Raw genomic sequence first — 57,671 nt, forward strand, 5'->3', positions numbered from 1 at the left:
TGCTGACCAAGATCCCGCATAAACGAAACGAAATAGTCTTGGTAGAGTATCATTCTTCAATTGAGCATCAGCATCTAGTATTAATAACCATTCTCCGTGTGTAAACTTTAAAGCATAATTTAATGCTCCTGATTTACCACCTCCAGCATTTGCAGATCTAGTAATAATTTTTAATTTATCAAACTCTTTAGATAACCTTTCCAAAATTAAAGGTGTCTTATCAGAACTACCATCATCAATGATATAAATATTTAATTTATTAATTGGATAATCTAAATCAAATAATCTCTCAACTAATCTTTCAATAACATTTTCTTCATCTCTGGCAGCAACTAAAATATCGAGAGCAGGTAACTTATCATTACTAATTATCTTTTCGTTACTTTGTGAAGAAACACTTCTTTTTATATTTTTTGAAATTACATTTAATCCATAACAAGCAACTAAAAAAGAAATCGTTATTGTAAAAAATAGAAAATATTTGTATTGAAAGATATGAGGAATAGTACTTACTAATAAACAAACAGCAAGAAATAAAAATGATTTTAATCTTCGATTTTTATAAAAACCATTACTCATAAATGCTAATTTATAATTTTCATTTTAATTATTGAGACGATATCTCAATTTTTTTAATTTTTGTTCCCTTATAGTAATGATTCAATATTTGTTCATAAGTAAAGCCTAATTCAGCCATTTCTATCGCTCCTGATTGAGATAAACCTACACCATGACCGAAGCCACCTCCTTTAAAAAGCCAAAGATTATCATTTAATTTATTAATAGTGAATAAATTACTCGGCAAAAAACTCAATATTCGACGAATATCATCTTTTACAAGAACTATTGGTTTCTTTAAATTTTTTAACTTAATTTCTAATTTTGTTACTCTTCCACTGAAGCCTCTATCAATAATATTTAGATCAACCAAATCTGATTTCTCCTTAATTGATTGATTATTTAATAGATTATTTTGTATCATCTCGTTAGAAATTATTTTCTCCCACCGAAAAAGAGAATGCTTTCTACCATAAACTTTTTCATCTGCAAACTCAAGAAATTTATTTAATTCATCCCCACTTTTAATTGGAAGTCTAAAAGCTTTTTTTAAAGCATTTGAACCATCAATCATTGAATTAAGATAACGATAATCTTTTATTTGCCAAGATTCACTTGCCCTAGCTGATATGCCTCCATTAGATCCATGATAAAAGGAATTAATTGGTTTCTTTTTATAAGTGATTATTAAATTTGAAGTATCTTCTATCGCTTTATGTACATTTTTATATTCAATCAAATGAGGTTTATAAACTTGGCATTGAGTAGTTATACACAAATGATATTGATCAATTTTAAATCTATCGGAATTATAAAGTGCCCAAGTTCTCGCAATTACTGCTTGTGCTTTCAATGCCTCTAAAGGTGAATTAGAGCCAATTTCATGTGGCAGAACACCTTTTAAGTAATCATCAAATTTGATTTTCTGGATCAACGTCCAAGTTCCATATGAATCTTTAGCTAAATAAAACTTTTTACCCAAATTTATATCATTAATACTTATCTCTTGAGATGAAGATATATATATCGGGCCTTGGAGTTCATGTTGCGAATATTCAGTAACAAGGAAAGGGATAATTTTTGACTTGTAGGATTTTTTAAACAGTCTATAGTTTAGTTTTTTGTCAGGAAGATTTTTGCCAACTGGAATCCAAACTTCCCAATTGTTTGGAAAGGCAACTAGAGCTTGATAACCTTTTTCTTTTAATTTTTCAGCTTGCTTTTGTGCCGATTCATAGCTTGCAAATGGACCAAATACTATTCTTTCAACAGTGAAAGGGGTTATCAAGTTTTTTTTCTTCAAAACAATATTTATTTTTTTGGATTTGTGTTTTAAACCATTAGTAGAATGGAGTTTTAAAAATTCATTTTTTGTAGTAAAAGTAATATTATTTTTTTTTGGAAAGTTATCACTCCTAGCTCCTAAGTATTGTTTTAATCCAATTAAAAAATTACCTTTTTTTAATTCTTGAGTAAGATTTATTTTTGAAGATTCATCTGCAAAGCCACTTAATGTCAGTATTGGAGAAATTGAACAAAATAACCAACATCCATAAATGAGAAACTTTAAGTTCAATTTGCGCAGCATAAGTTCGACATTACCTTTTCAATTCAAAACTTTAATTTGCACCAATGCATATAAAGGTTTAGATTATCTAGATTAAACATTATCAAGGTAAATGTCTAAACTTAAAACTCGTAAATCAGCAGCTAAAAGATTTAAAGCTACTGCTACGGGTAAATTTACTAGAAGAAGAGCTTTCCATAATCATTTATTAGATCACAAAAGCTCAAAATTGAAGAGACATCTTAAAACAAAAGCTGTTGTTGATGAAAGAGATGCTGATAATGTAAAATTAATGATTCCTTACGCTTAAGAGCATTCAAATTACTTTTAAAATAAATTTATGGCACGCGTTAAAAGAGGCAACATAGCCAGAAAAAGAAGAAACAAAATCTTAAACCTTGCTAAAGGTTTCAGAGGAGGAAACAAAAATCTTTTTAGAACAGCAAATCAAAGAGTAATGAAAGCTCTTTGCAACGCTTATAGAGATAGAAGAAGAAGAAAAAGAGATTTCAGAAGACTTTGGATCTCAAGAATAAATGCCTCGGCAAGAATTAATGGCACAAATTACAGCAGATTAATTAATGGGATGAAGAACTCTGAGATAATTATCAATAGAAAAATGCTTGCACAATTAGCTTTAAGCGATCCACAATGTTTTGAAAAAATAGTTTCTACCGTAAACAATTAAATTAAAAAAATAAAATTGTTCAAAATATCTTATAAGTAATGGAAATATCTTCCTTTCAATCCTATTTGATCATCCTTTTTATAGTACTTATAATAATCTCTATTTTTGTATTTCGACAATTTCTTAGGACAAGAAAGGAAGAATTAAATTTAGTAAAATTTGAGCAAAAAGGCCTTAATTCACTAACAAAAGCTTCTGAATTATATGAATTTGGCTCTATCCAAATTAAAAAAAGGTTATATACAGAGGCCTCTAAGACTTTTCTGAAAGCTGTTGAATCTTATGATAATGAACCAGACGAAGCAAAAGCCATTATTGAAAATGCTCTCGGTTTTTCTTATGCAGCACAAAATGAGTTTAAAAAAGCAATCAAGCACTATAACTCAGCTATAAAATCACTCCCTGAATATACAGTCGCTTTAAATAATCTGGCATCCGCACAACAACGATTGCTGGAATATGATTTGGCATATGCAACTTATAAGAAAGTTTTAGTAATAGATCCAAACAACAAAACAGCAATTAAAAAGAGCAAAGAACTTGAAAAAAGAAATAATTACACACCTTTCAAAGGAATAAAAGATAAAGGATTTTAAAATGAAAGAAGATTCATGTTTACAAATTGGAGGTAAAAGCTTCTCAAGTAGGTTGATGGTTGGTACAGGAAAATATACGTCTTCGGAAGTCATGCTAGAGAGTTTAGCTAATACTGAATCTGAAATAGTGACTGTCGCAGTGAGAAGAATTCAAAATAATCAAAATGGAGAAAATTTACTGGAAAAAATTGACTGGAAAAAATTCTGGATGCTTCCTAATACTGCTGGTTGTACCAATTCAGACGAGGCAATAAGAATAGCAATTTTAGGAAGAGAACTTGCCAAATTATCAGGTCAAGAAGAAAATAATTTCGTCAAATTAGAAGTTATTCCTGACAAAAAATATTTATTACCTGATCCTATTGAAACCCTTAAAGCAGCTGAAATATTGATAAATAAAGATTTTATTGTTCTTCCATATATAAATGCTGATCCAATATTAGCAAAAAAGTTAGAGGAGATAGGTTGTTCGACTGTGATGCCATTAGGATCACCCATCGGCTCTGGTCAAGGCCTTTTAAATTTATCTAATATATCCATAATTATTGAAAATTCTAATATTCCAGTCATAATTGATGCCGGCATAGGTGTACCTAGTGAAGCTTCTCAGGCTATGGAACTTGGAGCAGATGGAGTTTTAATCAATAGTGCTATCGCATTAGCTAAAAACCCGTTAAAAATGGCTAAAGCGATGAATTATGGGGTAAAAGCAGGAAGAGAAGCTTTTTTAGCTGGAAGAATTGAAAAGCAGAAGTTAGCAAACGCTAGTTCACCTGAAATAAATATCTCAATAAAGTAATTTGATTCTTTAAAAATAATTTTAATATTAAAAAAATTGTAAGAATAGCCAATTTATTAATTAAAGAGAAAAGATTTGAAACTTTTTACAATCTTTTTTCACATTTTGGAAGCACTCTGTAGTAATTTAATAAATATAAAATGACATTTTAATTCTGGAGTTTTGAGTGAAAGTAATTGTTCTTGGCGGAGATGGTTTTTGCGGTTGGCCTTGTGCGGTGAATTTAGCGGAACAAAATCATGAAGTAATTATAGTTGACAACCTAAGTCGCAGAAAAATAGATATTGATCTTGAAGTGGAATCGTTAACCCCAATTTCTTCCATAAATGAAAGACTTTCTGCATGGGAAGAGACTGGTGGAAAACCAATAAAATTTATTAATATTGATCTTTCGAAACAATATCAAAAATTACTAAACTTACTTATTGAGGAAAAACCTGATTCAATTGTACATTTTGCTGAACAAAGGGCTGCACCTTACTCAATGAAATCAAGTTTTACCAAAAGATATACAGTTGATAATAATGTGAATGGTACTCATAATTTACTTGCTGCAATTGTAGAAAGTAATTTAGATATTCATATTGTTCATTTAGGAACCATGGGGGTATATGGATATGGATCACATAGAGGCGCAACAATTCCTGAAGGTTATTTAAAAGTTGAAGTACCTCAACCAGATGGAAGTCGTTTTGAAGAAGAAATTCTTCATCCCGCCAGTCCTGGCAGCGTTTATCACATGACAAAGACATTAGATCAATTATTATTTCTTTATTACAACAAAAACGACTTGATTAGAATCACAGATTTACATCAAGGCATTGTTTGGGGCACAAATACAGAAACAACATTAAAAGATCCAAGATTGACAAATAGATTCGATTATGACGGCGATTACGGTACAGTTCTTAATAGATTTCTCATGCAAGCAGCGATCGGATATCCCCTTACTGTGCATGGAACAGGAGGACAGACAAGAGCTTTTATACATATTAAAGATTCAGTAAAATGCGTTCAACTAGCTCTAGAAAATCCTCCAAAATCTGGCGAACGAGTAAAAATTTTCAATCAAATGACAGAAAGTCACCAGGTTGGAGAATTAGCTAAAAAAGTTGCTTCTCTTACTGGAGCAGAAATCAATTATTTACCAAATCCTCGAAATGAAGCTGTCGAAAATGATTTAATAGTTGATAATAAATGTTTCATAGAATTGGGGCTTAATCCCACCACTCTTGATAATGGCTTATTAGAAGAAGTTGTTGAAGTAGCTAAAAAATACTCTTTGAGATGTGATAAAAAAAGAATTCCTTGTATTTCAACTTGGACGAAAAAACAGGCTAAAGCAATAAAAACTAATTAAAAATAGTTTTAATATCTAACTTAAAAAAGTGAAAATTGCATTCTTTACTGAAACTTTTCTACCTAAAGTTGACGGAATAGTCACAAGACTAACTAAGACCATCGAATTTTTAACAAAAAATGGTGATGAAGTTATAGTGTTTTGTCCTGAAGGATGTCCTGATTCTTATAAAGGAGCAACAATAGTAGGAGTTGCTGCAATGCCTCTACCTTTATATCCTGAATTAAAATTAGGCTTACCTGGCCCTGCAGTCTCTGATAAGTTAGAAGAATTCAAGCCAGACTTAGTACATGTAGTTAATCCCGCTGTACTTGGACTTGGAGGCATATGGCTAGCAAAAACAAATAATATTCCTCTAATTGCAAGTTACCATACACATCTTCCAAAATATCTTGAACACTACGGAATGGGAATGTTAGAACCCCTTTTATGGGAGTTGTTAAAAGCAGCTCATAATCAAGCCTTATTAAACCTTTGTACCTCAACTGCAATGGTTAATGAACTCGAAGATAAAGGAATACAGAGGACTGCTTTATGGCAAAGGGGTGTCGATACTGAAAACTTCAGACCAGAATTACGAAGCGAAAAAATGAGAGAAAAATTATTTGGAAAATATCAAAATACGGATTCACTTTTGATTTATGTAGGTAGATTATCAGCAGAAAAGCAAATTGAAAGAATTAAGCCTGTATTAGATAATATACCCGGAGCATGTCTCGCTCTAGTGGGAGATGGTCCCTACAGAGGGCAGTTGGAAAAGATTTTTGAAAACACAAACACAAATTTCATAGGTTATTTATCTGGTGAAGAACTAGCCAGTGCTTACGCATCCGGAGATATATTCTTATTCCCATCAAGCACAGAAACTCTTGGGTTAGTATTGTTAGAAGCAATGGCTGCAGGATGCCCAGTAATAGGGGCTAATAAAGGTGGTATCCCAGATATTATCAATAATGGAATAAATGGTTGTTTATATAACCCAGATGAAAAAGACAATGGAGAAAGAAGTTTAATTGAGGCTACTAAAAAAATCCTTGCAGATAAGAATAAAAAAGAAGCTATGAGAAAAGAAGCTAGGAAAGAAGCTGAACAATGGGACTGGAACCAAGCTACTCTTCAATTACAAAAATATTATGCAGAAACACTTGAAAACATTTCCTAAATTTCTATAAATTAAGCAACATGTGGGGGTGGAGTAGGATTAATAAATGTATTGATTGGAAGTATTAAAGTAGCTATATTTTGATTCTTATCGGGCCTCTGTTTTTTAGGAAATCTTTTTCCAAATGGTACTCTAATTACATTAGTCCCTTCAACAGTATTTACCTTTGTATTATTCCGTAAGGAATTATTAACAAAATTTGGTAAATTCAAATTATTAATTGGCAAGCGCTTAACCTTACCAGATTTAAAATCTTTGCTCATAGCTTCAAATACCCCAAATAAATTTGATGCTTGATAATAATAATAATAATAAAATCTAAATAAATTCTATAAGAAAATATTAAATTTTTTATTCAATTTTACGGTAACTAAAAAACAAAAAGAATGCTAGTCTTTATGCACATTTTTTGTCATCTAAAAAATCTTTATCATTCACATTACAAGAACAAATTAAATTTCTATCTCCATAGGCATTATCAATTCTTGATACAGAAGACCAAAATTTATGTTCGAATTTACCTTTATACGGATATGCAGCCTTTTCTTTTGAATAAGGATAATTCCAATTATCTGCAATCAACTCATTTATAGTATGAGGAGCATTACTAATCAAATTATTATTTCTGAGATTAATATTATTTTCAATTTCTTCAATTTCTTCGCTTATTAGGATCATAGCTTCACAAAATCTATTTAACTCCGTCAAACTTTCACTTTCAGTAGGCTCTATCATTATAGTTTCAGGAACTGGCCAACTTATCGTTGGAGCATGAAAGCTATAATCTATTAATCTCTTAGCTATATCATTGACACTTAAACCTGTTTTTGACTTCAACTCTCTAAAATCAAGGATACATTCATGTGCGACACAATTATTTTGTCCTTTATATAAAATCTTAAATTTATTTTTTAATGTATTAGCAATATAATTTGCTGACAATATTGCATGACTACTCGCCTTTCTTAAACCCCTTTGACCAGCCATCTTTATGTACATCCAGCTTATTGGAAGAATGCTTGCACTTCCATGCTGTGAAGAAGATACAGAATAACCGAATTGACTAAAAGTATTATCTTTCAAAGAATGGGAAGGAAGGAAAGGACTTAAAGTTTCAGATGTTGCAACTGGACCAACTCCAGGACCACCACCTCCATGAGGGATACAAAAAGTTTTATGTAAATTTAAATGGCAAACATCCACTCCATAATCACCAGGCCTGCATAATCCGACCTGAGCATTAAGATTTGCTCCATCCAAATAAACAAATGCACCAACTGAATGAATTAAGTCACATATTTCTCTGATTTTTAATTCAAAAACTCCATGAGTAGAGGGATAAGTTAACATTAGTGCACCAATTGTATTATCAAATTCCTGGACCTTATTTAATAAATCTTCATAAGAAATATTACCCTCAGAATCACATTTAATAGTTACAACATCAAATCCTGCCATCACTGCGCTAGCAGGATTTGTTCCATGAGCACTTTGTGGTATTAGGCATTTTTTTCTTAATAAATCACCTTTTGAAGAGAAGTAAGAATTAATTGCCAATAGACCCGCAAACTCTCCTTGAGAACCTGCATTCGGTTGAAATGAAACTGAATTCAAGCCAATTAGGTCACTAATCCATTTCTCAAGATCGCTTATTATTTTTGAATAACCATTTGTTTGATTAGCTGGAGCGAAAGGGTGAATTGACGATAAATTAGCCCATGAAATTGGACTAAGCTCTGCTGCAGAATTTAATTTCATCGTACAACTTCCTAGTGGAATCATTCCATCAACCAGTGAAAAATCTTTCTCAGCAAGCTTAAAAATGTACCTCATTAAATCAGTCTCACTTTGATAATTTTCAAATACATTTTGTTGCATCCATTCTTTATTTCTTAGAGGAATACCCTCAAATTGAAAACAATTATTAAGTGTAATGTGCGTTAAGTCTTCTTTTCTTCCTAGCCCATTTGCTACGCAATTTACTATCTTATGGATTTCATTTTTATCAGTAAGCTCATCTAGGGAAATTCCAAATCCTTTAGATTCCTCGATCGATGAACCCAAAGGTAAGATTCTAAAGTTGAATCCGTTTTTTAGAGCTTCTTTATGAATCTTTTCAGATTCCTCACAGTAAATATCAAAACTATCGAACCTACTCCCAAGAGGTATTTTTAAACCTAACTCAGAAAGTAAAGATTCTAGATATCGTCTTAAAACAACTAATCTCTTAGCCATTTTTGTTAATCCTAAAGACCCATGATATGTGGCATAAAAAGAAGATATTATTGCTAATAAAGATTGAGCTGTACAAATATTACTAGTCGCCTTTTCTCTTCTTATATGTTGTTCTCTTGTTTGCAATGCCAATCTCAGTGATTGTTCTCCATTTTTAGATAGAGTTTGTCCTACGATTCTTCCTGGTATAAGTCTTTTATATTTTTCAGTACATGCAAAAAATGCTGCATGAGGACCACCAAAGCCCATTGGGACTCCAAATCTTTGCAAACTTCCTACAGCTATATCAACTCCAAATTGAGCTATTGGTTTTATTAAAACTTGCGCAAGAGGATCAATAATTGATGTGACCACTATTTCTGCTTTATGAGCTTGGGAGATTAAAAATGTTGGATCAAATAAATCTCCATTTTTACCAGGAAGCTGGATTAATAAACCAAAAACATCATCATGATTATTAAAGTACTTTTGGTTAAAACGTTTTAACTTAATTCCTAATGGTTTGGCTCTGGTCAATAAAACATTAAATGTATGGTCAAAAACATTTTCATCTACTAAGAAAGTATTTGAGGACTTATTTTTCCTTGAAGAAAAACTCATTGTCATTGCTTCTGAAGCAGCTGTTCCCTCATCTAAAAGAGATGCATTAGCTATAGAGAAACCGGTTAATTCACAAATTAAAGTTTGAAAATTAAACAAAGCTTCTAATCTGCCTTGAGCAATTTCAGCTTGATAAGGGGTATAAGCGGTATACCACCTGGGGTTTTCTAACACATGCCTTTGTATGACTTTAGGGGTATGTGTTCCATAATATCCAAGTCCAATTAAAGATCTAAATTTATGATTTTTATTAGATATTTCTTCTAATTCGTTCAATGCCTCAATTTCAGAGCATCCTTTTGGCAAGACATCTGAACATTTTTCTTTTAACTGAATATCTTCAGGAATAACTTGATGAATAAATTCATCTATATTGTTAAAACCAAGTTTCTGAAGCATTTTTTTTTCATCATTATCATTCAATCCAAGATGTCTATCTATAAATAAATCCGTGTTGCTTTTGGGATTCATATTTAATTTATTTTTCTTTAAAATAGCCGATTTTTAGAAATATGCTTTAATTCGGAACAACCTTTGACTTATATTCATCTGAATTCATTAATTCGTCTAACAAAACATTTGATTCTGATTTAATAATCAGCAACCATCCATCACCAATTGGATCATTTTGCAAAATTTCTGGATTATCAATAACTCCTTCATTTACAGAAATCACTTCACCTGAAAAAGGAAGATATACTTCTTCAACAGCCTTGACAGATTCAATTGTTCCAAAAGTTTCTCCTTTTTGTAAATTAGTTCCCTTCTCGACTAATTCAACAAAAACAATGTCTCCTAATTGATCAATAGCAAACTCACTAACACCAATTTTAAACAATCCATTTTCTTCCTTCACATATTCATGTGTATCAGCATATCTTAGATAATTTGGAAACTTATAAGACATAATAAAGTTTATGGAAAAATGAGAGATTCCTTTTCAATTAGATTTTCTTCTAATAATTCAAATACTAATTGAATTAAAGCGATTTTGATGTGAGCAATGTGAGAACCACCTTGAACAAAAATATTAAATGGATCTCTTAAAGGAGCATCAGCTGAAAATTCACTTGTACTTCCTTCAATAAATGTACCTCCAGACATTAATAAATTTGAATCATAACCACTCATTGGAGAAGGAATAACATTTAAAAAAGAATCTATTGGTGAAGAATTTTGAAAGGACTGACATACTTTTTGTATTAAGTGTGGATTATTTAATCTAACTGCTTGAATGATGTCTGATCTGTACGATTTAGGCTCCGGTAAAACAATAAAACCTAGTTTTTTAAATACTGCAGCTACCAAATCAGCACCTTTTAAAGATTCGTGCACCATTTGTGGTGCTAAAAATAATCCCTGCAGAATTAATCTTCCGAAACCAAAGTTAATTCCTGCATCGGCACCAATTCCTGGTGCGGTCAATCTACAACATGCCATTTCAACTAATTCAGAATCACCTGCAATATATCCGCCAGTAGGAACAATAGTCCCACCCAAATTTTTAATTAGCGATCCAGCGATTATATTTGCGCCATTAATAATTGGTTCACTATCTTCTACAAGTTCTCCATAACAATTATCCACAAAACAAATAGTCTCAGGATTAAGTGAATGAACAAGATTACAGATTTGTTTTATTTGATTATTATTTAAAGATTTTCTCCAACTATAACCACAACTTTTCTGGATAAATACTAGTTTACATTTATTATGTTTAAAAAAATCTACTAGTTTATCTTCGTAGGAATTTTTTCTTTCATCCATACTAATTTGACGATATCCAACTCCTAAATCTAATAAAGAACCTTTGCCCTTTCCTCTTATACCGATCACTTCCTCCAATGTATCGTAAGGAGTTCCAGTTACAGATAACATTAAATCCCCTGGCCGTAAAATACCAAAAAGAACGGAGCTTATAGCATGGGTACCACTTACAAATTGCATCCTGACAGCTGATTTTTCTGCGAGAAAAAATTTTGCAAATACCTCATCAATCTTTTGCCTAGATAAATCATCATGTCCGCTACCTGTAGATTGATTAAAGTGACTAGTTGAGACTTTTTCTTCTTTAAAAATTTTCAAGATATTATTTAATTTGTAATAGATTTGATTTGATCTTTCATTAAAAATACCCTTTAAACCTTCTTCCACAGATATAACCATTTCTTCGGCTAAGCTAAAATTATAATTTTTATTTTTCATTCTCTTAAACTTTCTTTTTTTGTGAAGCTATATCTCTTAAGTATGTAAGAAAAGCATTGGGTCCTCCTCCATTGAAATAAGATAGTTTTTTTGAGGTCTCGTAAAGATCTAACAATTCACCATCTAATTCTTCTGCTGTAAAATCTTTTATTCCCGCTATCACTTCTGCAAAACGATCTCTTCTTAGTGTCTTAGAAACTGTGTACGCATCCATAATGATTGTTTTACAAGATCTCCAAGGTCTATTTTGACAAAAATGATCAGAAAGAGCATCACTTAACGCAGACGCTTCAGAATCCTCTATATACCAATCAAATGACAATGGGAGCGGTTTTAATCCAGAAAAAATTTCAAATAATTCTCCAGCTGACAAAGGATTATCAGCATCATTTTTTAATGGAAGAGCAGAATCTTGTAATGACCTCCATAATTCTGGATGATTCTTTTCTAATTGATCCCTTATCGATTCTATCCCTTGATCAAGAATCGTATTGACCTGCGCTAATGCAAGAAAAACTTCCGGACCAGGCGATGATAACTTTCCATTTCTAAGATTTGAAATCTGAGAATTATGTACTCTTCCTAAATCAAGTATTTCAGACAGCAAGGGTAAAACCCTGTGAGACCAACCATTCCTCTCATGCCAAAGATGAATCAAATGAGCCATCGCTCTTCGACCCTTCAATAATTTATCGCGATATCCTAAGCTCACGGATAATTAAAATAATCAATAGTATAGTATGATAATATTACATATCGGCCTTTTTGAAAATAGTTTTTCCAATATTATGAAATCAGTTATCTTCCAAGAAACAGCCAACTTAAAAAAACCTGTCCCTGCAGAAAAAGTTATAGAACTTTCGGATAAATTACTTGAACCATCTAGTCACTCTAAGAGATATCCTCCAAGATTACACAAAACATGGGGAACAATCTTTTTTATGATTGCCATTCATTTATTATCCTTATTGGCATTACAACCTCAGTTTTGGAGCATGCCTGCAGTAACTGCATTATTTTTCTTTTACTGGTTAACTGCTTGTCTTGGAGTCACTTTAGGTTATCATCGTTTACTTTCCCATAGATCGTTTGTTGTCCCAAAATGGTTGGAGAGATTTTTTGCTACATGTGGAGCTATCAGCTGCCAGCATGGACCAATAGATTGGGTTGGTTTACACAGGCATCACCACTCTTTCTCAGACACAGAAGTTGATCATCACAACAGTAAGAGAGGATTTTGGTGGAGTCACATGGGTTGGATGTTTAAAGATGTTGAGGCATTAAAAGCAGTGCCAAAATTAAGTGCAGATTTAATTAAAGATCCATACTATAGATTCCTTAATAAATATTTTCTCTTTTTACAAATTCCTATTGGCTTATGTTTGTATGCAATAGGGCAAAAATTAGGTGTTGGAGGATGGGCATTAGTATTATGGGGAATACCTCTAAGACTTGTAGTGGTTTATCACATTACTTGGTTAGTAAACTCAGCTACCCATTGTTGGGGAAAAGCTCCTTTTGAAAGTGGCGATGGTTCAAAAAATAATGCTTGGGTTGCAGCTTTAACATTTGGAGAAGGATGGCATAATAATCATCATGCATTTCCTAATTCAGCTAGACAGGGATTATTTAGAGGCCAAATTGATTTAACATGGGAACATATTAAGATTCTTGCCAAATTAGGATTCGCAAAAAAAGTAAAATTACCCTCTAGGTCTTATTATTAAATATATAAATAAATATTTTCATGGCTAAAAGAGTAAAAGTCGTTTTAACAGAATCAGTTGCCACTCTTGGTAGAGATGGTGATGTTGTAGAAGTAGCGCCTGGTTATGCAAGGAATTTTTTATTGCCATTTGGTAAAGCAGCTAATGTAACTCCTTCAATTCTGAAACAAATTGAACGAAAAAGAGCAAAAGAAAAAATTGCTGCAGAGAAAGTAAAACAAGAAGCTATTGATTTTAAAACCGCACTAGCAACCATTGGTAGATTTACAATCAAGAAACAAGTTGGAGAAGATGGTGTCCTTTTTGGAACTGTTACAAATGGAGATGTTGCTGAAGCTATAGAGGCAGCTACGAAAAAAGATATTGATAGAAGAGACATAACTGTCCCAGATATTCATAATTTAGGTTCTTTCGTTGCAAAGATAAAACTACATCAAGAAGTAAGTGCGGAAGTAAACATTGAAGTAACAAGTTAATAACTTTGTTGCATTATTTGGAAAAGTAGTCAGAGTATATATCTAAGTCTTTAAGTACATGGTTTCAGTTCCTTTTTCAAATAATGGGTCTAATAAGAATTTTAAAAAGGACTTTAATAATGAAAACGCTGGTTTAGTTCCTCCCCAAAATATTCAAGCAGAAGAAGCTGTTTTAGGTGGAATTTTACTTGATCCTGATGCGATAGGAAGGATTGCAGACTTGATTAAACCAGAAGCCTTTTATATAAATGCTCATCAAGAGATATATAAAACCGCGTTAATGTTGCATACACAAGGCAAACCTACAGATCTAACTTCAATGAGTGCATGGCTTGCTGACAATGGATCACTTGAAAAGATTGGAGGCAATTCTAAATTAGTAGAACTTGTAGAAAATGTTTCTTCAACAGCTTCAATAGAACAAGTTGCTAATTTAATTAGTGATAAATTTATAAGGAGACAACTCATCCGATCTGGGAATGAGGTTGTTCAACTAGGATTTGATCAAACACAAGAAACCAATGAAGTTTTAGATAAGGCAGAACAGAAAATTTTTGAAATTAGTCAAGAAAAACCGACAAAAGGTCTGACCCAAGCGGCAGAAATTCTTACAAGTACTTTTAATGAAATAGAGTCCAGATCATTAGGAACATCTGTAGCTGGTATTCCAGTAAATTTTTATGACCTTGACGCAATGACTCAAGGCTTTCAAAGGAGTGATCTAATAATTGTGGCAGGAAGACCCTCAATGGGAAAAACTTCAATGGTTTTAAACCTAGCAAAAAATGTAGCTCAATCTCAGGATCTTCCAGTTTGTGTATTTAGCCTTGAGATGAGCAAAGAACAACTTACATATAGATTACTTTCTATGGAAGTAGGTATAGAAAGCGGAAGATTAAGAACCGGAAGACTACAACAAGAAGAATGGCCTTTACTTGGAGAAGGAATTAACTCTTTAGGTCAACTGCCAATTTTTATTGATGATAAGCCTAATTTAAGTGTTTTAGAAATGAGGTCTCTATGCAGAAGATTAATAGCTGAGCAGAAAAAAGAACTTGGTTTAATAGTTATTGACTACTTACAACTAATGGAGGGTACAACACCTGATAACAGAGTTCAAGAGCTATCTCGTATCACTAGAGGTCTCAAAAGTATGGCAAGAGAGTTAAAAGTACCAGTAGTTGCTTTATCTCAATTAAGTAGAGGAGTTGAATCAAGAACAAATAAAAGACCTATGTTAAGTGACCTTAGAGAATCCGGATCTATAGAACAAGATGCCGACTTAGTATTAATGATTTACAGAGATGAGTATTACAATCCAGAAACTGAAGACAGAGGAATAACTGAAATTATTGTCACGAAACACAGAAACGGCCCTGTTGGAACTGTTAAATTATTATTTGAACCCCAATTTACAAGATTTAGAAACTTAGCCAACTAATCATCACGATAATGAAAGATCCACAATCCCCAAATGAGTCTTTTGACATTATTGTTATTGGAGGGGGACATGCAGGTTGTGAAGCTGCAATTACGACAGCAAAATTAGGATTTTCTACTGCGTTATTTACAATAAATTTAGATAGGATTGCTTGGCAACCATGTAATCCAGCTGTAGGTGGGCCAGCAAAAAGTCAATTAGTCCATGAGATTGATGCTTTAGGAGGAATCATTGGACAATTAGCTGATGAAACTGCAATCCAAAAAAGAATTTTAAATGCGAGTAGGGGGCCAGCCGTTTGGGCATTAAGGGCTCAAACAGACAAAAGAGAATACTCTAAACGAATGATAGAAATACTCCAAAACACAGATAATCTTTCGTTAAAGGAGGCTATGATTACTGAATTAGTAATAAAAGAGGCTGAAACTTTTTCCAATAACTTAAAGAATAAGACTAAAAAAATCAAAGGTGTAAAAACTTTTTTTGGAACCTACTATTATGCAAAATCAATAATAATTACTGCAGGAACTTTTTTGGAAGGAAGAATCTGGATAGGTAATAAATCAATGTCTGCAGGGAGATCTGGAGAGCAAGCGGCACAAGGATTAACGCAAAGCTTACATAATCTTGGAATAAAAACTGAGCGATTAAAAACTGGAACTCCTGCAAGAGTTGATAAAAAGAGTATTTCTTTTGATGAATTAGATATTCAACCAAGTACAGCTTCAGATAAATATTTTTCGTTTGATCCCAAAATCAAAAACAATATGCCGCAAGTAAGTTGTCATATAACAAGAACAACTTTAAAAACTCATGAATTAATTCGCAATAATTTGCATTTAACTCCTATCTATGGAGGATTTATAGATAGTAAAGGTCCTAGATATTGCCCTTCAATCGAAGACAAAATTGTAAAATTTGCAGACAAAAATTCACATCAAATTTTTTTAGAGCCTGAAGGGATAAATACACCAGAAATATACGTACAAGGATTCTCTACTGGATTACCTGAAAATATTCAATTAGACCTTTTAAGAACATTACCAGGATTAAATAAATGTAAAATGCTTAGGCCTGCTTATGCTGTTGAATATGAATACATCCCAGCGACACAACTTAAGTCATCATTAGAAACAATTGAGATAGAAAATTTATTTAGTGCTGGACAAATCAATGGAACAACTGGCTATGAAGAAGCTGCTGCCCAAGGATTAGTTGCAGGAATTAATGCAACTAGAAAACTAAATATGAAAGATCCAATAATATTTTCAAGAGAGAGCAGCTATATAGGCACCATGATAAATGACTTAATTACGAGAGATCTTAAAGAACCATATAGAGTCCTCACAAGTAGAAGTGAATATAGACTTACCTTACGAGGAGATAATGCTGATAGGAGATTAACTCCTTTAGGTTTTGAAATAGGCTTAATAGATGAAAGAAGATGGTTGGCTCATAAGAAAAAAATGAAATCACTTAAAGAAGAAAATTCAAGATTAGAAAATACACGTTTAAAATGTACTGATGAAATCGCTAAAAAAATAGAGTTAGATAGTGGATCAAAAATTAAAGGATCAACAACATTAAAAGAACTTTTAAAAAGACCCAATCTTCACTATTCTGATTTTATAAGATATGATTTGGTAGACAAAACTCTTCCGATATCAGTAATTGAAGGAGTTGAAATAGATATCAAATACGAAGGCTACCTTAAAAGACAAAAAAATAATATTGATCAGATAAATCGTCAAAGTCTCAAATCACTTTCATCAGAAATTAATTATGACCAAATAGATACTTTATCTCTAGAAGCCCGTGAAAATTTAAATAAGATAAAACCTACTAATTTTGGTGATGCATCGAAGATACCCGGTGTAAGTAAAGCTGATTTAACAGCATTACTAGTTTGGCTCAAAATTAAGGAACTAAAAAATGAAAAGAAAACTAGTTTTGCTGAAAAAAAGTTATCATCATAAAAGATATTGGTAACAGCACTGAATAATAAACTCTTCAAATCACCAAAAATTTTATGGGAAGAGAAAGCTACTGCCTTTTTAGTTGCAAATGCTTTACCAAAAATATCTGGGGCATGGAAATTAATGTTACTTGGGGATGGCAGTCCAACAAGACATTTACAGCTTTTAACTAATCACGAAACAAAAATCAGATTAATATCTATGCAGATAGATCCTCTATTTGAAAAAGAGGGTCCAAGAGAAATCGATCAATTAAAAGAACCCTTAATTAGAAGGCAAGTTTGGATTAGAAATCAAAACAAGAATCTTGCCTGGGCTGAAAGTTGGTGGAATTCACAACAAGTCAGTCAAAATTTAAAATCAAAAGAAGAACCAATCTGGAAAAACTTAACTCAAGATAGATCAGAATTATTTAGAGAAGTGGACAGCATTTCAATAGTTAATTCAAATTGGTTAGAGGAGGAATTTTGTTTTGAAGGCCCATTTTGGTCAAGAAATTACAGATTTTTTCGTAATAAAAAACCTCTAACTATTATTCGCGAAGTCTTCAATCCTCTTTTAGAAACTTGGTTAGGTCCATCAGGAATTCAAAATTTCTCTAATCTATATTCTTCTTCGTCTAGACCTCGGAATACTTCTTCCATTATTTGAAACGCTTTTTGGATTATCTTGATTTACATTAATCTCATTGATTTTTTCAGAAGATCTTTGCCATCTATCAACTTTTAAATCTGAATCATCCGGCCATTCATCGAAAGAGTTTGATTTTCCATAAGGCAACTTCTTTTGTTCGTCCATCTGGATACTTTTAGGTTGCCTTAAAGATAAAGCCTCTAAAGGACGCTTAGAAAATGGTTTCTCAACATCAATAAATTTAGATCCTCTTGAAAAAGATTTAATATCTTGTGCCTCTTCATAACTATTTTCCTGATCAGACCAATCATCATCTTCTTCTTCAAAAAACATATCCATTTTATCGGATACCCATCTTCCGACATTTTTAACATTCCTACGAGATATTACTTGAAAATCAGTACTTCTTTTTTTACCGGGTCTAGAACCTGATACACCATCAACAAATTGTCTGCCTGTTTCAAAAATTTTATCAACTTGTTTATCAAGTATTGTTCTATCAAAATTATTTCTAAAGTTTCTAGGTCTGCGAGAATTCATAAATTATCTTTGTTTTTAAATATCAAGTTACAACAACATAATAGGAAATTCTAAATAAAGAAACAAAATCACATTTTTCAAATTATCAATCAAACAAAATTAGACACTTTTTATTCCAGGATCCATTAAAGAACAAATTACAACATTTCTTACAAGCAATATTTTTAATTCTTTTTCTATACATATATTTCTCCCCACAATTTAAACATTTGCCTGTATATTTTAATGCCTTTCTTTCAACAGGAAAATTATGTCTAATGCTTATCTGAAAATTATTTTCTGCTTTGTTAATTTCATTCATTTTACTCAAAAAATTTGGTCCATGTATTTCATTAATATTCAAAATCCTATCTACCCATGCATGAATCATTTCATGACATAAAGTACTGTGAATTTCATTACACGATAATTTACTTAAAATTGGCTTTGACAAAATTATTTCAGAATCAATTACTCCTTTAAGTTGTTTACGCTTATAAAAACCTGCAGTTGTCTTTAATCTATTATCGCTCCATCTAACCTTTACTAAAGGTTCTCTATTAGTTGTTAAAGATTGATCAAAAAATTGCCTATTAAACTTATGAAATACTGGTAAAAGAGGAATTAGAGACATTATCAATTAAATTTAGTATTATTTTGACAAAAAAAGTCATCAAAGACGATTTATTTTCTTAAAATTAAAGAAAACTAATTACAAAATGGATGCATTACTAGTTAAAGATATTGGTGTAAAAGCTTTATTGGTTGGTGGAGCAGTGCTTGTTTCTTTTTGGACCTTCAATGCTGTTAAACTTGTAATAAGCGCTAGGGGAATTAATCCATTAGTTCGGAAATTTTTTGATCAAGTAGCAGCAGGTAGAATTGACGCTGCATATGGACTAACTACTAAAACTTATAAAACACATGTAAAACGTCAAGACTTTTTAAAATTTTTAGCTGGCTTAAATTTAAATAAGTATAGAAATCTAAAGTCAGGTAGACCAAGAGTTCAAGAAGATCAAATCATAATTACTTTAAATTTAAAATCTGAGGATAAGAAAGATGAGCTTCCCTTAGATTTTACTTTTTCAAAAAGTGATAAAGATTGGAAGATAGACAGAATAGCTAAAGTAAATTAGGAAAGGTTCAAAAACTTGTGAAACATGAAGAACTTCGGAAAGAAGAAATAATAAAAAAATTAGAATTACACCCAAGCAGACTAGATAAAGAAAAAGTCATTTTTGAAGCAATGGAAAATGGGTTGAATGATTTTTTTGAGGGAATAACTATGGCTTTAGATCCTTTAGTAACTTTTGGTGTAAAGCAAGTACCTGAAAAAAAAGAAGAAACATCTGGTCAAGGATGTAAATGGAGTATTTTTAAAGTATTAACTAATCAATTAATCAAAAGAGAACTTACTGGGCATGCCGCTAGAAATGCGATCAATTTAGTTATGAAATCTGCAACTAAAGAACAATGGAACGGATTTTATAGACGAGTATTGATTAAAGATCTTCGTTGTGGGGTTTCTGAAAAAACAATAAACAAAGTTGCAAAAAAATTTCCAAGGTATTCTATACCTATCTTCTCATGTCCCCTTGCACATGACAGCGCAAACCATGAAAAGAAAATGATAGGAAAGAAACAAATTGAGATTAAATTAGACGGAGTCAGAGTATTAACAATTATTAGAAAAAATAAAGTAGAAATGTTTTCTCGAAACGGAAAACAATTTAATAACTTTGGTCATATCATTACAGAAATAGAAAAAGTATTAGAGAAACATCCTGCCCCCTACGATTTAGTCTTAGACGGTGAAGTAATGAGTGCTAATTTTCAAGACCTAATGAAGCAAGTACATAGAAAAGATGGCAAACAATCCAAAGATGCAGTTTTACACTTATTTGATTTATGTCCAATTAAAGATTTCAAGAAGGGTTTATGGGAAAAAGATCAAGCTACTAGAAGTATGTTGGTAAAAGATTGGGTAGCAAAAAATGCAACTCTTTTAAAACATGTCCAAACACTTGAATGGGAAAATGTGGATTTAGATACTCCTGAAGGACAAAGTAGATTTGTAGAACTTAACAAATCAGCGGTAGAGGGAGGATATGAAGGCGTGATGATTAAAAATCCTCATGGGTGGTATGAATGCAAGAGAACACACAATTGGTTAAAAGCAAAACCATTCATAGAAGTTACCTTAAGAGTTGTAGCAATAGAAGAAGGGACAGGCAGAAACGAAGGCAGACTTGGAGCAATCCTGGTTGAAGGTAAAGATGATCAATATAATTATCGTCTTAATTGCGGAAGTGGATTTAGTGATTCTCAACGTGAAGAATATTGGAGTAAAAAAGATAAACTAATCGGCCAATTGGTAGAAATCAGAGCTGATGCAAGAACTCAATCTCAAGATGCTGAAACATTCAGTCTTAGGTTCCCAAGATTCAAGTGCTTTAGAGGTTTCGAACCAGGTGAAAAAATATAATTTCAAGGGAATTAGTTTCATAGCAGTAAATATTTAAGCTGGCAGTAAATTATGAAAAACTAAAAAAGTAGATAATGAAATACACTATGTAATGATTAATAAATTACTACCTAAAGATATTGATTTTTATGGATAACAACAATCTTTTCAAATATATTAAAACCCCTTGCGGTCAATCAAAATATATTGAATTACAATCTAATAAAAGTTTGCTTGGAAAATTAAGACTTTTTTGGTTTGTAATTATTGCTTCTATAAGAGATTGGAATATTAGAGACTAATTTCTTTTGACTCATTAATATATTCTTTAGCGTACTTTGCTGAAAAATAAACAACCAACAAAGTAGAAACCACACTTATAATTGTTATAAATAAATTATTTGTTGGCTGTAAATTTTTTAATTCCTGCAAGCTTTTTGCCAAGCTGCCTATAGAACAATAAAGAAATGTTCCAGGAATGATTCCTAAAAGACCAAGAGCAAAGTTTCTAAATTTAATATTATTTAACCCATAAAAATAATTAAGAATACTAAAAGGGAAGAGGGGAGAAAGTCGTGCTAAGAGGATTAATTTAAGACCACCTTTTTGCACTACTTGTTCCATAAGACTTAATCTGGGAAAACGATTAATAACTTTTTTAAGCTTTATTGATAAAAAACTTTTTGAAATAAAGAATGCTCCTGAAGCTCCAATAACTGCCGCAAAAAAAACTATAATTGAACCGAGATAAGAACCATATAAAAAACCAGATAATAAAGATAACCAAGAGGCAGGAAGAATTAATAAAACAATTAAAATATATAAAAGGATGAAAGCAAAAATGCCAATATTTGTATTAAAAAAATAGGCTAAGTTATAGATATTTTCAAAAATAAGAGTCATATCATTTTAATAATTTAAGTTTTTTATTTATTATTTCCGATTGCAAATTTCCTTCCTTCAACTTGGCAAAACATTCATCAACAATCTCTTTAGGAGCTTTGTCTATAAAGTTTTTGTTAGATATTCTCTTATTTAATGTTTCTATATCTGAATTAACTTTTTTCAGGTCCTTGGTAAGTCTATCCTTCAAAGCTTCCAGATTTACAAAATCATTAAAGGGTAAATAGACTTCTAAATCACCAATAATTCCAGAAAAGGATTGAGCAAAATTATTTTTATCGATATCCTTAGATTTACAAATAATAACTTCAGATGACTTAGTAAAAGTTTTAATATCAACTATTAAAGTTTTCAAGAAGTTAGTTAATTCAACATTATCTGAAATTAAGTAGACAGGAACCAGTTGAGATGGCTTAAGTCCTAACTCAACCCTAAGATTTCTAATCAATCTAATTATTTCAAAGAGCTCATGAAAGGATTTATCTATTTGAGAATTTATATATTTTTTTTCTAATACAGGCCATTTCTGAAGAGATAACAAAATTTGTTCAGGTTTAATTTGCAATTTATGCCAAAGTTCTTCAGTGATATGCGGCATAAAGGGATGCATCATAACCAACACATCAGTTAGTACTTTGATTAATATTTTTTCAGATATTTTTCTGTTATGGGTTTCTTTATTATTAAATTTTTGTTTTGCAAATTCAACATACCAATCACAAAAGTCATTCCATGCAAATTCATATAATAATTTTGCAGATTCGCCTAATTTATATTCAATTAAAAGATTAGATACTTTTGTATTCAACTGATTTAATTTTGATAAAATCCACTTATCAGATAATTCTAAATTTTTTTCATCACTCTCATTTAAAGAACAGTTTTCAGAAAAAGTTTTATTTATTAAAACAAATTTAGTAGCATTCCAAAGTTTATTTGCAAAATTCCTTGATGCTTCAACTGTTGAAGAAGTATTTTCTTTCCTATCATAATCAAGCCTTATATCCTGACCAGCGCCAGCGACTTCACGAAGTAAAGCAAATCGCAAAGCATCAGAACCATATTTATCAATCAAAAGCAAAGGATCAATTCCGTTACCTGAACTTTTACTCATTTTTTTATTATTTTCATCTCGAACTAAACCATGAATATAAACATCTTTAAATGGAATATTATTCGTAAAAGTTTTCCCCATCATTGTCATTCTTGCAACCCAAAAGAAAATAATATCGAAACCAGTAATTAAAACACTATTTGGATACCATTTTTTAAAATCTGCATCATTGATATTAGGCCACCCCAATGTAGAAAAAGGCCATAAACCACTTGAAAACCAAGTATCTAAAACGTCCTTATCACGTATAAGTTGCAAATTAGACCCAAATTCTTTAGTAGCTTTGCTTAATGCTTCTTTCTCATTTCTGGCGACAACATATGGAGTATTTTGATCTATTGAGTCTTCTGATTGTTTTAATACATACCATGCAGGAATTTGATGTCCCCACCATAATTGTCTACTAATACACCAATCATTGATATTATCTAGCCAATCTTTATAAACTTTCTCCCAACGCTGAGGAATAAAGGTAGGCTTTTTAGAATCAAGTTCTTTTAGACAACTTGAAGAAATATTGTCCATTTTCAAAAACCACTGGGTTGACAATAATGGCTCAATTGGCACTTTACCTCTATCAGAAAAAGGTACTGTATTTTTATAGTTTTCTATTTTAGTTAATAAACCTAAAGTATCTAATTCCTTTATGATTTTTTTTCTAGCATCAAATCTATCTAAATCCTGAAACTTTCCTGCATTAATATTAAGAGTTCCATCTTTATTCATTATATTGATTTGCTTTAAATTATTCCTTTTGCCGATAGCAAAATCATTAGGATCATGAGCTGGGGTAACCTTTACACAACCTGTACCAAAATCCTTATCAACATGTATGTCAGATATAACAGGTATTTCTCTATCAACAAAAGGTACTTTCACTTTTTTATCAATATATTTTTTATATCTTTCATCGTTTGGATTTACAGCTAAAGCGGTATCTCCCAATAAGGTTTCAGGTCGAGTTGTTGCGACCTCTAAATATTTATCTAAGATTTGACCCTGATCAGAAATTAGTGGATATTTAAAATGCCATAAGTATCCATTAACCTCCTGCATTTCAACTTCAAGATCACTAACTGCTGATTGAGATGCTGGACACCAATTAACTAAATATTCACCTCTATAAATTAGTTTTTTCTCATGCAAAATATTAAATGCTTCAACAACTGCTTCATTCAATTTTTCATCTAAAGTAAATCGTTCCCTTTCCCAGTCTACGGAATACCCAATCCTCTTTAATTGGGATATTATTTTACCCCCACTTTGCTCTTTCCAAATCCATGCTCTTTTTAAAAATTCCTCTCTGCCAATATCTTCGCTATTTTTACCCTCAGTTTTTAATTGTTTTTCAAGAATAGTTTGAACGGCTATTGAAGCATGATCGGTACCAGGTAAACATAAAACATTTTTACCAAGAAGTCTTTGAAATCGAATAATCACGTCTATCAATGCAGTATTGAAAGCATGGCCCATATGCAAAGACCCTGTTACATTTGGCGGCGGAATAACTATACAAAAAGGATCCCCGTTATCACTAGGATTAGGACTAAATGCTCTTAAACTATCCCATCGCTTTTGCCATTTTTGTTCTACCTGTGAAGGCAGATAATTATTTAATGTAAGTTCATCATTCGACTCATTCATTTGCAATAGTTATTTCATTAGCTTTTTACTTATTTTATATTGATAGGAGCAAATAATAATAAAAAATATCAGTTTGCAAAATATATGTAAAACTACAAGAGTTTAAAACCAGAACCACAAGCACACCTCTTGGCATTTTTAGGAGTTGAGATAAGAAAACCTCCACCACTTAAATCACTGTAATAATCAAGTTTTAAATCTTTTAACAAGGAGAACTTTTTAGTATCAGCATATAAAGTTATGCCTTCAGTTCTGGATATTGGAGATCCATTAAATGTACCTGGTTTTAATTTAATATGCATCCAACCTTCTTCATCACTAATTAAAGCAATGGACATTTCACCCGGCGATCCTCCAAAAGATGCTTGCCTTGAAAGCTCTGATGCTGCAGTTTGACTGATTGAAAGATTAACGATCTCAGTCATTGTTATAAAAAGAAAATGGGCGATCCAGGGTTCGAACCAGGGACATCCTGCTTGTAAGGCAGGCGCTCTACCGCTGAGCTAATCGCCCTATAATTATCCATTCTAGTAGATGAAGTTGAAAATTTTATAATTAGTCTTTAAAAATTTCATGATTAAGTCAAAATTGAATAAATAAGATACAGTTTTATGAACTTAAACAATGGATATAACAATCAGAAAGATAGTGATCAAAACACTTTAGAGAGTTTCAAGATTTTAATATCAAATATTAAATATTTAAAAGATAAAACATGGGGCTGCCCATGGCAAAAAATACAGTCACATAAATCCTTGATCCCATTTTTAAATGAAGAAAGTAGTGAATTGATTGATGCAATATATGAAAAAAACGCGAATAATATTTGTGAAGAATTAGGGGATCTCCTATTACAAATAATGCTTCATTCGGAAATTGGCTTTGAAGAAAAAGAATTTGAATTAAAAGATGTTATTGAAAATTTAAATAAAAAAATTATTAATAGACATCCCTATATTTTTAAAAAAAAAGAAAAAGTATCATTAAAAAAGTCACAAGAAATTTGGAGAAATATTAAAAATTCTGAAAATAAGACGTTCTATAAGAAATCATCAATTAGTAGACAATTAAATTCAAAAGTAAAAAGTTTACCTGCTACTATAGGTTCAAACCAGATTACTAATACTGTTAAAGAATACGGTTTTAAATGGGAAAGTAGTAATAAGATTTTTGATAAATTAGATGAAGAAATATGCGAATTAAAAGAAGCAATAAAAAGTAAAAAGGCACATGAAATCAAAGATGAATTTGGAGATGTTTACTTTACTTTGATAAGTCTTTCAAACTTTCTAAAAATAAATCCAGAATCATCTCTTCAAAAAACTAATAAAAAATTTTTAGACAGATTTGCAATAATGGAAGATCAGGTAGGAGATAATATTAGAAAACAAAACCCAAAAGATTTTCAGCGGCTTTGGGAAGTTGCTAAAAAAACACTAATGAGAGAAAAATTGAAAAAAAAATGAAAGATATGCCAACTTGGATAGATGAGTACCACAAAGGCTCAAGATTTGGACTTAATGGGAAAGTATTACTTAAAAAAAATTCTAAATATCAAGAAATTCTCATTATAGAGACTGATTTTTATGGTAAAGCTTTAATGTTAGATGGATGTTGGATGACGTCAGTGAGAGACGAAAAATATTATCATGAATGTCTTGTCCATCCAGCGTTAAGTAGCATTGATAAGAAATCTCACATACTGATTATTGGAGGAGGTGATGGTGGAACTGCAAGAGAATGCTTAAAATACTCTCAAGTTTCAAAAATTGATTTGGTAGAAATTGATGAAGAAGTCATCAAAGTATCTAAAACATTTTTAAAAGAAATTGGAGGTGGAGCGTGGAGTGATAAAAGATTAGCTATTCATATTGATGATGGAGTTAAATGGGTGGAAACAACTAAAGATAATTCTTATGATGTTATTTTTATAGATTGTTCAGATCCATCAGAATTTTCTAATTTATTATTCACAGATTCCTTTTATAAAGAATGTAAAAGAATACTCACGAAAAAGGGAATATTAGCGACTCAAAGCGAATCACCTGAATCATTCGAAAATATTCATATACATATTTTGAAATCACTCAATAAAATATTCAAATTATCTGAAACTATGTATTCATTTGTGCCAATATATCCAAGTGGTATTTGGAGTTGGACATTCGCTTCGGATGAAGAATTAAATTTATCAAAAGTCAATTACAAAGAAGTCATGGAAATAGAAAATAATTGTGATGTTTGGAATTTAAATTTTCAAAATGCTGCATTCAAAATGATGCCAAATAAAATTGTAAAAAAACTCAATTCGTAAAATGATCAATAAAAATTTATTTGATAACGAAAGTGCAATTTTTATGGGAGCCAAAAGAAATCCAGATGATTGTTCAATTGGAATATTTGGAGTCAATTATGACGGTACATGCTCTTATAAGTCAGGGACTAGATTTGGTCCAAATGCCATAAGGCTAGTAAGCACATGCTTAGAGACATTTTGTCCAAGATTAGGAAAGGATTTAGAAGATTTTAATTATGTTGATTTTGGTTCACTAGAAATAGATAAAAATGACTCAATATCTGTCATTAAAGCAGTCAAATCAGCAACAGATTTCATTATGAGTAGCAAGCTTACTCCCATTATGCTTGGAGGTGAGCACTCTATTACTAGTGGTGCTATTGAGGCGTTAGTAAATAGATATCCAGATCTGATTTTAATTCAACTAGATGCTCATGCAGATCTAAGAACCTCATATATGGGGAATGAACATAGTCATGCTTGTGCAATGCAAAGATGCTTAGATATTTTACCTGAAAAAAAGATTTTGCAAGTCGGAATAAGAAGTGGTACCAAAGAAGAATTTAAATTTATGAGTCAAAAAAAGCAATTAGTAAAATTCTTGCCAGGAGGGAATGCTCAAGAATTTAAAAAAGCCCTTCTTCCTTACTCTAATTCGCCAATATATTTAACAATAGATTTGGATTGGTTTGATCCAAGTTTATTACCTGGTACGGGAACTCCAGAACCAGGAGGTTTTTTTTGGAATGACTTTGAAGTAATTCTTGAAACTCTAAAAGAATTTAGAATTGTCGCTTCAGATATTGTGGAATTATCTCCAGAAATTGACAATAGCGGAGTTAGTAGTATAGTTGCCGCAAAAGTACTGAGAAGCTTAATTATGTCAGTACAAAATATGCAATAAAAAATTTCTAAACTAAAGTATGAAAAGCTAAATAACTCATTAAATGTTTCATGGATTTGCTTAAAAGTCCACTTTATTCAAAATATATTGAGTCAAATGCAAAATTAGTAAATTTTGCAGGTTGGGAAATGCCCATATCCTTTTCGGGATTAATAAACGAACATGAATCAGTAAGAACATCAGCAGGATTCTTTGATATTTCCCACATGGGTGTAATTTCTCTTAGAGGAATTAATCCAAAAGAATATATTCAAAAATTTTTTCCTACTAATTTATATTCCTTTTCAGAAGGACAAGGGCTTTATACATTAATGCTGAATGAAAAGGGAGGAATAATAGATGACCTAATAATTTATGACCTTGGTCAACAAGAAGAGGATATCTCAGAAATTTTTTTAATAGTAAATGCGAGCAGATACCAAACTGATTTCTCTTGGATTAAAAATAATTTAAATACCAATAATATTTCAATATCAAATGCTAAAAAAGATAAGGTCCTCTTTGCACTACAAGGCAAAAATTCCTTTAAATTATTCGAAGAATGGATTAAATCATCGATTTCACATATCCCTTACTTTGGTTGTGAATATAAAATCTTTAAACATATTTCGTCCAAAGAAAAGATTTTCTTTTCGAAAACGGGCTATACAGGTGAAAACGGTTTAGAAATCCTATTATCCGCAAAAGCAGCAATTAATTTATGGGATTTCTTAGTTTCAAAAAATATTAAGCCTTGTGGTTTAGGTGCTAGAGATACCTTAAGACTTGAAGCAGGAATGCACTTGTATGGACAAGATTTAAATGAAACAACTACACCATATGAAGCAGGATTAGGTTGGCTAGTACATTTAGAAAATAATCATGACTTTTTTGGAAGAGAGTTTCTTGAAAAACAATCAAGATTTGGAATTAATAAAAAGTTAGTTGGTCTAAATATTGAAGGGAGAGCTATTGGAAGAAAAGGATGCGAAGTATTTAAAGATGGAGAAAATATTGGAACTATAACTAGCGGTAGTTGGTCCCCTACTAAGCAAAAGGCAATAGCTTTTGCTTATATTCAAAATTCTTACGCTACTTTAAATAATGTTGTTGAAATTTTAATCAGAGGTAAAACATTCAAAGGGACCATAACGAAAAGAGCTTTTTATAAAAAAGATATTTAACTAAATTTACCCTTGAAGAATTATTATTGTTAATTATTGCTCAATAAGTAATTTCTAGATGCGAAACAAAATTTGTGAAGAACTCAATAAGTCAGATATTGGGAAAGTAGTTAATTTATGTGGATGGGTTGATCGAAGAAGGGATCATGGTGGAGTAATTTTTATAGATTTGCGTGATCATAGTGGATTTATGCAAATTACTATTAATCCTGAAGATGGTGAGACTCTTTTTAAACAGGCTGAGATTTTAAGAAATGAAACTGTGATAATGGTTAATGGAATTGTTAATGAAAGGCCAAAAGATTCGATAAATAAAAATATTCTCACTGGAGAGTTAGAACTAAAAGTTAAAGATCTACAAATTCTTAATCAAATAAAAAATAATTTACCATTTCCTATCTCAGTACATGATTATGAAAATACAAAAGAAGAGCTTAGACTAAAATATAGATATTTAGATCTTAGAAGAGGAAAATTACTCAAAAATTTAAAAACAAGGCATAAAATTATTAAAGCAGTAAGAGAATATCTTGATAATTCTGGATTTACAGAGGTCGAAACACCATTACTGACAAAATCGACTCCAGAAGGAGCTAGAGATTTTTTAGTTCCAGCGAGACTTTCAAACGGTGAGTTTTTTGCTTTACCACAATCTCCACAATTATTTAAACAACTTTTAATGGTAGGAGGGTTAGACAAGTACTATCAAATCGCAAAATGTTTCCGTGATGAAGATCTAAGAGCTGATAGACAACCAGAATTTACTCAGCTTGATATTGAAATGAGTTTTATAAGTGAAGAAGAAATCATTTCTTTTAATGAAAAACTAATAAAAAATGTATGGAAAAATGTACTAAATATAAACTTCAATGAGGAGTTTCCAAGAATGACTTGGCAGGAGGCCATGGACAACTATGGAACAGACAGACCAGATACAAGATATGAAATGTTACTTAAAAATTTAGGTGGGATACTCGGCAATATTGGTTTTAACATTTTCACTAAAGCAATTCAGAATGGGGGAGCAATAAAATCCATAACTATTAAAGATGGAAACACAAGTATTAGTAACGTTCGAATCAAACCTGGAGGAGATATTTTTAAAGTTGCCCAAGATGCAGGAGCTGGAGGTTTAGCATTCATAAGAGTTAAAGGAGATGAACTTGAAACAATTGGAGCAATAAAAAATAATTTAAATAAAGATCATATCTCTACTATTTTAAAAATAACAGAAGCAAAAGATGGGGACTTAATTCTTTTAGGGGCTGGAAATACTCAAATTGTAAATCAATCATTAGATAGAGTCAGGCAATATATTGCAAAAGATTTAAAGCTAATAGAGAAGGATAAATGGAACTTTTTATGGGTCACAGATTTCCCTATGTTTGAAATGAATGAAGAAGAAAAAAGATTTGAAGCTTTACACCATCCGTTTTGTTCTCCTAAAAATATTAAGCTTGAAGATTCAAAAGAATTAAAAGAAAAAATAGAGAGCTCTACAGCACATGCTTATGACTTAGTACTAAATGGATTAGAGTTAGGTGGTGGCTCTCTGCGTATCCATCAAGCTGAAATGCAAAGAGAAGTTCTTAGAACAGTTGGATTAACAGATAATCAAATTAATGAAAAATTTGGTTTTTTAATTGAAGCTCTCGAAATGGGTGCTCCACCTCATGGGGGAATAGCATTTGGGGTAGATCGGATAACAATGCTTATTTTGGGGGAAGATTCAATTAGGGAAACAATCGCTTTTCCAAAAAATCAACAAGCAAAATGTCTTCTTACAAATGCACCTTCAAATGTCTCCAAATCCCAATTAAAAGAATTAGATATTGAAATAACAATTGATGAATAAACTATTTATGGATGATCAATAAATTTTTTGTTTAAATAAAGTATAAGGAGGTTGTGCTTAATTAAAAATATTGCATGTCAAAGTTTGTTTTTGTTACTGGAGGAGTCGTTTCTAGCATAGGTAAAGGTATTGTTGCCGCAAGCTTAGGAAGATTATTAAAATCAAGAGGGTATAGCGTTTCAATACTTAAACTAGATCCCTATCTAAATGTTGACCCAGGAACAATGAGCCCGTTTCAACATGGCGAAGTTTTCGTTACCGAAGATGGAGCTGAAACAGATTTAGATTTAGGTCACTATGAGAGATTTACTGACACTGCAATGACTCGTTTAAATAGTGTCACTACAGGATCCATCTACCAAGCAGTAATTAATAAAGAAAGAAGAGGGAGTTACAACGGAGGTACAGTTCAAGTTATTCCTCACATCACAAGAGAAATAAGAGAAAGGATTCATAGAGTAGCAGCTAACAGCAATGCTGATATCGTTATAACTGAGATTGGTGGAACAGTAGGAGATATTGAATCTCTACCCTTTTTAGAGGCTATAAGAGAATTTAAAAATGATGTTAATAAAAATGATGTCGCTTATATTCACGTAACTTTACTTCCTTATATCAAAACATCTGGTGAGATAAAAACTAAACCTACTCAACATTCTGTAAAGGAGTTACGATCCATTGGTATACAACCAGATTTACTTGTATGCAGAAGTGATAAAGAAATTAATGAAGGGCTAAAAAGAAAACTAAGTGGTTTCTGCGGAGTTAATCTTAATTGTGTAATTGAAGCATTAGATGCTGATAGTATTTATTCAGTTCCTCTTTCTTTAAAGAATGAAGGTTTATGTAAACAGACTTTAAATTGTCTAGAACTCGAAGATAAAGAATGTGATTTAGAGAATTGGGAAAAAATAATTCATAATCTTAGAAATCCTGGTAACCCTATAAAGGTTGCTTTAGTTGGAAAATATATAGAACTTGGTGATGCATATCTTTCAGTAGTGGAGGCATTAAGGCATGCTTGTATTGAACAAAAAGCTTTATTAGATTTGTATTGGATAAGTGCTGAAATGATCGAAGAGAAATCAGCCGAAGAGTATTTAAATGATGTTGACGCAATTGTAGTTCCAGGAGGATTTGGAAATAGAGGAGTGAATGGAAAAATTGAAGCAATAAAATTTGCAAGAGAAAAGAATATTCCTTTCCTAGGTTTATGTTTAGGTATGCAATGCGCAGTAATAGAATGGGCAAGAAATATAGCCCAATTACCTGATGCATCTAGCTCAGAATTAAATCCAGATTCCGAAAACCCGGTTATTCATTTATTACCTGAACAAGAAGACATTGTTGATCTTGGAGGAACTATGAGATTAGGAGTTTATCCTTGTAGACTTCAAAAAAATACAACTGGTAAAGAGTTGTATAACGAAGATGTTATATATGAGAGACATCGACATAGATATGAATTTAATAATTACTACAAACAAAGTTTTTTAGATTCTGGATACAAAATCAGTGGTACATCACCAGATGGAAGATTAGTAGAATTAATTGAATTAGTTGATCATCCATATTTTTTAGCATGTCAATACCATCCTGAATTCTTATCAAGGCCAGGGAAGCCACATCCATTATTTAAAGGGTTGATCAAAGCATCGCAGGAAAAATTAGAGCAATCAAATTAATATTATTTATTTTTCTTGAATGCAATAATGACAAATTTCTTACCATTAGTAGAAAAATTTCATTCATTACAAGGAGAGGGTTTTCATACAGGCCAAAGTGCCTTCTTTATAAGACTAGCTGGATGTAGCGTTGGATGCTCATGGTGCGATACTAAACATTCTTGGGATAAAGAAAAATACCCTTTAATACCAATCAAAAAAATCATTGATGAAATAAAAAAGGCTCGAAAAAAAGGGGCATCTTTTTTAGTTATCACTGGTGGTGAGCCTTTACATCATAATTTAGATAATTTGTGCCAAGCTATAAATAAAGAAACTTCTGAAAAGGATCAAAACCCAATCAAGATTCATATTGAAACAAGTGGCGTAAACAAAATGTCAGGTAATTACGATTGGATTACTTTATCTCCAAAAAGACATTTACCCCCAAAAACTTATTTTTTAGAAAACTTTAATGAATTAAAAATAATTATCAATGATAAAAAAGATATTGATTTTGCAATTGATATAAAGCAAGAAATAATGAACAAATATCAGAACCTATCATCAAAAGACAATTTTTATAAGTTAGATAAAAAATATTATGTACAGCCCGCTTGGGAAAACGCAAGAGGGTTTTCACTTACGATTGATTTTGTTAAAAATAATCCTGAATGGAACTTAAGTCTTCAGACACATAAATACTTAAAGATTAAATAATTTATATGGATTTAAAAAATAAATCTGCAGTAATTTTATTATCAGGAGGCTTAGATTCTTCAACTGTTACAGGCTTAGCAAAAGCGTCCAAAGCTAAAATATTTGGCTTATCTTTTGATTACGGACAAAGACATAAAAAAGAATTAGATTCCGCATTCACAATAGCCAATCACTTTGAAATAGAGGAATTCAAAATAGTAAAGCTTGACTTATCTTTGTGGGGCGGGTCATCTCTTACAGATATAAAAAAAGATTTACCTATTGATGGCATACAGCAAAATACAATTCCAAACACCTATGTGCCTGGAAGAAATACAATCTTTATTTCTGTTGCGTTAAGCTATGCTGAGGCAATAAATGCTGATTTAATAGGCCTAGGAGTTAATGCACTAGATTATTCTGGTTATCCTGATTGCAGACCTGATTACATTAAAAAGTTTCAAGAACTAGCTAATCTTGCTAACAAACGTGGAAGAGAAGAAAATCCAATTAAACTTTGGACACCTTTACTCGATCTAAATAAAGAAGATATTATTCAATTAGCTTTTGATAATAATGTTCCTTTAGAAAAAACATGGAGTTGTTATTCAGGAAATTTAGAACCCTGTGGAAAATGTGATAGTTGCCGAATTAGACAAACAGCCTACAAAAAATGGCAAATAAAAAAGAATGAGAATTAAGACAAAAAAATTATCTAAGTGGCTTGATCCAGAATTGATAGCTAAACATTTTGCATTGAAATTTGGAGACCATGGATTGTCTTGGTTAGATAGTGATGGGAAAGATAATGGAGAATGGTCTATTTTAGGAATTAACCCAAAGGAAATTATTTGCTCTAGAGATATCAATAATTTGAATATTGATAATAATCCATTTTTTAAATTAGAAAAAATTGATAGAGGATTTTGGATGGGCTGGTTAAACTTTGAGGCGGGCGCATATATCGAGCCAAAAAATCCATGGAAGAATAATGAAATATCGACTTTGTGGATTGCATCTTATGATCCAATTATTAAATTTAATCTAGTTTCTAATGAAATAATTCTTGAAGGAACTAGTTCTACTGAAATAAATAAATTTGAAAAAATAATTTTAAATATTAATGCTGAAAAAGAAAAAAATTCTATTAAAAATAATCTGAAATTTGATTTTTCAAAAATTAATTTAAAAGAAATAACCAACGAATTTGAAACAAATATTTTAAAAGTTAAGAAATTAATATCTATAGGAGATATTTTTCAAGCAAATCTAACAACTCAATGTGAGGTTGAAGCTTTAGAAACTTATAGTTCTTTAAACATATATTCTAAAATAAGAAGAAAATTGAAAGCTCCTTTTGGAGGAATAATAATAAATAATTCAAAGGGAATCAACGAATCAGTATTATCAACTTCACCTGAAAGATTTTTGAAAATAGACAAAGAAGGATATGTCGAATCAAGACCTATCAAAGGCACAAGATCCAGACACCAAGATGAAACTCAAGATGCCTTAAATGCCATAGATTTGATAACAAATGAAAAAGATAGAGCTGAAAATATTATGATTGTTGACCTCTTAAGAAACGATTTAAGCAAAGTATGCGAAATAGGAAGTATTGAGGTTCCAGAAATATTAAAACTTGAGAGTTACTTGAAAGTACATCACCTTACATCAGTAATTAGAGGGAAACTAAAAAAGGATAAAAGCTGGGTTGACTTACTAATTGCTTGCTGGCCAGGAGGCTCAATAACTGGGGCTCCAAAATTACGTTCATGCCAAAGGCTATTTGAAATAGAAAAAAATGGAAGAGGACCTTACTGTGGATCCTTCATAAAAGTTGACTGGAATGGAGAGTTTGATAGCAACATACTAATAAGATCATTTATAGTAAAAGGCAAAAAAATTAATATATCTGCTGGTTGCGGAATAGTTAGTGATTCTGATCCTCAAAATGAAACAGAAGAACTAAAGTGGAAACTTTTGCCTTTAATAGATTCGTTAAAATGAAACAGAATATAGGTTGGCATAAAGATAAATGGCTAGATATTGAAAATATTTATATATCAGCAAATGATAGAGGTCTAAAGTTTGGAGATGGAATATTCGAAACTGTTTTGATAAAAAAGAATAATGCTGTTTTGCTAGACGAACATATTCAAAGACTAGAAAATAGCAATAGAGTTTTAAATATGAATTTGAATATTAATAAATCACATTTAAAAAACATTATTAGTCTAGGTATTAAAAAATTATCTCTTAAAAACGAGCAATTAGGATCAATTAGAATTAACTACAGCAGAGGCTTGAATAAAGGCAGATCAATTAGAATTAATAAAGATCAACAGGAAGATTATAAAAATAATTTATGGATTGAATTTTATATTATAAAACCTAGTTTTTCTCCAATAAGTACATTTATTAGTCAAACAGAAAAAAGAAATCAATATAGTTTAATTAATCAATGTAAAACTTTCTCATATAATCAATCAATACAAGCACTAATAGAAGCTAATAAAAAATTGTTTGATGATTGTTTAATATTAAATACTGCTGATGAACTATGTTGTGGTAGTACTTTTAATATCTTACTGAAAAGAGATAATGTATGGATGACACCAAGAAAAGAAAGTGGATGTCTTCAGGGAATCATGGTTAAAAAAGCTATAAAATTAAAAATAATTAAAGAAGAATTGATCTTACCTAAATTTTATAATAATGATATTTTAATTGCAATTAATAGTTTATCTTGTAGGCAAATTAATAGAGTAAATGATATAGAATTTACAACAACTTTTGATCCAAAGTATTTCTGGGAATTGTTGTATAAGTAAGATTATTTCTTTTCTGGAAAAAAAGCATCAGATAGGTTATTTATATAGTTATTAACTTTAAACCCAACAATACTTCCGATAACGATAATCGATGGTGAAGAGAAACCTTTGTTACTTATTGTCTCTGCCAAATTCTTTAATTCTGAAATTAAACATTTTTGATTATTTAAAGTTGCTTCTTGAATAACAGCACATTTAGTATTTTCATCCAAACCGCCTATTAGTAATTCTTTAACAATAAATCCTATATTTCTCATGCCCATATAAATTACTAAACCATCAGATGATTTAGCTAATAATCTCCAATTAACAGTCTTTTTATCTTTATTAATATCTTCATGTCCAGTGACAAAAGTTATAGAGCTTCCTGCTTCTCGATGAGTTAATGGGATCCCAAAATTTGAAGGAGCAGCTATTCCAGAAGTTATCCCAGGGACAATTTCAACTGAAATCCCATTTTTTTCTAAAAAAGATACTTCTTCACCACCTCGTGAAAAAACAAAAGGATCACCTCCTTTAAGCCTTACAACATTCTTTCCTTCTTTTGCTAATTTCACAATAAGTAAATTAGTATCAGCCTGAGGAACAGAACACAACCCAGCCCTTTTACCTACATTAAATATTTCAGTTTTCTTATTAGTCTCCTTTATGATTTGGGGAGAAACTAACGCATCATGGACCAAAGCATCACAACTTTTGATAAGTCGTAAGGCTTTTAAAGTTAGCAGCTCAGGGTCACCAGGACCTGCTCCAACTAAATAAACTATACCGGGCACATTAATCTCCATTAACAAGTATGGTAGTAAAAGAAAATTGTATTGTAGATAAATATCGTGAAAAAAAGTTTATTCAAGCCAAGTAGAAAATTTACTTTATTCAGTGCTTTTGTAACTCTCCTAAATGATAGATTAAGCGAAAGTATTCTTTTGCCAATTTTACCTTCTTTTGTTTTACTCTTTGACTCAAAAGCTAGTACTTATGGTTTACTCTCTTGTACTTATCAATTAGCACAATTTACGGCTTCGCCTTTTATTGGGCTTATGAGCGATAGATATGGAAGAAGACCTGTAACTTTGTTTTGTATAACGGGCTCAATCATAGGAATATCAATATTATCATTTACAGTTTTATTTGATTGGTCAACTTCACTAGCGACTATCCCCTTATTTTTATTATTTATAGCAAGACTTATTGACGGTCTAAGTGGTGGAACTGCTGCAACAGCGACTACTATTCTTGCAGATATTTCTAGTCCTGAAAAAAGAGCAAAAACATTTGGACTTATTGGAGTCGCATTTGGATTAAGTTTCTTCTTGGGTAATATATTTGTTGTTATTTTTGCTAAAAATACAAATAATAATTTCATTATTCCAGTAATAATAGCTTCAATAATTCCAATTATTAACTTCATACTAGTATTCTTTTATTTACCAGAAACCAAGCCTCAAAACGAATTAAATAAATCAACTCAAATTTTAAAAAATCCTCTAAAACAATTATTTAAAGTATTTAAAGAAGAAAAAATTAGAAAATTATCTCTAGCTTTTTTTATATATTTCATAGCTTTTACTGGACTAACAAATATTTTAATTTTTTTCCTTCAAGAGTCCCTGAATTGGACAACTAAGGCATCCAGTGGAACTCTTGTAGTTGTGGGGGTGATAGCAATTATTGTACAAGGTGGGCTAATTGGTCCTCTAGTAAAAAAATTTGGAGAAATGAGACTTACTTTAATTGGTTCAGGTTTTATTCTCTTAGCATGTTTTCTTTTGATAACTACCCCTCAAAAAAATGCGATAGTAAATATTTATTCTGCAGTTTCATTCTTAGCCGTGGGTGCGGGTTTAATTACACCTACATTAAGAGCATTAATATCAAAGAAATTAGATGGGGATAACCAGGGCTCTATATTAAGTAATTTGCAAGGTCTTCAAAGTCTTGGTGGGGTTTTAGGTATAGGAATGGCTGGAAAAGTTTATGATGATTTTGGTCCAAAAGCACCATTTATTGCAGGATCAATTATTTTACTTTTTATGATTTACCTTATTGCTGAAGGAAAAAATAACAATATTTCTTATAATTAACAAAATATAATCCCTTTAATGAAATACGAAGCTAACAATTTTATTAATAGAGAATTAAGTTGGATCGACTTTAATAAAAGAGTTCTTCTTACAGGGATGGAGAAAGATTATAAAGTACTAGATAAAATTAAATTTTTTTCAATTTTCAGTAATAATCTTGATGAATTTTTTATGGTTAGAGTTGCATCATTAAAAGCTCAAGTTGAAGCCGGAATTAGAAAAAAAAGTATTGATGGACATACTCCTAAAGAACAATTAAAAAAAATTAACAAGGAAGTAAAAAAACTCACAATCCTTCAAGAAAAATATTTTAATAATGAATTAAATGATGAGCTTAAAAATGAAGGCATTTTCATAAAAAAGTATTGTGAACTCAATCAAAATCAGAAAAATTGGTGTGATAGCTATTTCCTATCTTCAATTTTTCCTTTATTAACACCATTAGTAGTTGATCCTGCGCACCCATTCCCTTTTATAAGTAATTTAAGTCTTAATTTGGCTGCTCTCATTAATGATGGAGAAGAATCAAAAAATCAATTTGTAAGAATTAAAATACCGACAAAAAATATTGGCAGATTTATACTAATTCCCAATGAAATTATTGAAACTGAAGATGAAAGAGAGCATTTTTTTATAACTGTTGAAGACTTAATTGGAAACAATATCAATGCCTTATTTAATGGAATGGAATGCTTAAATTATTCTTTTTTCCGAGTAACAAGAGATGCAGATTTAGAATTAAAAGAACTTGAAGCTGACGACTTACTTCTTGCGGTAGAGCAAAGCTTGCAAAAAAGAAGATTAGGGGGAGATGTAGTTAGATTAGAAGTAAATGAAAATATTCCACAAAATATTTTAAAGTTACTCATTGAGAGTATTGCAATACCAGAAGAATATATCTACTTTTGCAAAAGCTTATTAGGACTTGACGATTTAAATTACCTCTTAAAAATTAATCGAGAAGACTTAAAAGAAAATTTATTAATTGGAGATACACATCCATTATTAAAATCGTTAGATTCTTCTAAAGACAAAAATTTTAACTCTATTTTTAGCATTCTTAGAAAACAGAGTATACTTCTACATCATCCATACGACTTATTCAAAACCTCTGTAGAAGAATTTATCAACAAAGCTGCTGACGACCCACTTGTACTAGCTATTAAAATTACTCTTTATAGAGTTTCAAAAGATTCTCCAATTATTGAAGCCTTAATGAGAGCAGCTGAGAATGGGAAAGAGGTAATGACTCTTGTTGAGCTCAAAGCAAGATTTGATGAAGATAACAACATCCAATGGGCAAAACAGCTTGAGCAAGCTGGAATTCATGTTGTTTATGGAATAATAGGCTTTAAAACACATACAAAGATTGCTTTAGTGGTTAGAAAAGAGAAAAGAAGACTAAGGAATTATTTTCATATTGGAACGGGAAATTACAATTCGAACACTTCTCGCTATTACACAGACATAGGATTTCTATCAACAGATCCTGATATCTCCTCAGATTTAATTGAACTCTTTAATTACTTATCAGGTTTCTCAAAACAAAAGGCTTATCAGAAATTATTAGTATCTCCAACATCATTAAGAAAAAAATTCATCTTTTTAATAAATAGAGAAATTGAAAATATCGAAGAGGGCAAGAAAGGTGAAATTATTGCAAAAATGAATTCATTAGTAGATCCAGAAATTATTCAATTACTTTATTTAGCTTCCCAAAAAGGAGTAAAAATTCACCTGATAATAAGAGGGATATGTTGTTTATATCCTCAAAGAGAGAATTTGAGTGAAAATATTAAGGTTACAAGTATTATTGGGCATTTTCTTGAACATTCTAGAATTTTTTGGTTTTACAATAACAATAATCCAGAAGTTTTTATAGGCAGCGCAGACTGGATGAGAAGAAATTTAGACAGAAGAATAGAAGCTGTTACACCTATAGAAGACCTAAAATTAAAATCTCAACTATATGATCTTTTACAAACTTATATTTATGATAATTATTACTCCTGGATCATGAATAAAGATGGAATATACGAAAAAAAAGAGAGGGATTCAAACTCAAATCGTTCTCAAATTGATCTAATAAAAAGATTAAAAAAATAAATTTTTTTATAACATTTTAAAAAACTTCTTAATATTGATAAAAATTTTATATTTATAAGAAATCAAGTCATATCAGTTATTTTGAAGTAATATTAGTAGAAATCAATTTTCTTGTCTTTAAAGTTTCAACGCAAAAGTATTTTTTTTCTTGATTTCAGTGCTAGCTTTTAAAAAATCCACTTAAAGAGGCCAGGGTGATGGGGATCCTTCTGGAATCTGGAAATAGTTCTTCAAAAAAGAAAACTGAAGAACCTAGATTACCAAACACTGCGGGCAAGACTCGCAAAACAAAACCAAGCTTAACTGCTAAACAAAACCAAAAAAAATCTGCAAGACTCGCTTCAGATTCAATAGGTTATTACTTAAGCAGTATTGGAAGAGTTCCTCTTCTTACTGCAGCAGAAGAAATAGAGCTAGCTCATCATGTTCAAAACATGAAAAAGATGCTAGAAATTCCTGAGATAGAAAGATCATCAAAACATCTTCGCCTAATTAAAATTGGGAAAAGAGCTAGAGATAGAATGATGTCAGCCAATTTAAGACTTGTAGTATCTGTTGCCAAGAAGTATCAAAATCAAGGTTTAGATTTATTAGACTTGGTACAAGAAGGCGCTATAGGCTTAGAAAGAGCGGTTGATAAATTTGATCCTGCGATGGGATATAAATTTTCTACTTATGCTTATTGGTGGATTAGACAAGGAATGACAAGAGCTATTGATAATAGCGCTAGGACAATTAGATTACCAATTCATATTAGTGAAAAACTTTCCAAAATGAGAAGAGTTTCCAGAGAATTATCTCAAAAATCTGGAAGGCAACCAACCAGATTAGAAATGGCAACAGCGATGGGAATTGAGCAAAAAGATTTAGAAGACTTAATCTCTCAAAGTGCTCCATGCGCATCTCTTGATGCTCACGCAAGAGGCGAAGAAGATCGTAGTACCTTAGGTGAACTTATTCCCGATCCAAATGGAGAAGAGCCTATGGAAGGGATGGATAGAACAATCCAAAAAGAACATTTAGGAACTTGGCTGACTCAATTAAATGAAAGAGAACAAAAAATTATGAAACTTAGATTCGGCTTAGACGGAGAGGAACCTCTTACACTGGCAGAAATAGGAAGACAAATAAATGTATCCAGAGAAAGAGTTAGGCAACTAGAAGCTAAGGCAATTTTAAAACTTAGAGTAATGACCACTCATCAAAAAGCAGCCTAGTTAAGTTGTTGAATTTTGTTTTTATTTTTGTTTATATATTTATTATCTTTTTTATATCGATAATATATAAAAGATTTAATCCAAATAATAAAGAAGTACTGAGAAAAATTATTCATATTGGAATAGGACCTTTAATTCCTCTCGCAAAATTCTTAGATATAGATCAAACTTCTGCTCTTTGTTTTACAGGGCTTGTTACGTTGCTAACTTTCATAAATTACCAATCTAAATTATTTCCAACTATTGAGGATGTAGATAGAAAAAGTTATGGAACCTTATTTTATTGTTTAAGTTTATTTATTTTAATTTACCTTTATTGGGAAAAAGATCCTACTTCACTGATTGCTGGTTTTTTTATAATGACATTTGGTGATGGCTTTGCAGCATTAATAGGAAAGAACTTTAAATCCAAAAGTTGGATTTTTTTAAACCAAAAAAAATCTTTGTTTGGAACAACCACTATGTTTATTACAAGCTTGATAGTAGTTTTTGGTTTAAGTTATATCCAAAAATACACTTTTAATATAAATTTTTTTACTGTTGCTTCTATTTCTACAATACTTGAACAATTTAGTTTTTTTGGAATAGATAACTTTATAGTGCCAATTTCAGCAGCATTTTGTTTTAACTTTTTTATTACAGGTTTATAAATTACAAAATTGAATCATATAGAATCTGAAGCAAATTTTTCGTTGTTTCTATATTTATGCAAGCATCAGTAATACTCGTACCATATTCAAGATCTTTCATATTTGAAAGTTTTTGATTACCCTCCTTCAGATGACTTTCAAGCATTACTCCTAAAATATTTTTTTCACCATTCTTAATCTGATTTGCTACGTTTTTAAGGACATCAGATTGCTTTGTGTAATCTTTATTAGAATTTCCATGGCTACAATCAATCATAACTTTGTAAGGAAGATTACCTTCTTTTAATTCGGAAGAAATACTTTTTACATGTTGATTTTCGAAATTAACTCCTTTAGAACCTCCCCTTAAAACTATATGTCCATCTGGATTGCCGGTTGTATTTACAATAGAAGCATAACCTTGATCATTAACACCTAAGAAATGATGAGATTTTGAAGCCGACTGCATCGCATTAATAGCAGTACTAAAAGAACCATCAGTACCATTTTTAAAACCAATAGGCATGGATAATCCTGAAGCCATTTCTCTATGAGTTTGACTTTCGGTAGTCCTTGCACCAATTGCTGTCCAACTGATTAAATCAGCAATATATTGAGGAACAATTGGATCTAATAACTCAGTAGCAGAGGGTATCCCACGCGTTGCCAAATAAGATAGTAAATTTCTCGCTCTTCGTAAACCTGTATTAATGTCATATGAACCATCTAAATGAGGGTCATTTATTAATCCTTTCCAACCAATTGTAGTTCTGGGTTTTTCGAAATATACTCGCATTACAATTTCTAATTTATCTTTATAAATTTTTCTAAATTCCTGAATATATTCTGAATAATCTTTAGCAGCCTCAATATCATGAATTGAACATGGTCCCACTATGACTAGAATCCGAGGATCATTATTGTGCAAAATATTTTGTATTGATCTTCTAGTATTAGAGACAGTTTCTGCAGAGGTATAATCTAAAGGTATATCATTATGAAGTTTGCTTGGAGGTATTAATGGACGTGTTTCAACAACATGCAAATCAGATGTTTTTTCTAAAGATTGATTATTGGATGAAGTCGTCATTGATTAATTAAGAAGTTTGAATATTTAAAAAAGCATTTATGAATACTCTCCTTATCAATATTAAAAATAACAATAGATTAGGCATTAAACCTTACAAATGAAGAAATTGGAAACATTGCTCAAAGATTATGCAAATCATGTAGCTGAGAGAGCTACTAAAGGCATACCTCCATTACCACTAAATGCAGAACAGACTAACTGTATTACTAACCTCTTGGAGCAAAACACTAATTACGATAGTGAATATTTGCTAGATTTGCTCATAAATAGAGTACCGCCAGGGGTAGACGAGGCAGCATATGTAAAAGCAAGCTGGCTTACGGCAATTGCTCAAAGCGAAAAACATTGCAGATACATTAACCCTGAGAGAGCAATTGAGATACTAGGCACAATGATAGGTGGATATAATGTTAATTCTCTGGTTGAAATACTTAAAGGGGAAAATAGTTTACTAGCTAAAAAAGCAGCAGAGGTTTTAAAAAATATCATTCTTGTTTACGATTCGGCGAATGATATTTATGAATTATCTCAAAATAATATTTATGCACAAGAAGTAGTAAATAGTTGGGCAAATGCAGAATGGTTCAAAAGTAAAAAAGTTCTACAGGAAGAAATTACTTGTCTAGTATTCAAAATTGATGGTGAGACAAATACAGATGACTTATCTCCTGCAGTTCACGCGACAACTCGTCCTGATATACCATTGCACGCTTTGGCTATGCTCGAATTTAAAAAGCAAGATGGATTAGAAATTCTTGATAATCTTAAAAAACAAGAGATCCCAATTGCTTATGTTGGAGATGTAGTAGGCACAGGTAGTTCAAGAAAATCAGCTATAAATTCACTGATTTGGCATATTGGCGAAGATATACCTTTTGTACCAAATAAAAGAACGGGAGGAATAATAATTGGCAGCAAAATAGCTCCTATTTTCTTTAATACCGCACAAGATTCAGGAGCACTTCCGATAGAGGCTGATGTATCCCAAATGAACACAGGAGATTTAATAAAGATATTTCCTTATGAAGGCGTTATTAAAAAAATTGAAAAAAATACTAATTATGAAATAGTAATAAGTCAATTCGACTTGTATCCATCAACTATTACTGATGAAATTCAAGCTGGAGGGAGAATAAATCTCATGATTGGTCGTTCACTCACAGACAAGATTAGAAACAAATTAGATTATCAACCTAGTGAAATATTTATCAGGCCAAAAAATCCAAAAGAATTTAATTCTGGTTTTACTCAAGCACAAAAAATAGTAGGTAAAGCATGCGGTTTAAAGGGGGTTCGACCTGGAATGACCTGTGAACCAATTATGACGACAGTTGGGAGTCAAGATACTACTGGGCCCATGACGAGGGATGAACTTAAAGAATTAGCTTGTTTAGGATTCACTGCAGATTTAGTTATGCAAAGTTTTTGTCACACAGCTGCATATCCTAAACCAGTAGATTTGCTTACACATAAAGAATTACCTGACTTTATATCTCAAAGAGGTGGAGTAGCTCTAAAACCCGGGGATGGAATAATTCACAGCTGGCTTAACAGAATGCTCCTTCCTGATACTGTTGGTACAGGTGGAGATAGTCATACAAGATTCCCTCTTGGAATTTCATTTCCTGGAGGCTCGGGCATTGTTGCCTTTGCTGCTGCAATAGGATCAATGCCATTAAATATGCCAGAATCAGTACTCGTAAAATTTAAGGGCGATTTATTACCAGGCATAACCTTACGAGATTTAGTTAATGCAATCCCACTCTTTGCGATTAAAAAGGGACTTTTGACTGTTGAAAAAGCAAATAAAAAAAATATATTTAACGGAAAAATTATGGAAATTGAAGGATTGCCTAACTTAAAACTTGAACAAGCTTTCGAACTAACTGATGCTACTGCTGAACGCTCATGCGCTGGAAGCACAATACTTTTATCACAGGAAACTGTTCAAGAATACATAAGAAGCAATATTTGCCTTTTAGAAAAAATGATTGAGAGCAATTATGAAGATTCAAAGTCAATATCAAGAAGAATTAATGATATGAAAAATTGGTTAAAGAAACCTGAATTAATTCAGCCAGATCTGAATGCCAGTTACGAAGAAATAATTGAAATTGACTTATCTCAAGTTAAACAACCTATAGTTGCTTGTCCCAACGATCCAGACAATGTGAAAGAAATTGTTGATGTTGCAAATACAAATATTGATGAAGTTTTTATAGGTTCTTGTATGACAAACATTGGTCACTACAGGGCTGCCGCAAAAGTTCTTGAAGGTGTGAAAAATTTAAAGGCAAAACTATGGATTTGTCCACCCACAAAAATGGATGAGGAAACTCTGAAACAAGAAGGTTACTATGAAATATTTGAAAATTGTGGTGCGAGATTAGAATTGCCTGGCTGTTCTTTATGCATGGGAAATCAAGCCAGAGTAGATGAAGGATCAATTGTATTTTCTACTAGTACAAGAAATTTTGACAATAGGCTTGGGAAAAATGCTCAAGTATTTTTAGGGAGTGCAGAATTAGCAGCAGTTTGTGCACTTCTTGGAAAAATTCCTGAAATAGAAGAATATCAGGATATTACTAAAAATAAAATTAATCCATATTCTGATGAACTTTATCGCTATCTTCAATTTGATGAAATACACGATTTCAGCTTGTCAAAGTAATCATGGACTATGCGAAACCTTATAAAAGAAAATATTAAAAAAACAGGAAATAACTCTTCTCGAAGCATTAAAAAATTACTTAAACAAAGATCTTTTGTTGTTTTCATATCAATTCTATTAACAGGTTTAGGGGCATCAATTACTAGTATTTCTTTTAAAACTGGAATTTATTTTATAAATAATTGGAGATTAGAACTTTTAAATCATTTTCCGTCTGTTGCAGTCCTACCACTATTTGGTGCAGTTGGTGGAGCTATTGCAGGATTTTTGATTAAAAATTTTGCTCCTGCAGCGAAAGGTTCAGGTGTAAGTCAAATCATGGGATTTTTAAGACATAAAAAAGTACCTATGAATCTTAAAGTTGGATTAGTCAAATTAATATCTGGAATCATTGCAATCGGAAGCGGGTTCCCTTTGGGTCCTGAAGGTCCATCAGTTCAAATGGGGGGTTCAGTTGCTTGGCAAATGGCAAGATGGCTAAAAGCTCCTCTAGCATTTAGAAGAGTAATAGTTGCTGCTGGAGGTGGAGCTGGAATAGCAGCAGTATTTAGCGCTCCTTTGGGTGGCTTCATTTACGCAATTGAAGAATTATTAAATTCTGCAAGACCAGTAATCTTATTATTAGTCGTAATTACAACTTTCATAGCAGATTCATCTGCAGATATTATTCAAGCCTTGGGTTTAGATCCAAAAGCCGGGGGTTTTGATTTCAATCTAGGCTTTTTAATCCAAAAAGAATATGATCCATCTGTCTTTTTCTTACCTATTGATTTTATTTACCTTGTGTTACTTGGAATAATTATTGGATTATTCGCAGAACTTTATAGTAAGTATGTTCTTTTTATGCAAAAGCTTGGAAAAAAATGGTATAAAAATAAATTTGTTCTAAAAATGAGTATTTGCGGACTTTTACTTGGAAGCATTTATTCTTTTTTGCCTAGCTCTTTCCATAATTTAGATGAATTGCAAAAAATAATAGTCGAAAAGAATACGAATATTGAAATAGCCTTTTTAGCTGTATTTATACTTTTTATAACAACAGGATTAGCCGCTGCATCTGGAGCCCCTGGAGGGCTATTCTATCCGATGCTCACTTTAGGAGGAGCTATTGGATTAATCATGGGAACCTGGGTAGAAATTGCTACAGGTCATGCCCCAAGTACATATATATTTGCTGGAATGGGGGCATTTGTAGCTGGATGTTCAAGAACACCAATAACTGCAATGTTCTTAGCTTTTGCTTTAACAAAAAATTTATTAATTATGAAGCCCGTTCTCATTAGCTGTATTGCAAGTTTCCTAGTAGCAAGAGCGTTTAATGAAGAATCAATTTATGAAAGACAAATTCAAATTGAATTAGAAGATTAAAAATTATTTTCAATCAAAAACAGCGGTTTTGCTCTTATAAACAAATACTTGATGATTTAGATGTAATCTAACAGCCCTTGCCAAAGCAACTCTCTCTATGTCCCTACCTTTTCGAATCAAATCATCAACTTCATCTCTATGACTTACATTGACAGTACATTGTTCAATAATTGGGCCCTCATCAAGATCTTTAGTTACATAATGTGCTGTAGCACCTATTAATTTTACACCCCTTTTCCATGCACGATGATATGGTTGAGCGCCCTTAAAAGCAGGTAAGAAAGAATGATGAATATTTATTATTGATGAAAACTTTTGCACAAAAGAATCACTCAAAATTTGCATATATTTAGCTAATACAACAAAATCGATATCAAATTGATCGATTAATTTTAAAATCTGATCTTCAACATCAGATTTCGAGGAATTAACAGTATCAAAATAAACAAATTGTGAATTAAAGTCATTCGCAATACTTTCAAGATCAGGATGATTAGAAATTATTAATGGGACATTCATTTTAAGTTCGCCATTTCTTACTCGCCAAAGTAAATCAATTAAACAATGATTTTGTTTACTCACAAAAATAGCAACATTCGGAATCTCATCTGAATAATTAATATTAAATTTTCCATTTATATCAACTGCAATTGTTTGAAACTTATCATAAATATCCTTTCTATTAATTGTTGTATGGATACTATTCCACTCAATCCTACTAAGAAATAGTCCCGCATCTTGATCTGTATGATGATCTGAATGCTTGATATTGCCACCATAATCGGATATCCAACTTGTAAGCTTACTTACTAAGCCTGGACGATCAGGACAAACAATTTTGAATATAATTGAGGGATGTTCCAAAGAAAATTTAATTGTTTAATCAAATAAGTAAGTACACCTAATATATCAATGAAAGGATTAAAAGAAAATTTTCAAAAACCACATATACTGATTGTAGGTGCTGGCATAATAGGAAAGTTTAACGCATTAGAACTGTCTGAATTAGGGTATCAAATAACAATTGTAGATCCAACTTTAGACAAAAATAGTAGTAGTGCTGCATTAGGTCTTCTAATGGGGTATATGTATCAAAAGAGGAATGGCAGAAGTTGGATACTTAGAAAACAAAGCCATGAATTATGGCCAAAATGGATCAAATTATTACAAGAGTTTAATCCTGAATTACATATAGAAAAACGATTAATACAGTTGACGACAAATGATGTAAAATTTGAAAAGCTAAAGAAATTTGTTAACGACAATACAAACCAAGGCCTTGAAATTTTAGAGAAAGACTCAATCATTATTAAAAATATCAATAATATTTTCAAGACAAAAAATATTAAAGGAGTTATTTCCCACAAAGATGGAAGAATAGATCCTCAATCATTATTAGATACATTAAATGTTTACCTAAAAAACAAAAAAATTAATTTTTTAAAAGAAGAAATAATAAAAATTAAAAGATTTAACAAACAATGGATTGCGGCTTCGAGAAGTAATAACGAAATCAAAACTGATGCAATTATCTTATGTAATTCTCTGAATTCAATAAATTTAATAATAGACAAGTCTCATAAAATCAAATTAAAACCCGTCTTGGGTCAAGCTTTAGAAATTTGTACAAACTTACATGAAGTTAATTTATTATCCCTGCCAAAACATTTCAACATTAATGGCAAAAACATAATTCCTTTAACAAAAAATAAAATTATCATTGGTTCTACTGATGAATATCATGAAAAACCAGAAGAAAATGTCTTCGAAAAACTTACTGATTTTATTGAGAACAAACCTAGCTGGCTATCTAGAGAAAGAGTAACAAGAAAATGGTTTGGCATTAGATCAAGACCGGAAGGAGAACCATCCCCTATTCAGAAAAATCTGGAAAATGGATTAATTATATGTACTGGTTTCTATAAAAATGGATTTTTACTTGCTCCTTCATGTTCTCATTGGGTAGCAAATGAACTAAATAAATATTTTATTTAATCTTTTGTCTCTGTAAAGTCTGCATCAATTACATCATCATCGCCACCTTTATCATTTGATTCATTTGAATCTGGAGTCCCTGGTGCTGGAGGTTGGTTACCTGGCTGTTGATATACAGAAGAACCAATTGCATAAAGTTCTTGTTGTAGTTCTTCTAATAATTTTTTCATAGCTTCATAATCTTCTTTTGAAGTTGCTTCTTTTAATGCTTTGCTTTTTTCTTCTACCTTAGCTTTAGCAGAGGCGTCAACTTTATCACCAAGTTCTCCTAACTGTTTTTCTGTTTGATAAACAAGAGTTTCCGCTTGATTCTTTAAGTCAATTTTCTCTCTTTTTTCTTTGTCGACAGAAGCGTTTGATTCTGCATCTTTAACCATTTTATCAACTTCGTTATCTGAAAGAGTTGAAGCACCTGTTATAGAAATGGATTGTTCCTTACCACTTCCTTTATCTTTCGCGGTGACACTTAAAATTCCATTTGCATCAATATCAAACGTTACTTCTATTTGTGGAACACCTCTTGGAGCAGAAGGAATACCATCAAGTCTAAAAGTACCTAAACTTTTATTATCTGATGCCATTTCTCTTTCTCCCTGCAAAACATGAATCTCGACATTAGTTTGACCATCTACGGCAGTTGAATAAGTCTCAGATTTCTTTGTTGGTACTGTTGTATTTCGAGTAATCATTTTTGTCATTACTCCTCCCAATGTCTCTACACCAAGAGATAAGGGAGTAACATCTAACAATAAGATATCTTTGACTTCACCTGCTAGAACTCCCCCTTGAATAGCTGCACCTACAGCTACAACTTCATCTGGGTTAACAGTTTGATTAGGATCTTTACCTGTGACTCTCTTAACTAATTCTTGAACAGCAGGCATTCTAGTTGAGCCACCAACCATTACTATTTCATCAATCTCTCCCGTAGATAGCTTGGCATCCTTTAGAGCTTGTTCTACTGGGACTCTACATCTATCTATTAATTTAGAAGCAAGCTCTTCAAAGTTAGCTCTAGTCAAATTTAAATCAAGGTGTTTTGGGCCTTCTGGAGTAGCAGTTATAAAAGGTAAGTTGATTTCACTTTGAGTAGCATTTGAAAGTTCAATCTTGGCCTTTTCAGCCGCTTCAGTAAGACGTTGCAAAGCTTGTTTATCCTGTCTTAAATCTATTCCTTCATTACTTTTAAAAATGCTTGCTAAATGGTCAACAATACATCTATCAAAATCATCCCCTCCTAAATGAGTATCTCCAGAAGTTGATAGAACTTCGAAAACACCATCTCCAACTTCTAAAACTGATACATCAAAAGTTCCACCGCCTAAATCAAAAACAAGAATTCTTTCATTACTTTTTTTGTCTAATCCATAAGCTAAAGCAGCAGCTGTAGGCTCATTTATTATCCTTAAGACTTCAAGCCCTGCTATCTTACCTGCATCTTTTGTAGCTTGTCTTTGAGAATCATTAAAATAAGCCGGAACAGTTATAACAGCTTGGGTTATATTTTCGCCTAAATATTTACCTGCATCTTCAGAAAGTTTTCTTAAAACCTGAGCACTTACTTCTTCAGGAGAAAATTGTTTATCTAAAACTGGACATTTTAATTTTACATTTGAACCAGCCTTTTCAATACCATAACTGACTTCTTTTGATTCCTCATTAACTTCATCGACTCTTCTACCAACGAAACGCTTGGCCGAATAAAAGGTATTTTCAGGATTCATAACAGCTTGTCGCTTTGCGATCTGACCAACAAGCTGGTCTTGATTTTTTGTATATGCAACAACAGATGGTGTTGTTCTGAAACCCTCTGCATTTGCTATTACAGTAGGTTTACCACCTTCCATTACAGCAACACAACTATTTGTTGTCCCTAAATCGATTCCAACAACCTTCCCCATGGGTAGATACTTTATTTAATATTCTCCATAATCGGTCATTGACGACATTATTGTTACTCTGAAACGGGGTGTGGTTCCCGAACAGATTACAATTTTCCTGCAAAATTCTTCTTAATAATGATTACAAGTAAAACATCATTTCTTGCTTTGATTGGAAACCCAGTAAGTCATTCTTTGTCTCCAATTATGCAAAATGCAGCTATTCAATATTTAGGCCTTGATTTAATTTATATGGCTATACCTTGTAAAAATGAAGACTTAGAAATAGTTGTTAATTCTATAAAAAAAATGAATTGTAAAGGTTTGAACATTACAATTCCTTTTAAGCAAAAAGTATTTGATATGTGTAGTGAAATATCTCCAGTTGCAAAGAAAGTGAAAGCTATTAATACCCTGAAATTAAACGATAATAAAAATTGGATTGGAACAAATACTGATATTGATGGATTTATCTATCCTTTAAAAAATCTTAATTTAATAAAAAAGAGTTCATTAATTTTAGGTTCTGGAGGAGCAGCTAGATCAGTAATCCAAGGTCTAATAGAATTAAAATTATCAAAAATTACAATCATTTCACGAAAAAGAAATTCTTTAAATGAATTAATTACCAATTTTAAAAATGATATCGAAATAAAAGGTTTGCTTAGTACTAATAACGAAATTAAAAATTTAATTCAAGAAACTGATTTAATAATCAATACAACTCCAGTAGGAATGAGCAATACCACTAATACTGATGAATTACCATTTGGTCAAGGTTTTTGGGATTCCATAAATTCCAAGACGATTGTTTATGACCTGATTTACAATCCTTCTCCCACTCCGTTCTTAAAATTTTGCGATAAAAAAGGATGCATGACTATAGATGGTACTCAAATGCTAATTGCTCAAGGAGCAAAATCATTATCATTCTGGACAAACGGATTAGAAGTACCTTATGAGGTTATGCATGATGCATTAAAAGAATATCTTTAATCAAAAAATTAAATGCTATTTATAAAGAATTTGACCTTGATAATGTATCGTAAGTAATGAACAGACGCTCATTAAGCATATTCTGAGCCAAAGACCTTGTCTGAAAATTATGACTGATCAAATTTATTACGAAACAATGTACATTCTTCGTCCCGATATAGCTGAGGACGAGGTAACTAATCATATAGATAAATATAATAAACTTCTTGAGGAATCAGGGGGTAAAATCCTCGACAGTCAAATGAGAGGTAAAAGAAGATTAGCTTATCAAATAGCAAAACATAGAGAAGGTATTTATGTTCAATTAAGTCATCAAGGTGATGGCCAACACATTTTCAAAATAGAAAAAGCAATGCGTTTAAGTGAAGATGTTATTAGATATTTAACAGTAAAACAAGAAGGACCTTTACCTACGCCAAGATCTTCAAATAAAGGATATAATCAATCAGAGAAAAAAGATATTGAGAGTATTGATTCAACTAATAAATCAGAATTTAAAGAGGAAGCTAATGATAAAAAAACGGCAACTTCTGAATCTACATCATCTCAAGGTAAAGAGTCTCAAAAGTCTTGAACGCTATTTATTCTTTTTTGAATTTAATTCTGCCCATATTTTATTGGACATCCCCCACATATAAATAAATCCTTCTGCTTGCTTGTGATTAAAAATATCATCTTTACTATAAGTTGCCAAATCTTCCCTATAGAGAGAGTTATTTTGAGAAGAACGACCAATTACTATCGCATTTCCCTTATGTAATCTTATTTTGACCTTACCGTTAACAGATGATTGAGTGGAATCAATAAAACCATCTAATGCTTGCTTGAGAGGACCAAACCAAAATCCCTGATAAACTAATTGACCCCATTTTTTTTCTACTATATTTTTAAAATCTAATACATCTGGATTTAATGTTATGCTTTCCAATTCTTTGTGAGCTTTTATAAGAAGTAAAAGGCCGGGCGCCTCATAGATTTCTCTGCTCTTAATACCGACAACTCTATCTTCAATCATATCTATTCTTCCAAAGCCATGTTCGCCTGCTAGAGAATTAGCCTTTTGAATAATCTCTACAGGACTTAAAAATTCATTTCCTATTGCAATAGGAAATCCATTTTGAAATATAATTTCTACGTCTTTTGGAGCATTTGGTGCGTTATTAATAGATGAAGTCATATCAAAAACGTCTTCATCTGGTTCTTGCATTGGATCTTCCAATAAACCAGCTTCAATACTACGACCAAGAAGATTCACATCAATCGAATAAGGAGACTTCTTAGAAACAGGAGCTGGAATTCCAAATTTTTCACCATACAAAATAGCTTCTTCTCTACTCATCTTCCATTCTCTAGCAGGTGTAATTATCTGTAAATCAGGTCCTAAAGCATGAATAGCCAAATCAAATCTTACTTGATCATTTCCTTTTCCTGTACAGCCGTGCGCCACTGCATCAGCATTTAGTTCTCTTGCTAAATTTACGAGATTTTCAGCTATCAGTGGTCTAGCCAAAGCAGTTGATAAAGGATACTTTTCTCCATAAAGTGCATTCGCTCTAATAGCAGGAAAAGCATACTTTTCTACAAAATTATCTACTAAATTCCCAATCACAGATTTTGTTGCACCTGAATTTAAGGCTTTTTGTCTAACAATCTCTAAATCATCTCCTTGGCCAAGATCAGCTACAAAAGTTACAACTTCTGAAATACCGTATTCATTTTTTAAATATGGAATGCAGACACTAGTATCAACTCCTCCAGAATATGCAAGAACAACTTTTTTTACCTGCTGCATTAAAATTTACCTCCAGTAAAGAAAGCTGAAATCCTAATTACTTTCAGCTTTCTAAATTTTATTAAAAACTAATATTATTGTAACTACAAGTGCCGGACCACAAACTAATAAAAGTACAAGATAATTATTAATTAATAAAAAATCTGGCTTTAAAAAGCCATAGTATTTAAAAAAAATGGCTAACAAGACTGACATTGGCCAAATTAGAAAATATTTTAAATTTTCTTTATCAAACAAAATTCTTCAAGTACATGTTTATGTATTATGGTATATAAATAAAGATTTTTTTAAATGGATTCTAATAAACTCAAAATTAGATTAAACGAAATTGCTGAAGTAAATCCAGCCTTAACTTGCTATCACAGAGAAGACCCTGCTCCTGTACTGCCATTAAGAGAAGAACCTGATTTGCTATCTTGGCTAGAAGACACAGGCAGACTTGTAAACGAAAAAGATGGAGATTCTCAAGAGATAAGTACAATTGAAGAAGAAGAACTTTCAGCTTTAATGGGAGAAAAAGAAGATTATAAAACCGAAGAAGACGTTTCAAATGATGATTGGGAAGACTAGATCGCTAACTTTTACATCATTATTTTTTTTACTTGTAATTTCATTAATAGTAAATTCTTACATTTTCAATAGTTTACTAATAATTAATATTTTTCTAATATCAAGTTTAATTTCCTTAGTAATAACAAAATATGGTTTTAAAATAATTTCACGATTAAATTTATTACAAAATATTAGAAGTGAAGGTCCATCTCTTCATTTTAATAAAACAAATACTCCTACGATGGGCGGAATATTTATTATTTTGCCCTTTTTATTACTACTTTTAATAGTTAATAATTACGTTGATTCTGTTGGTATATTATTATTATTTTTTTGTACTATAAGTTTTTTTATTATAGGATTTTTAGACGATTATTTAAGTATTGCAAACAAAAAAAATGCAGGTCTAAAATCTAATGAAAAATTTACATTACAAGCTTTAATTGCAGTTTTATTTATCATATTTGCAAGTCAAAGCAATTATATTAATCCTTTGATCACTATATCTAATAATTGGAATATGGATACTAATATAGTAATTTTTCCAATCTGTTTTTTAACTTTAGTAGGTTTAAGTAATGCAGTAAATTTGACTGACGGCCTAGATGGATTAGCAGCTGGATGTAGCGCAATAGTTTTTTTTGGACTTGGTACGGAAATATTTATTAAAGGTCAAAAAGATTTAATAATTTATGGTCTTATTTCCTATGCAATGTCAGGTTTGTGTATAGGTTTTCTAAAATACAACAAATATCCTGCAAAGATATTTATGGGAGATACTGGATCTTTAACAATTGGTGCGGCGTTAGGATCTATTTCAATATTAACTAATAGTTTTTTTACGTTATTTATTATCTCAGGGATATTTATTACTGAAGCTCTATCAGTAATGATTCAAGTAAGTTTTTTTAAAATCACCAAAAAGTTATTTAAAAAAGGGAAAAGAGTCTTTTTGATGACACCAATACATCATCATTTTGAACTAAAGGGTATCAAAGAAGAGAAAATAGTTGAAAACTTCTGGAAAGTAAACATATTACTTATTGTTTTAGGTATAGTTTTAAAAATAAATCTTTGAATTATTAAGTATGAGTTTCTTTACTTGGAAGGATGATGGCTTAACAAGTGACTGTGTCAGTCTTGATGCAATGGCATCTCGATTTGAAGAAACAGCTAAGCTAATAAAAAAATTATCTGAAAAAGGCTTTAAATTAAAAAAAACGCAAAAGCATCAGTTAATCATTCATTCTGATCCACAAATTTTTGATCAATGGGGTTTTATAAGTGAGGAACTACCTTTCAAACAACTTTCTTTAATTCCTGATGATGAAACTATTGTCGATTTTTCATAGTGGCCTTGCAAGATTGATAGATAATTTCTGACATGAGTATTCCAACTAAAATGTCTATGGACTCCTTCGATTCCATTTCTACTCCATAACTTCCATTGAGAACTATTTGAAATACCTTTTTCAAGAGCAATTTTCAACTGATTAATGTCAGTTACATTTACTAATAAGCCATTTTCACATTTTGCATGAATTTCATTAGGACCTCCATCATCTGTAGCAATAATTGGTAAACCACATGAAGAAGCTTCAAGTAATGTTAATCCAAAAGGTTCTGTTAATGCAGGATTGACAAAAATTCCTCCACTACTAGCTGCCCATCTATATATAGAAGGAATATTTGCTGGAGAGTGTTTTTTGGGATAGGCCACTTTTCCATATAAATTATATTTGTCTATCATTTCAAAAATCTTTTGGAAAACATCTCTTTGTTGAGAATCAAGTTTAAATGTATTGTCCCTACAACCTAAAACTAAAACTAAGTTAGTTTTTCTTTTTAATTTTTCTGATCGTCCATAAGCTTCTACTAAAGAAGGAATATTTTTTCTTCTTACTGCTCTAGAAATAGCCAAAATAGGAGGCTTTCTTATATCTTTCAAAAAAGGAATCATCATATTATCAATTTCAGAGGTCTCGGTTGTTGAATGAATATGATGAAACTTAGTATGATCAACTCCAGGAGCAATAACTTTTGATTTTTCGGATGAAAAAGAGTGATATTGAGAATATTGAGATACAGATTCTTGTTTAGTGCTTGTCACAACGATATCCGCATATTTTAAAGACTCTTCTTCTGCATTAATTCTTTCGCTTATACAGTAAAGCTTTTCAATTTGATTAATTTTTAAACCAGCCTCGAGTAATTTTCTTTTTTTCTCTCTTCCTAAAGAATGCCCGGTGAAAATAAAAGGTACTTTTAAAGCTTGACTTAATCTAACGCCCACATAGCCAGCATCTGCATAATGAGCATGGATAAAGCTTGGCTTATTTTCGTATTTTTGATAATGCTGAATAAGATTTTGAGTTAATTCATCTAAATAAGGCCAAAATAATTCTTTTCTTAAATACTTATTGGGTCCAAATTGAAATCTTAAAATTCGTGCTCCCGGTGCAATAAATTCTTGCTTTTTTGAATAAGAACTATCAATTTTACTATCTTTAATGAGACGTGTAACTATATCAACTTGATCAACCTCTGAAGTATTAGCCAAGCTTTTTACCAATTCCAAAACATATTGCGTTTGACCACCAGTGTCTGAATCTCTACCTAATTCAAGATTATTAGAACGTATTAAACCATGCAAATGTAAATATAAAAATTTCAAACTAATTTAGGATTTCAAATTACCCTATTACTAATAAGATATATATTAACGTAGAAATATAAAGAAAACATTATGATTTTTTATTTTAAAAAAGTTATAACTACTAAAAGTCAAACTATCATTAATTTTTTACCACTTAAAAAAAAAATAATTTTACAAATTAAATATTAACAATACGAAGAAATATAACTGATTATAAGCTTAATTTAAAGCTTCTTTTAAATATTTAGCTGTATAACTTATTGGATGCTTCGCAACATCTTCAGGTGTACCCTCAACTATAACTTCTCCACCTTTATCACCTCCATCAGGTCCAAGATCAATTATCCAGTCTGAACATCTAATAACGTCCAAATTATGCTCAATGACAACTACGGAATTACCTTTATCTACTAAACGTTGAATAACATCCATTAATTTATGAACATCATAAAAGCTTAACCCAGTTGTTGGCTCATCAATTAAATATAAAGTTTTTCCAGTAGCTCTTTTAGATAATTCAGTTGCTAATTTTACTCTTTGTGCTTCGCCG

Annotated in this window: 55 protein-coding genes and 1 tRNA gene (2 of these 56 cut by a window edge); 36 read left to right on the forward strand and 20 right to left on the reverse strand. The window is 31.4% G+C overall.

All coding sequences use genetic code 11. The features are described 5' to 3' along the window. Positions 1-579, reverse strand: the 5' portion of a protein-coding gene (locus tag TX50_RS08865) for a glycosyltransferase family 2 protein (RefSeq protein ID WP_011133286.1). It extends 723 nt beyond the left edge of the window; the window shows 579 of its 1,302 coding nt (coding positions 1-579); it begins with the start codon at positions 577-579; its stop codon lies off the left edge, out of view. A gap of 28 nt (positions 580-607) precedes the next feature. Beyond that, positions 608-2,146: a SpoIID/LytB domain-containing protein gene (locus TX50_RS08870; protein WP_011133287.1), complete on the reverse strand. Its 1,539-nt coding sequence runs from the start codon at positions 2,144-2,146 to the stop codon at positions 608-610. Positions 2,147-2,237: 91 nt separating this feature from the next. Here TX50_RS08870 and rpmI point away from each other — a divergent pair, with 91 nt between their 5' ends. The 6 genes from rpmI (at position 2,238) to TX50_RS08900 (ending at position 6,730) form a co-directional block, all read left to right on the forward strand. After that, entirely contained in the window at positions 2,238-2,435 is a 198-nt protein-coding gene (rpmI, locus tag TX50_RS08875; RefSeq protein ID WP_011133288.1) for a 50S ribosomal protein L35, read from the forward strand. Positions 2,436-2,465: 30 nt separating this feature from the next. Further along, positions 2,466-2,813, forward strand: coding sequence for a 50S ribosomal protein L20 (gene rplT, locus TX50_RS08880; protein WP_011133289.1), 348 nt, complete (start codon positions 2,466-2,468; stop codon positions 2,811-2,813). Positions 2,814-2,851: 38 nt separating this feature from the next. Next, complete coding sequence (locus TX50_RS08885) at positions 2,852-3,409, forward strand: tetratricopeptide repeat protein (RefSeq protein WP_011133290.1); 558 nt, start codon at positions 2,852-2,854, stop codon at positions 3,407-3,409. A 1-nt stretch (position 3,410) separates the two neighbouring features. Further along, complete coding sequence (locus TX50_RS08890; protein WP_011133291.1) at positions 3,411-4,208, forward strand: thiazole synthase; 798 nt, start codon at positions 3,411-3,413, stop codon at positions 4,206-4,208. 166 nt (positions 4,209-4,374) lie between these two features. Continuing rightward, positions 4,375-5,568, forward strand: a complete 1,194-nt coding sequence (locus TX50_RS08895) for an NAD-dependent epimerase/dehydratase family protein (protein WP_011133292.1) — start codon at positions 4,375-4,377, stop codon at positions 5,566-5,568. Between the two features lie 28 nt (positions 5,569-5,596). Continuing rightward, a complete protein-coding gene (locus TX50_RS08900; protein WP_011133293.1) occupies positions 5,597-6,730 on the forward strand; it encodes a glycosyltransferase family 4 protein in 1,134 nt (377 codons plus the stop codon). Positions 6,731-6,741: 11 nt separating this feature from the next. Here TX50_RS08900 and TX50_RS08905 read toward each other — a convergent pair whose 3' ends face one another. The 5 genes from TX50_RS08905 to TX50_RS08925 form a co-directional block, all read right to left on the reverse strand. Continuing rightward, positions 6,742-6,993 (reverse strand): hypothetical protein, encoded by a 252-nt coding sequence (locus TX50_RS08905; protein WP_011133294.1) that lies wholly within the window; start codon positions 6,991-6,993, stop codon positions 6,742-6,744. A gap of 133 nt (positions 6,994-7,126) precedes the next feature. Further along, the gene (gene gcvP, locus TX50_RS08910) at positions 7,127-10,036 is read right to left on the reverse strand and encodes an aminomethyl-transferring glycine dehydrogenase (RefSeq protein WP_011133295.1); all 2,910 of its coding nucleotides are present in this window, start codon (positions 10,034-10,036) and stop codon (positions 7,127-7,129) included. 46 nt (positions 10,037-10,082) lie between these two features. Further along, complete coding sequence (gene gcvH, locus TX50_RS08915) at positions 10,083-10,472, reverse strand: glycine cleavage system protein GcvH (RefSeq protein WP_011133296.1); 390 nt, start codon at positions 10,470-10,472, stop codon at positions 10,083-10,085. Between the two features lie 8 nt (positions 10,473-10,480). Beyond that, positions 10,481-11,770 (reverse strand): aminotransferase class I/II-fold pyridoxal phosphate-dependent enzyme, encoded by a 1,290-nt coding sequence (locus TX50_RS08920; protein ID WP_011133297.1) that lies wholly within the window; start codon positions 11,768-11,770, stop codon positions 10,481-10,483. 4 nt (positions 11,771-11,774) lie between these two features. After that, a complete protein-coding gene (locus TX50_RS08925; RefSeq protein ID WP_011133298.1) occupies positions 11,775-12,482 on the reverse strand; it encodes a hypothetical protein in 708 nt (235 codons plus the stop codon). A 76-nt stretch (positions 12,483-12,558) separates the two neighbouring features. Here TX50_RS08925 and TX50_RS08930 point away from each other — a divergent pair, with 76 nt between their 5' ends. From TX50_RS08930 to TX50_RS08950, 5 genes are read left to right on the forward strand one after another with little or no spacing between them, the layout of a single operon-like run. Then, positions 12,559-13,497 (forward strand): acyl-CoA desaturase, encoded by a 939-nt coding sequence (locus TX50_RS08930; RefSeq protein WP_036930746.1) that lies wholly within the window; start codon positions 12,559-12,561, stop codon positions 13,495-13,497. A 20-nt stretch (positions 13,498-13,517) separates the two neighbouring features. Next, complete coding sequence (gene rplI, locus TX50_RS08935; RefSeq protein WP_011133300.1) at positions 13,518-13,973, forward strand: 50S ribosomal protein L9; 456 nt, start codon at positions 13,518-13,520, stop codon at positions 13,971-13,973. A gap of 58 nt (positions 13,974-14,031) precedes the next feature. Further along, positions 14,032-15,414, forward strand: coding sequence for a replicative DNA helicase (gene dnaB / locus TX50_RS08940; RefSeq protein WP_011133301.1), 1,383 nt, complete (start codon positions 14,032-14,034; stop codon positions 15,412-15,414). A gap of 11 nt (positions 15,415-15,425) precedes the next feature. Further along, positions 15,426-17,390, forward strand: a complete 1,965-nt coding sequence (mnmG, locus tag TX50_RS08945) for a tRNA uridine-5-carboxymethylaminomethyl(34) synthesis enzyme MnmG (protein WP_011133302.1) — start codon at positions 15,426-15,428, stop codon at positions 17,388-17,390. Positions 17,391-17,396: 6 nt separating this feature from the next. After that, a complete protein-coding gene (locus tag TX50_RS08950) occupies positions 17,397-18,041 on the forward strand; it encodes a chorismate lyase (protein WP_011133303.1) in 645 nt (214 codons plus the stop codon). Here the strand turns inward: TX50_RS08950 and TX50_RS08955 are convergent. Together TX50_RS08955 and TX50_RS08960 are read right to left on the reverse strand one after the other, a co-directional pair. Continuing rightward, entirely contained in the window at positions 17,994-18,563 is a 570-nt protein-coding gene (locus tag TX50_RS08955) for a hypothetical protein (RefSeq protein WP_036930704.1), read from the reverse strand. The genes TX50_RS08950 and TX50_RS08955 overlap by 48 nt on opposite strands. 85 nt (positions 18,564-18,648) lie before the next feature. After that, a complete protein-coding gene (locus tag TX50_RS08960; protein WP_036930706.1) occupies positions 18,649-19,176 on the reverse strand; it encodes a SprT family zinc-dependent metalloprotease in 528 nt (175 codons plus the stop codon). Positions 19,177-19,261: 85 nt separating this feature from the next. Here TX50_RS08960 and TX50_RS08965 point away from each other — a divergent pair, with 85 nt between their 5' ends. From TX50_RS08965 to TX50_RS09855, 3 genes are all read left to right on the forward strand, one after another. Then, positions 19,262-19,681: a hypothetical protein gene (locus TX50_RS08965; RefSeq protein ID WP_011133305.1), complete on the forward strand. Its 420-nt coding sequence runs from the start codon at positions 19,262-19,264 to the stop codon at positions 19,679-19,681. A gap of 17 nt (positions 19,682-19,698) precedes the next feature. Then, the gene (locus TX50_RS08970; RefSeq protein ID WP_011133306.1) at positions 19,699-21,030 is read left to right on the forward strand and encodes an RNA ligase family protein; all 1,332 of its coding nucleotides are present in this window, start codon (positions 19,699-19,701) and stop codon (positions 21,028-21,030) included. A gap of 128 nt (positions 21,031-21,158) precedes the next feature. Beyond that, entirely contained in the window at positions 21,159-21,311 is a 153-nt protein-coding gene (locus TX50_RS09855) for a hypothetical protein (RefSeq protein ID WP_011133307.1), read from the forward strand. Here TX50_RS09855 and TX50_RS08975 read toward each other — a convergent pair. From TX50_RS08975 to TX50_RS08990, 4 genes are all read right to left on the reverse strand, one after another. After that, the gene (locus TX50_RS08975) at positions 21,301-21,912 is read right to left on the reverse strand and encodes a TVP38/TMEM64 family protein (RefSeq protein WP_011133308.1); all 612 of its coding nucleotides are present in this window, start codon (positions 21,910-21,912) and stop codon (positions 21,301-21,303) included. The genes TX50_RS09855 and TX50_RS08975 overlap by 11 nt on opposite strands. A gap of 1 nt (position 21,913) precedes the next feature. Beyond that, a complete protein-coding gene (locus TX50_RS08980) occupies positions 21,914-24,670 on the reverse strand; it encodes a valine--tRNA ligase (protein ID WP_011133309.1) in 2,757 nt (918 codons plus the stop codon). Positions 24,671-24,762: 92 nt separating this feature from the next. Continuing rightward, a complete protein-coding gene (locus TX50_RS08985) occupies positions 24,763-25,095 on the reverse strand; it encodes an AIR synthase (protein ID WP_011133310.1) in 333 nt (110 codons plus the stop codon). Positions 25,096-25,111: 16 nt separating this feature from the next. Continuing rightward, positions 25,112-25,183 (reverse strand) — tRNA-Val (locus TX50_RS08990). A 98-nt stretch (positions 25,184-25,281) separates the two neighbouring features. On the opposite strand from TX50_RS08990, the gene mazG reads away from it, so the two are divergent. The 10 genes from mazG to TX50_RS09040 all read left to right on the forward strand — a co-directional run bounded on the left by mazG (position 25,282) and on the right by TX50_RS09040 (position 36,085). Continuing rightward, positions 25,282-26,136, forward strand: a complete 855-nt coding sequence (gene mazG, locus TX50_RS08995; RefSeq protein ID WP_011133311.1) for a nucleoside triphosphate pyrophosphohydrolase — start codon at positions 25,282-25,284, stop codon at positions 26,134-26,136. Then, positions 26,133-26,984 carry a polyamine aminopropyltransferase gene (gene speE / locus TX50_RS09000; protein WP_011133312.1) on the forward strand — a complete coding sequence of 284 codons (852 nt, stop codon included), beginning with the start codon at positions 26,133-26,135 and terminating at the stop codon, positions 26,982-26,984. The genes mazG and speE overlap by 4 nt, the downstream gene beginning before the upstream one ends. A 1-nt stretch (position 26,985) precedes the next feature. Further along, complete coding sequence (gene speB / locus TX50_RS09005; RefSeq protein ID WP_011133313.1) at positions 26,986-27,870, forward strand: agmatinase; 885 nt, start codon at positions 26,986-26,988, stop codon at positions 27,868-27,870. A gap of 50 nt (positions 27,871-27,920) precedes the next feature. Then, positions 27,921-29,033: a glycine cleavage system aminomethyltransferase GcvT gene (gene gcvT / locus TX50_RS09010; protein ID WP_011133314.1), complete on the forward strand. Its 1,113-nt coding sequence runs from the start codon at positions 27,921-27,923 to the stop codon at positions 29,031-29,033. 58 nt (positions 29,034-29,091) lie between these two features. Beyond that, on the forward strand, positions 29,092-30,888 hold the full coding sequence (gene aspS, locus TX50_RS09015) for an aspartate--tRNA ligase (protein WP_011133315.1): 1,797 nt from the start codon (positions 29,092-29,094) through the stop codon (positions 30,886-30,888). Between the two features lie 74 nt (positions 30,889-30,962). Next, the gene (locus tag TX50_RS09020) at positions 30,963-32,573 is read left to right on the forward strand and encodes a CTP synthase (protein WP_011133316.1); all 1,611 of its coding nucleotides are present in this window, start codon (positions 30,963-30,965) and stop codon (positions 32,571-32,573) included. A 27-nt stretch (positions 32,574-32,600) separates the two neighbouring features. Continuing rightward, positions 32,601-33,272, forward strand: coding sequence for a 7-carboxy-7-deazaguanine synthase QueE (locus tag TX50_RS09025; RefSeq protein ID WP_011133317.1), 672 nt, complete (start codon positions 32,601-32,603; stop codon positions 33,270-33,272). A 5-nt stretch (positions 33,273-33,277) separates the two neighbouring features. Continuing rightward, complete coding sequence (gene queC, locus TX50_RS09030; RefSeq protein WP_011133318.1) at positions 33,278-33,952, forward strand: 7-cyano-7-deazaguanine synthase QueC; 675 nt, start codon at positions 33,278-33,280, stop codon at positions 33,950-33,952. Beyond that, positions 33,942-35,261 (forward strand): anthranilate synthase component I family protein, encoded by a 1,320-nt coding sequence (locus tag TX50_RS09035; protein ID WP_011133319.1) that lies wholly within the window; start codon positions 33,942-33,944, stop codon positions 35,259-35,261. The genes queC and TX50_RS09035 overlap by 11 nt, the downstream gene beginning before the upstream one ends. Continuing rightward, a complete protein-coding gene (locus TX50_RS09040; RefSeq protein WP_011133320.1) occupies positions 35,258-36,085 on the forward strand; it encodes an aminotransferase class IV in 828 nt (275 codons plus the stop codon). Before TX50_RS09035 ends, TX50_RS09040 begins: the two co-directional genes overlap by 4 nt. A gap of 2 nt (positions 36,086-36,087) precedes the next feature. On the opposite strand, the gene cobA is transcribed toward TX50_RS09040, so the two are convergent. Next, positions 36,088-36,861: a uroporphyrinogen-III C-methyltransferase gene (gene cobA / locus TX50_RS09045; protein ID WP_036930751.1), complete on the reverse strand. Its 774-nt coding sequence runs from the start codon at positions 36,859-36,861 to the stop codon at positions 36,088-36,090. Positions 36,862-36,918: 57 nt separating this feature from the next. Here cobA and TX50_RS09050 point away from each other — a divergent pair, with 57 nt between their 5' ends. The 4 genes from TX50_RS09050 to TX50_RS09065 all read left to right on the forward strand — a co-directional run bounded on the left by TX50_RS09050 (position 36,919) and on the right by TX50_RS09065 (position 42,142). After that, positions 36,919-38,169: an MFS transporter gene (locus tag TX50_RS09050; RefSeq protein WP_011133322.1), complete on the forward strand. Its 1,251-nt coding sequence runs from the start codon at positions 36,919-36,921 to the stop codon at positions 38,167-38,169. A gap of 18 nt (positions 38,170-38,187) precedes the next feature. Next, on the forward strand, positions 38,188-40,275 hold the full coding sequence (ppk1, locus tag TX50_RS09055; RefSeq protein WP_011133323.1) for a polyphosphate kinase 1: 2,088 nt from the start codon (positions 38,188-38,190) through the stop codon (positions 40,273-40,275). Positions 40,276-40,472: 197 nt separating this feature from the next. After that, positions 40,473-41,492, forward strand: coding sequence for an RpoD/SigA family RNA polymerase sigma factor (locus tag TX50_RS09060; protein ID WP_011133324.1), 1,020 nt, complete (start codon positions 40,473-40,475; stop codon positions 41,490-41,492). Between the two features lie 8 nt (positions 41,493-41,500). Then, entirely contained in the window at positions 41,501-42,142 is a 642-nt protein-coding gene (locus tag TX50_RS09065) for a diacylglycerol/polyprenol kinase family protein (RefSeq protein ID WP_327077672.1), read from the forward strand. Position 42,143: 1 nt separating this feature from the next. Here the strand turns inward: TX50_RS09065 and TX50_RS09070 are convergent, their stop codons facing one another. Then, positions 42,144-43,211: a 3-deoxy-7-phosphoheptulonate synthase gene (locus TX50_RS09070; RefSeq protein WP_011133326.1), complete on the reverse strand. Its 1,068-nt coding sequence runs from the start codon at positions 43,209-43,211 to the stop codon at positions 42,144-42,146. Positions 43,212-43,308: 97 nt separating this feature from the next. Here TX50_RS09070 and acnB point away from each other — a divergent pair, with 97 nt between their 5' ends. After that, on the forward strand, positions 43,309-45,882 hold the full coding sequence (acnB, locus tag TX50_RS09075; RefSeq protein ID WP_011133327.1) for a bifunctional aconitate hydratase 2/2-methylisocitrate dehydratase: 2,574 nt from the start codon (positions 43,309-43,311) through the stop codon (positions 45,880-45,882). A 9-nt stretch (positions 45,883-45,891) separates the two neighbouring features. After that, complete coding sequence (locus TX50_RS09080; RefSeq protein ID WP_011133328.1) at positions 45,892-47,250, forward strand: ClC family H(+)/Cl(-) exchange transporter; 1,359 nt, start codon at positions 45,892-45,894, stop codon at positions 47,248-47,250. Positions 47,251-47,259: 9 nt separating this feature from the next. Here the strand turns inward: TX50_RS09080 and purU are convergent, their stop codons facing one another. After that, positions 47,260-48,114 (reverse strand): formyltetrahydrofolate deformylase, encoded by an 855-nt coding sequence (gene purU / locus TX50_RS09085; RefSeq protein WP_011133329.1) that lies wholly within the window; start codon positions 48,112-48,114, stop codon positions 47,260-47,262. Positions 48,115-48,162: 48 nt separating this feature from the next. On the opposite strand from purU, the gene TX50_RS09090 reads away from it, so the two are divergent. Then, positions 48,163-49,245 carry an FAD-dependent oxidoreductase gene (locus TX50_RS09090; protein WP_011133330.1) on the forward strand — a complete coding sequence of 361 codons (1,083 nt, stop codon included), beginning with the start codon at positions 48,163-48,165 and terminating at the stop codon, positions 49,243-49,245. Here TX50_RS09090 and dnaK read toward each other — a convergent pair. Further along, on the reverse strand, positions 49,242-51,146 hold the full coding sequence (dnaK, locus tag TX50_RS09095) for a molecular chaperone DnaK (RefSeq protein WP_011133331.1): 1,905 nt from the start codon (positions 51,144-51,146) through the stop codon (positions 49,242-49,244). The genes TX50_RS09090 and dnaK overlap by 4 nt on opposite strands. 117 nt (positions 51,147-51,263) lie before the next feature. On the opposite strand from dnaK, the gene TX50_RS09100 reads away from it, so the two are divergent. After that, entirely contained in the window at positions 51,264-52,121 is an 858-nt protein-coding gene (locus tag TX50_RS09100; RefSeq protein WP_011133332.1) for a shikimate dehydrogenase, read from the forward strand. Positions 52,122-52,230: 109 nt separating this feature from the next. Then, entirely contained in the window at positions 52,231-52,695 is a 465-nt protein-coding gene (gene rpsF / locus TX50_RS09105; protein WP_011133333.1) for a 30S ribosomal protein S6, read from the forward strand. Positions 52,696-52,698: 3 nt separating this feature from the next. Here rpsF and TX50_RS09110 read toward each other — a convergent pair whose 3' ends face one another. After that, on the reverse strand, positions 52,699-53,913 hold the full coding sequence (locus TX50_RS09110; RefSeq protein ID WP_011133334.1) for an argininosuccinate synthase: 1,215 nt from the start codon (positions 53,911-53,913) through the stop codon (positions 52,699-52,701). A gap of 291 nt (positions 53,914-54,204) precedes the next feature. Here TX50_RS09110 and TX50_RS09120 point away from each other — a divergent pair, with 291 nt between their 5' ends. The 3 genes from TX50_RS09120 to TX50_RS09130 are packed head-to-tail and all read left to right on the forward strand — an operon-like array spanning position 54,205 to position 55,817. Then, positions 54,205-54,483 carry a DUF3134 family protein gene (locus TX50_RS09120; protein ID WP_011133335.1) on the forward strand — a complete coding sequence of 93 codons (279 nt, stop codon included), beginning with the start codon at positions 54,205-54,207 and terminating at the stop codon, positions 54,481-54,483. Continuing rightward, the gene (gene mraY, locus TX50_RS09125) at positions 54,467-55,543 is read left to right on the forward strand and encodes a phospho-N-acetylmuramoyl-pentapeptide-transferase (RefSeq protein WP_036930713.1); all 1,077 of its coding nucleotides are present in this window, start codon (positions 54,467-54,469) and stop codon (positions 55,541-55,543) included. Before TX50_RS09120 ends, mraY begins: the two co-directional genes overlap by 17 nt. A gap of 10 nt (positions 55,544-55,553) precedes the next feature. Continuing rightward, positions 55,554-55,817, forward strand: a complete 264-nt coding sequence (locus TX50_RS09130) for a hypothetical protein (protein WP_011133337.1) — start codon at positions 55,554-55,556, stop codon at positions 55,815-55,817. Here the strand turns inward: TX50_RS09130 and TX50_RS09135 are convergent. Then, positions 55,733-57,145 (reverse strand): glycosyltransferase, encoded by a 1,413-nt coding sequence (locus TX50_RS09135; protein ID WP_036930715.1) that lies wholly within the window; start codon positions 57,143-57,145, stop codon positions 55,733-55,735. The two genes, TX50_RS09130 and TX50_RS09135, sit on opposite strands and share 85 nt — an antisense overlap. A gap of 195 nt (positions 57,146-57,340) precedes the next feature. Next, a protein-coding gene (gene uvrA / locus TX50_RS09140) for an excinuclease ABC subunit UvrA (RefSeq protein WP_011133339.1) crosses the window boundary here: on the reverse strand, positions 57,341-57,671 show its 3' portion. The gene runs 2,570 nt beyond the window's last position; only the last 331 of its 2,901 coding nucleotides appear in the window; the start codon falls outside the window, past its right edge — the gene reads right to left on this strand; the stop codon is at positions 57,341-57,343.

Origin of the sequence: Prochlorococcus marinus subsp. pastoris str. CCMP1986, from assembly GCF_000011465.1 — a bacterium.
In the GTDB taxonomy this organism is placed as follows: Bacteria; Cyanobacteriota; Cyanobacteriia; order PCC-6307; family Cyanobiaceae; genus Prochlorococcus_A; species Prochlorococcus_A pastoris.

Bases quoted from the DNA above. Each gene is read 5' to 3' on its own strand.
- acnB (WP_011133327.1), top strand. From the start codon at position 43,309: ATGAAGAAATTGGAAACATTGCTCAAAGATTATGCAAATCATGTAGCT.
- rpmI (WP_011133288.1), top strand. From the start codon at position 2,238: ATGTCTAAACTTAAAACTCGTAAATCAGCAGCTAAAAGATTTAAAGCT.
- TX50_RS08965 (WP_011133305.1), top strand. From the start codon at position 19,262: ATGGATGCATTACTAGTTAAAGATATTGGTGTAAAAGCTTTATTGGTT.
- TX50_RS09100 (WP_011133332.1), top strand. From the start codon at position 51,264: ATGATTACAAGTAAAACATCATTTCTTGCTTTGATTGGAAACCCAGTA.
- TX50_RS08920 (WP_011133297.1), bottom strand. From the start codon at position 11,770: ATGAAAAATAAAAATTATAATTTTAGCTTAGCCGAAGAAATGGTTATA.
- TX50_RS08870 (WP_011133287.1), bottom strand. From the start codon at position 2,146: ATGCTGCGCAAATTGAACTTAAAGTTTCTCATTTATGGATGTTGGTTA.
- rpsF (WP_011133333.1), top strand. From the start codon at position 52,231: ATGACTGATCAAATTTATTACGAAACAATGTACATTCTTCGTCCCGAT.
- TX50_RS08975 (WP_011133308.1), bottom strand. From the start codon at position 21,912: ATGACTCTTATTTTTGAAAATATCTATAACTTAGCCTATTTTTTTAAT.
- TX50_RS08890 (WP_011133291.1), top strand. From the start codon at position 3,411: ATGAAAGAAGATTCATGTTTACAAATTGGAGGTAAAAGCTTCTCAAGT.
- mazG (WP_011133311.1), top strand. From the start codon at position 25,282: ATGAACTTAAACAATGGATATAACAATCAGAAAGATAGTGATCAAAAC.
- speE (WP_011133312.1), top strand. From the start codon at position 26,133: ATGAAAGATATGCCAACTTGGATAGATGAGTACCACAAAGGCTCAAGA.
- TX50_RS09035 (WP_011133319.1), top strand. From the start codon at position 33,942: ATGAGAATTAAGACAAAAAAATTATCTAAGTGGCTTGATCCAGAATTG.
- dnaB (WP_011133301.1), top strand. From the start codon at position 14,032: ATGGTTTCAGTTCCTTTTTCAAATAATGGGTCTAATAAGAATTTTAAA.
- TX50_RS09110 (WP_011133334.1), bottom strand. From the start codon at position 53,913: ATGCAGCAGGTAAAAAAAGTTGTTCTTGCATATTCTGGAGGAGTTGAT.
- TX50_RS09120 (WP_011133335.1), top strand. From the start codon at position 54,205: ATGGATTCTAATAAACTCAAAATTAGATTAAACGAAATTGCTGAAGTA.
- TX50_RS08905 (WP_011133294.1), bottom strand. From the start codon at position 6,993: ATGAGCAAAGATTTTAAATCTGGTAAGGTTAAGCGCTTGCCAATTAAT.
- TX50_RS09855 (WP_011133307.1), top strand. From the start codon at position 21,159: ATGGATAACAACAATCTTTTCAAATATATTAAAACCCCTTGCGGTCAA.
- TX50_RS09020 (WP_011133316.1), top strand. From the start codon at position 30,963: ATGTCAAAGTTTGTTTTTGTTACTGGAGGAGTCGTTTCTAGCATAGGT.
- TX50_RS08930 (WP_036930746.1), top strand. From the start codon at position 12,559: ATGAAATCAGTTATCTTCCAAGAAACAGCCAACTTAAAAAAACCTGTC.
- TX50_RS09130 (WP_011133337.1), top strand. From the start codon at position 55,554: ATGAGTTTCTTTACTTGGAAGGATGATGGCTTAACAAGTGACTGTGTC.
- gcvP (WP_011133295.1), bottom strand. From the start codon at position 10,036: ATGAATCCCAAAAGCAACACGGATTTATTTATAGATAGACATCTTGGA.
- ppk1 (WP_011133323.1), top strand. From the start codon at position 38,188: ATGAAATACGAAGCTAACAATTTTATTAATAGAGAATTAAGTTGGATC.
- TX50_RS09040 (WP_011133320.1), top strand. From the start codon at position 35,258: ATGAAACAGAATATAGGTTGGCATAAAGATAAATGGCTAGATATTGAA.
- gcvT (WP_011133314.1), top strand. From the start codon at position 27,921: ATGGATTTGCTTAAAAGTCCACTTTATTCAAAATATATTGAGTCAAAT.
- mraY (WP_036930713.1), top strand. From the start codon at position 54,467: ATGATTGGGAAGACTAGATCGCTAACTTTTACATCATTATTTTTTTTA.
- aspS (WP_011133315.1), top strand. From the start codon at position 29,092: ATGCGAAACAAAATTTGTGAAGAACTCAATAAGTCAGATATTGGGAAA.
- rplI (WP_011133300.1), top strand. From the start codon at position 13,518: ATGGCTAAAAGAGTAAAAGTCGTTTTAACAGAATCAGTTGCCACTCTT.
- TX50_RS08960 (WP_036930706.1), bottom strand. From the start codon at position 19,176: ATGTCTCTAATTCCTCTTTTACCAGTATTTCATAAGTTTAATAGGCAA.
- mnmG (WP_011133302.1), top strand. From the start codon at position 15,426: ATGAAAGATCCACAATCCCCAAATGAGTCTTTTGACATTATTGTTATT.
- TX50_RS09060 (WP_011133324.1), top strand. From the start codon at position 40,473: ATGGGGATCCTTCTGGAATCTGGAAATAGTTCTTCAAAAAAGAAAACT.
- TX50_RS09090 (WP_011133330.1), top strand. From the start codon at position 48,163: ATGAAAGGATTAAAAGAAAATTTTCAAAAACCACATATACTGATTGTA.
- queC (WP_011133318.1), top strand. From the start codon at position 33,278: ATGGATTTAAAAAATAAATCTGCAGTAATTTTATTATCAGGAGGCTTA.
- TX50_RS08885 (WP_011133290.1), top strand. From the start codon at position 2,852: ATGGAAATATCTTCCTTTCAATCCTATTTGATCATCCTTTTTATAGTA.
- TX50_RS09080 (WP_011133328.1), top strand. From the start codon at position 45,892: ATGCGAAACCTTATAAAAGAAAATATTAAAAAAACAGGAAATAACTCT.
- dnaK (WP_011133331.1), bottom strand. From the start codon at position 51,146: ATGGGGAAGGTTGTTGGAATCGATTTAGGGACAACAAATAGTTGTGTT.
- TX50_RS08980 (WP_011133309.1), bottom strand. From the start codon at position 24,670: ATGAATGAGTCGAATGATGAACTTACATTAAATAATTATCTGCCTTCA.
- TX50_RS08955 (WP_036930704.1), bottom strand. From the start codon at position 18,563: ATGAATTCTCGCAGACCTAGAAACTTTAGAAATAATTTTGATAGAACA.
- rplT (WP_011133289.1), top strand. From the start codon at position 2,466: ATGGCACGCGTTAAAAGAGGCAACATAGCCAGAAAAAGAAGAAACAAA.
- TX50_RS09025 (WP_011133317.1), top strand. From the start codon at position 32,601: ATGACAAATTTCTTACCATTAGTAGAAAAATTTCATTCATTACAAGGA.
- gcvH (WP_011133296.1), bottom strand. From the start codon at position 10,472: ATGTCTTATAAGTTTCCAAATTATCTAAGATATGCTGATACACATGAA.
- TX50_RS09070 (WP_011133326.1), bottom strand. From the start codon at position 43,211: ATGACGACTTCATCCAATAATCAATCTTTAGAAAAAACATCTGATTTG.
- speB (WP_011133313.1), top strand. From the start codon at position 26,986: ATGATCAATAAAAATTTATTTGATAACGAAAGTGCAATTTTTATGGGA.
- TX50_RS08985 (WP_011133310.1), bottom strand. From the start codon at position 25,095: ATGACTGAGATCGTTAATCTTTCAATCAGTCAAACTGCAGCATCAGAG.